We start from the raw sequence: 50,536 nt of genomic DNA on the forward strand, positions 1-50,536 counted from the left end.
TGATGTTTGCGCTGGCGGGTGGGGCGATATTGCTGCTGACCGTTATTGTGGCGCTCGCGTTTGGCCGTGATGCGCACGGCTGGACATGGGCCAGCGGCGCGATGCTGGATGAACTCATGCCCTGGCGCTGGCCACGTGTTCTGGCAGCGCTGATTGCCGGGGTGATGCTGGCGGTAGCTGGCTGTATTATTCAGCGTCTGACCGGAAACCCAATGACCAGCCCGGAAGTATTAGGTATTAGCTCCGGGGCGGCATTTGGCGTGGTATTAATGTTATTTCTGGTCCCCGGAAATGCCTTTGGCTGGCTGATGCCGGCCGGGAGCCTCGGGGCGGCAGCCACCTTGCTTATCATTATGATTGCCGCCGGGCGCGGGGGCTTTTCGCCGCACCGCATGTTGCTGGCAGGGATGGCGCTCAGCACGGCGTTTACAATGCTGCTGATGATGCTGCAGGCCAGCGGCGATCCGCGGATGGCGGGGGTGCTAACCTGGATCTCCGGCTCAACCTATAACGCGAGTGGCGAACAGGTGCTGCGCACCGGGATTGTAATGGTTATCCTGCTGGCGATGACGCCACTGTGTCGTCGTTGGCTGACGATATTACCGCTGGGCGGCGATACGGCGCGGGCGGTGGGGATGGCGATCACGCCGTCGCGCGTAGGGTTACTGCTGTTGGCTGCGGGGCTGACGGCAACCGCAACCATGACGATTGGACCGTTGAGTTTTGTCGGGTTAATGGCGCCGCATATTGCTCGTATGATGGGCTTTCGCCGGGCGATGCCGCATATGCTGATTTCGGCGCTGGCGGGCGGCGTGTTGCTGGTCTTTGCTGACTGGTGTGGGCGAATGGTGCTGTTTCCGTATCAGATCCCGGCGGGGTTACTGTCGACGTTTATTGGCGCGCCGTACTTTATCTATCTGCTGAGAAAGCAGAGCCGGTAATGTAAACGCCTCGCCTTTACAGGCGAGGCGAATGGATCACAACTTTGCAAATACCCGACGCGCGGCGTCGATGGTGTTATTGATATCGTCTTCGCTGTGCGCCACGGACATAAAGCCCGCTTCGAAGGCGGACGGCGCCAGATAAACACCTTCATCCAACATCATATGGAAGAAACGCTTGAAGCGTTCAACATCGCACGCCATTACGTCCTGATAGCAGGTCACGGTTTCGGCATCGGTGAAGAAAATCCCGAACATCCCACCCACATGGTTAACCACCAGCGGAATGTTTGCTTCCTCGGCGGCTTCCAGTAGACCTTCCGCCAGACGTGTCGTCAGTTCGTTCAGCGTTTCATGAATACCCGGTTGGGCCACTTCGGTCAGACAGGCAAAACCTGCCGCCATCGCAATCGGGTTACCGGAAAGCGTACCCGCCTGGTAAACTGGTCCGGTCGGTGCCAGTGCGTCCATCACATCGCGACGGCCGCCGAATGCGCCAACGGGCATGCCGCCACCGATGATTTTACCCAGGCAGGTGAGATCCGGCACGACACCGTAATAATCCTGCGCACCGGCCAGCGCTACGCGGAAACCGGTCATCACTTCATCGATAATCAACAGCGCACCGAACTCATCGCACAGTGCACGCAGGCCCGGCAGGAATTCCGGCAGCGGCGGGATACAGTTCATGTTACCTGCGACTGGCTCAACGATGATGCAGGCGATCTCCTGAGGATATTGTTCAAATGCCGCACGTACTGAAACGAGATCGTTATAAGTGCAGGTCAGGGTGTGTTTCGCGAAATCAGCCGGAACGCCTGGAGAATTCGGCTGACCCAGCGTTAACGCGCCGGAACCGGCTTTGACCAGCAGGCAATCGGCATGACCGTGGTAGCAGCCTTCAAATTTGATGATCTTATCGCGGCCGGTGAAACCGCGCGCCAGGCGGATGGCGCTCATTGTCGCTTCCGTACCGGAGTTCACCATACGCACCATGTCCATGGTCGGCACGAGTTCAGTGACCAGCTCCGCCATTTTCACTTCCATCTCGGTTGGTGCGCCGAAGCTTAAACCGCGCTCTGCGGCTTCAATCACCGCATTACGGATTGCCGGATGGTTATGACCCAGTACCATCGGTCCCCAGGATCCGACGTAATCGATATAGGCTTTACCATCGACATCGTACAGATACGCGCCGTCGGCTTTTTCAATAAACAACGGAGTGCCACCCACGCCGGTAAAGGCGCGAACGGGGGAGTTAACACCGCCGGGGATAAGTTCGCGTGCTGCGTTGTAGAGGTTTTCAGACTTACTCATGGATGGGGTCCTGGTTCGTAGAAAAAGTGAATGCGGGCTATTCTAGTTATTCAGCGAAGGTTATGAAAGTTTTACGCATTTGAAACAATGCGATTTGCAGGGGATTTTCGTGAAATGTGCGAGTAGAATGCCGATTTCGTATTTGTATTACCAATTAATGATCATCTGATGAAGACAGACACTCCCTCTTTTGAAGCACAGCAAATTGTGCGTTTACGCCGTAGGGATCAAATCCGTCGACTCCTGGAACGAGACAAAACGCCGTTGGCGATCCTGTTGATGGCAGCGGTAGTTGGTACCGTAACAGGGTTGGTTGGCGTGGCATTTGAGAAAGCGGTGACTTGGGTACAGAATCAACGCATTGGCGCGCTGGTTCAGGTTGCCGACCATGCCGTTCTGGTGTGGCCTCTGGCGTTTATTCTCTCTGCATTGCTGGCGATGGTCGGCTACTTTCTGGTGCGTAAATTTGCCCCAGAAGCGGGCGGCTCAGGGATACCAGAGATTGAAGGCGCGCTGGAAGAGCTGCGGCCTGTGCGCTGGTGGCGCGTACTGCCGGTGAAATTTTTCGGCGGTATGGGTACGCTGGGTGCCGGTATGGTGCTCGGACGTGAAGGACCGACCGTACAGATTGGCGGTAATATTGGGCGCATGGTGCTGGATATTTTCCGCATGCGCAGCGCTGAGGCGCGGCATACTCTGCTGGCGACCGGCGCGGCTGCGGGGCTTTCGGCGGCGTTTAACGCTCCGCTGGCGGGGATCCTGTTCATTATTGAAGAGATGCGCCCGCAGTTTCGCTATAGCCTTGTGTCGATCAAAGCCGTGTTTACCGGCGTCATCATGTCGAGCATTGTGTTTCGTGTTTTCAACGGCGAGGCCCCGCTCATTGAGGTTGGTAAACTCTCCAATGCGCCAGTGAACACGCTGTGGTTGTATCTGGTCCTGGGGATTATTTTTGGCTGTGTCGGACCGTTGTTCAACACCATGGTGTTGCGGACTCAGGATATGTTCCAGCGTTTCCACGGCGGCGATCTCAAAAAATGGGTGCTGATGGGCGGTGCGATCGGCGGTCTGTGCGGGATCCTTGGCTTAATTACGCCTGAAGCGGCTGGTGGCGGGTTTAACCTGATACCTATCGCTGCGGCAGGGAATTTCAGCGTTGGTTTACTGCTGTTTATCTTTATTGCCCGCGTCATTACCACGTTGCTGTGCTTCTCGTCCGGCGCGCCAGGCGGGATATTTGCCCCGATGTTGGCATTAGGCACGTTACTTGGCACCGCGTTCGGTATGGCAGCAGCGGCCTCGTTTCCCCATTATCATCTGGAGGCCGGAACCTTTGCCATTGCCGGTATGGGGGCATTGTTGGCGGCCTCGGTGCGCGCGCCGTTAACGGGCATTATACTGGTACTGGAAATGACCGATAACTATCAGCTCATTTTGCCAATGATTATTACCTGTCTTGGCGCAACACTATTAGCCCAATTTATGGGCGGGAAGCCGCTATACTCGACAATCCTTGCCCGTACGCTGGCGAAACAGGAAGCGGAGCAGGCGGCAAAAAGCCAGAGTGCCGCCACGGGCGAGAATACTTGAACGAAATACCAGGGTATTAGATAATGGCCCAAAATATTGGGTTGAAATTTACCCAATTGCCGATGTCGTTTGGAGCAAAATATGAGTGATGACGTAGCGCTGCCACTGCAATTTACTGAAGCAGCAGCCAATAAAGTAAAAAGCCTGATCGCTGACGAAGATAACCCGAATCTGAAATTACGCGTGTATATCACTGGCGGTGGTTGCAGCGGTTTCCAGTACGGTTTCACCTTTGACGATCAGGTAAACGATGGTGATATGACCATTGAGAAACAAGGTGTTGGTCTGGTCGTTGACCCAATGAGCCTGCAATATCTGGTGGGCGGCGCGGTTGACTATACCGAAGGCCTGGAAGGTTCCCGCTTCGTTGTGACTAACCCGAATGCGAAAAGCACCTGCGGGTGTGGTTCTTCTTTCAGCATTTAAGTATGCGAGAATGAAAAAGCCGTGTTAATGACACGGCTTTTTGCTATCTGCTGTTATCATCCAGCGCAAACGTGGGTAATTTCAAATGCCAGCGAATAGCGGCAAGCCGAATTAGCAGGGTGACAACCATTCCCATCATACTGGCGTTTTCCAGCGAAACATTAAAAGTATAAAACGCCGTCGCATGCACGATCCCGCCGATAATACACGCGGTGGCGTAGATTTCGGTGCGCAAAATCATCGGAACTTCACGTGCTAACACGTCGCGAATGATCCCGCCGCCGACGCCGGTAATCACTCCCATACAAATCGCCACTAACGGCCCGGTTCCGGCGAGAAACGCTTTATTTACACCAATACCTACAAACACCGCCAGGCCAACGGCATCGAGCACCGGAAGGATCCACTTAGGTATTCGTCTGGGCTGGCGTACCAGTACGATCGTCAGCATGCTGGTGATCATCGCCACGACCAGATCGGTCGGATCCTTAACCCAAAAAACTGGCCCATTATCCAGCGCCATATCGCGGATTGTACCGCCGCCAACGGCGGTAACCACGCCAAGAACCAGGACACCAAACGGGTCCATACGTAATTTTCCGGCCAGTAATACGCCAGAGATAGCAAATACCGCAGTGCCTACAATATCAAGCCAATAGACGAGCATTGTCGAATCCCCACTGATAGCCCGACAGGCAGGCTCTATTTCACTTGTGAAAGCGCATTACAGAGTTGTTTTGCGGCGAGGATAATACGCGGGCTCGCGCGTTCGAACCAGTCACTATTCAGCGTAATAACGGGAATTTTTAGCTGGTTTCCCCAGTATTGCTCAATTTTCAGAGTTTCGCCCGGACCTCCGGTTGCAACAATTGCCTGAGGGGCGCGTGCCAGGACCTGCTCGCGACTAACCTGTGGCCAGGGAACCCGGCTGCCGGCAAAGATGTTTTCTCCGCCGCATACCTCAAGAACCTCGTGCTGAATGGAGCCTTTTCCACTGGTAAACAGAGGATTTGCGCCAAACTGGAGAAACACCCGTTTTTTGGGTTTGTTGCCATACTGAGATTTTAGTAAAGCATAATCATCAAGCAGGGTTTGCGCCGCCTGTTTGGCCTGCTCAGGTTTAGGGCTCCACGCTGCCAGCTGGCGGAGCGCATCAGCGACTTGCTCAATGGTAACGGCATCCACCCAGATGACCTTAATTCCCAGGGCGGTCAATTGATTCACCTGGCGTTCAGCATTGCCCCCGCGCCAGGCGACGACTAAATCCGGTTTGAGCGCCACAATGCGTTCAAGATTCATGCCTTGCCAGGTTGATACCTCTTCGATATTTTTCGCTTCGGGCGGATAGTTCGAGTAGCTGCTGACGCCTACGGGCGTAATGCCAGCGGCAAAGGCAAGTTCGGTATTGGCAGGAGAAAGCGTCACAACACGCGGCGCGGCGTAAAGGAACGCCGGGAGAGTGAAAAGCAGGGCGACCAGCGCCCTGGAGAATGATTTAGCCATGCGCCAGTTTCTGCACCAGCGTTTCAACCATCAGGCTTGACTGTTTGGCGGCAACCACCAGGAACTCGTCAAAGCTAAGGTGGGACTGCTGATCGGCGACGTCAGAGATGGCGCGAACCACGACAAACGGCACGTTAAAGTTATGGCAAACGTGCGCAATTGCAGTGGCTTCCATTTCTACGGCAATGGCCTGTGGGAAGTTATGCTGAATTTTTGCCAGACCAACAGAACCGTTAATGAAGGCGTCACCGCTGACGATAAGACCACGAACAGCGTTCAGGTTGAGTTCTGCGATGCAGGATTCCGCCGCAGCGATAAGTGCGGGATCGGCTTTAAAACCTGCCGGGCAACCCGGGAGCTGACCAAATTCATAGCCAAAGGCGGTGACGTCAGCGTCGTGATAACGCGCTTCGTCAGAAACCACAATATCACCAACTTTCAGCGTAGAGGCCAGGCCGCCCGCGGAACCGGTATTAATGATGGCATCTGGTTTGCAGCGTTCGAGCAGTAGCGTTGCGCCCAGCGCCGCAGCCACTTTACCGATACCCGATTTCAGTAGCGCAACCTCAGTACCGTTCAGTTGGCCGGTATAAATTTCACAACCGCCGATAGCGATGGTCTGACGGTTTTCGATTTTGTCACGCAGCAGCGTAACTTCTTCTTCCATTGCACCAATGATGCCGATTTTCATAGATTTACTCGCGATAAGCCAGATTTGAGGGCATAGTCTATCATGCGCTTAAGGGGTAGCGCATTTCTCAGGCGGGAGAGGATATGGTACAGATCGATTTCCGAAAAAAAATAAACTGGCATCGTCGTTACCGTTCGCCGCAGGGCATGAAGACGGAGCATGAGATCCTGCGTATTTTTGAAAGCGATCGTGGACGTATTATCAACTCTCCTGCTATTCGCCGGCTGCAGCAAAAAACCCAGGTCTTTCCGCTGGAGCGTAATGCCGCGGTGCGCACGCGCCTGACGCACTCGATGGAAGTTCAGCAGGTTGGGCGCTATATCGCGAAAGAGATCCTCAGTCGGCTGAAAGAACTCAAGCTGCTGGAGCAGTATGGCCTGGATGAACTGACGGGGCCGTTTGAGAGTATTGTCGAAATGTCGTGCCTGATGCATGACATCGGGAATCCACCGTTTGGCCATTTTGGTGAAGCGGCGATCAATGACTGGTTCCGCCAGCGACTGTATCCCGCCGACGCGGAAAGTCAGCCCCTTAGCGACGACCGCTGCCTGGTTGCGGCGCTACGTTTACGCGAAGGCGAAGAGTCGCTGAATGATATTCGCCGCAAGGTGCGTCAGGATCTCTGTCATTTTGAAGGCAATGCGCAGGGTATTCGTCTGGTGCATACTTTGATGCGAATGAATCTTACCTGGGCGCAGGTTGGCGGTATTTTAAAATATACCCGTCCGGCATGGTGGCGCGGCAGTACACCTGAAACACATAACTATTTAATGAAGAAACCGGGCTATTATCTTTCCGAGGAACCGTATATTGAGCGGTTGCGTAAAGAATTATCATTAGCGCCTTACAGTCGTTTTCCATTAACCTGGATTATGGAAGCTGCCGACGATATCTCTTATTGCGTAGCCGATCTTGAGGATGCCGTTGAGAAAAGAATCTTCAGCGTCGAGCAACTTTATCACCATTTGTATGAGGCGTGGGGACACCATGAAAAGGGTTCCCTGTTTAGTCAGGTTGTTGAGAACGCCTGGGAAAAATCACGTTCAAATACATTAAGCCGCAGCACCGAAGATCAGTTCTTTATGTATTTACGCGTCAATACGCTGAATAAACTGGTGCCGTATGCGGCCCAGCGGTTTATTGATAATTTACCGCAGATTTTTGCGGGTAGCTTTAATCACGCGCTGTTAGAAGATGCGAGTAGCTTCAGTCAGTTGCTGGGTGTCTATAAAAACGTGGCGGTAAAACATGTGTTTAGCCATCCAGACGTTGAGCAACTGGAATTGCAGGGCTACCGAGTCATCAGCGGGTTGCTGGAGATCTATCAGCCTTTATTAAAAATGTCCCAGTCAGATTTTACTGAACTGGTCGACAATGAAAGAGTTAAACGTTTCCCTATCGAATCACGATTATTTCAGAAGTTGTCTACTCGCCATCGTCTTGCTTATGTAGAGGCGGTTAGTAAAATATCAACAGGTTGCGCTGAGTTTTCGGTACTGGAATATTATTATCGCTGCCGGCTGATTCAGGATTATATCAGCGGTATGACAGATTTGTATGCCTGGGATGAATATCGTCGCTTGATGGCCGTAGAACAATAAATACTCATTTGTAAAGACGACCAATAAAATTTTACTTTTTCCTTAAACTCAATTCTGGAACTTAGCGCTATAAAACGACTCTGACGTATACAGCAATTTTGCGTTACCTGTTAATCGAGAACGAAACACATGAAAAAAACCACATTAGCAATGAGTGCACTGGCTCTGAGTTTAGGCTTGGCGTTGTCCCCTCTGTCTGCAACTGCGGCTGAGACGTCGTCTTCAGCAATGACCGCCCAACAGATGCCAAGCCTGGCCCCGATGCTCGAAAAAGTGATGCCATCGGTGGTAAGTATTAACGTCGAGGGGAGCACGACGGTGAATACGCCGCGTATGCCGCGTAATTTCCAGCAGTTCTTTGGTGATAATTCACCGTTCTGTCAGGACGGTTCTCCGTTCCAGAGTTCACCGTTCTGCCAGGGCGGCGCGCCGGGTGCTGACAATGGCGGCGGCCAGCAGCAGAAATTTATGGCGCTGGGTTCCGGCGTAATTATTGATGCTGCGAAAGGATATGTCGTGACTAACAATCACGTGGTGGATAATGCCACGGTGATTAAAGTCCAGTTGAGCGATGGTCGTAAATTTGACGCGAAGATCGTGGGTAAAGATCCACGTTCTGATATCGCGCTGATCCAAATTCAGGATCCGAAAAACCTGACAGCAATTAAGCTGGCAGATTCCGACGCGTTACGCGTGGGGGATTACACCGTGGCGATTGGTAATCCGTTTGGCCTCGGTGAGACCGTGACTTCCGGTATCGTTTCTGCGCTGGGGCGTAGCGGCCTGAACGCGGAGAACTACGAAAACTTTATTCAGACGGATGCCGCGATTAACCGGGGTAACTCCGGTGGTGCGCTGGTCAATTTGAACGGCGAGCTAATCGGCATTAACACCGCGATCCTCGCACCGGACGGCGGTAACATCGGTATCGGTTTTGCGATCCCAAGCAACATGGTGAAAAACCTGACTTCGCAGATGGTTGAGTTTGGCCAGGTTAAACGTGGTGAGCTGGGTATTATGGGGACCGAGCTGAGCTCTGAGCTGGCGAAAGCGATGAAAGTTGACGCTCAGCGCGGCGCATTTGTCAGCCAGGTGATGCCAAACTCTTCGGCAGCGAAAGCAGGTATTAAAGCCGGGGATGTGATTACCTCCCTGAACGGTAAACCTATCAGCAGCTTTGCCGCTCTGCGTGCGCAAGTGGGGACGATGCCGGTAGGCAGCAAAATTAGCCTTGGCCTGCTGCGCGACGGTAAGCCAGTCACCGTGAATCTGGAACTGCAGCAGAGCAGCCAGACTCAGGTTGATTCCAGCTCTATCTTCAAAGGCATTGAAGGTGCTGATATGAGCAACAAAGGTCAGGACAAAGGGGTCGTGGTTAGCGACGTTAAACCGAATAGTCCGGCTGCACAGATCGGCCTGAAGAAAGGTGATGTGATTATCGGTGCGAACCAACAGCCGGTGAAAAACATCGCCGAACTGCGCAAAATCCTCGAGAGCAAACCGGCTGTACTGGCGCTGAACATTCAGCGTGGCGACAGCTCCATCTATCTGTTGATGCAGTAATCTCCCTCAACCCCTTCCTGCACAGGAAGGGGTTCTTTTTGTGATACCTCCCACAACTCCATATTTATCCCTTCTGCTTTGTGCATTTGCACAATGTCGCCGCTTATTATCTTCCCTATGCTTGAGCTCTGCTCACAGGAGGAGTTTATGGCTGGCTGGCATCTTGATACCAAAATGGCACAGGATATCGTAGCGCGAACCATGCGCATTATTGATACCAATATCAACGTAATGGATGCCCGTGGGCGGATCATTGGCAGCGGCGATCGCGAACGTATTGGTGAATTGCACGAAGGTGCGCTGCTGGTGCTTTCGCAGGGTCGGGTGGTGGACATTGACGATGCGGTGGCCCGGCATTTACACGGTGTGCGGCAGGGGATAAACCTGCCGTTGCGTCTTGAAGGCGAAATCGTTGGCGTTATCGGGCTTACCGGCGAACCGGAACATCTGCGCAAGTATGGCGAACTGGTGTGTATGACTGCGGAAATGATGCTGGAGCAGTCGCGTCTGATGCATCTGTTAGCGCAGGATAGTCGCCTGCGTGAAGAACTGGTGATGAACCTGATCCAGGCAGAAGAGAATACCCCAGCGCTGATGGAATGGGCGCAGCGATTAGGCATTGATTTAAACCAGCCGCGTGTGGTGGCTGTGGTGGAGGTCGATAGCGGTCAGCTTGGTGTTGATAGTGCGATGGCGGAGTTACAGCAATTGCAGAGCGCATTGACTACGCCCGAACGTAATAATCTGATTGCGATTGTTTCTTTGACCGAGATGGTGGTGTTGAAACCGGCTCTCAATCAGTTTGGCCGCTGGGACGCTGAGGATCATCGCAAGCGGGTTGAGCAGCTCATTGCTCGCATGAAAGAGAACGGACAGCTGCGTTTTCGCGTGTCGCTGGGCAACTATTTTACCGGGCCTGGCAGTATTGCCCGCTCGTATCGTACGGCGCGCACGACCATGATGGTCGGTAAGCAACGGATGCCGGAAAGCCGTAGCTATTTCTACCAGGATTTAATGCTGCCGGTGCTGCTGGACAGTTTGCGCGGTGGCTGGCAGGCTAACGAGCTGGCGCGTCCGCTGGTACGGCTGAAAGCAATGGATAACAACGGCTTACTGCGTCGCACATTAGCGGCGTGGTTTCGGCATAACGTTCAGCCGCTGGCGACCTCAAAAGCGTTATTTATCCACCGCAATACGCTGGAATATCGCCTGAACCGAATTTCAGAGCTGACCGGGCTGGATTTAGGGAATTTTGACGACCGACTGCTTCTGTATGTCGCGTTACAGTTGGATGAGCAGCATTAATTTCTTGCCTGTTGGCGCTACGCTTATCAGGCAAAATGCCGGGGGCGGCTTCGCCTTACCCGGCATACGAACACATTCACTCGCGGTTATTTACGCGTTAGCTTTTCCAGATCGGCTTCAATTTCGCTGATCTTGTTGGTCACGACGCTTTCCAGATGACGTAAATCATCGAGGATCTTGCGTTTAAGATCGACTTCGCTGCGATCGCGCTGGCAGATCTGATCCAGTTCGTCGATCACATAACGCAGGTTGGGGCTGATCTCCTGCACTTCTTTGTAACCCTGGCCGACGCCATCGGCGACAACCGTTTTACGCTGACGGGGATATTTGAACTTCACGCTCTTGGCAAAAAACTCACCTTTATCCTTCTGGAAATAGATTTTCAGGATATCGTTGTTGGCTTCTTGCCGCAGGCTGTAACGATCGATTTCTTCAGGATTAGTAATGCCCAGACTTTTCAGATTGTCATACATAGCGGTACCCTTAAGCTCACTATAACCATTGAATAATTAACGAAAAGCCTTGTTTATGCCACTCGTAGATGTAAAAAAAGCGGGCTAAGCCCGCTTTTTCAAATCACTGTTAGTCGATGGTGCGTAACAGTTCGTTGATTCCTACTTTGCCACGCGTTTTGGCATCGACTTTCTTCACAATTACCGCGCAGTACAGGCTATATTTGCCATCTTTCGACGGCAGGTTGCCGGAGACAACCACAGAGCCTGCCGGAACGCGGCCATAATGCACTTCGCCGGTTTCGCGATCGTAAATACGGGTGCTTTGACCGATGTACACGCCCATAGAGATAACAGAGCCTTCTTCGACGATCACGCCTTCAACCACTTCAGAGCGCGCGCCGATGAAGCAGTTGTCCTCGATGATGGTCGGGTTAGCCTGTAACGGCTCCAGTACGCCGCCGATGCCAACGCCACCGGACAGGTGAACGTTTTTACCGATTTGCGCGCAGGAACCCACGGTCGCCCAGGTATCAACCATTGTACCTTCATCAACATAAGCGCCGATGTTTACGTAAGAAGGCATCAGTACGGTGTTACGTGCGATAAACGCACCCTGACGTACTGCTGCTGGCGGAACCACGCGGAAACCCTCTTTCTGGAAGCGTGCTTCATCATAGTTGGCGAATTTCATCGGTACTTTATCGAAGTAACGACTTTCCGCACCCTCGATAACCTGATTATCGTTAATACGGAAAGAGAGCAGGACCGCCTTTTTCAGCCACTGATGCGTGACCCACTGACCCTCAATCTTCTCTGCGACGCGCAGTGCACCGGAATCCAGTAAAGCAATAACCTGATTTACCGCTTCGCGGGTTACGGTATCTACATTTGCCGGAGTAATGTCGGCACGGCGCTCGAAAGCGGACTCAATAACGTTCTGTAACTGCTGCATTGTTAAACTCTTTCCATAATAAATAAAAACATTACCCTTTATCGTTTGGATTGAGGGCCTCTGTCAACCGTTGATGTACTTCCTGCTGCAGCTCATTATTAAGGGCGCGCCGGTCGGCAGTGGCGATTATGAATAAATCTTCTACTCGCTCGCCAATGGTTGTAATTCGGGCGCCATGCAGCGAAATTCCCAGATCGGCAAAAATTTGCCCGACCCGCGCCAGCAGTCCTGGCTGGTCGAGGGCGATAAGCTCAAGGAATGATTTTCGGTCGGTATGGGTCGGCAGGAAAGTGACCTCGGTATCGACGGTAAAGTGGCGTAATTTTGCCGGTTGGCGACGCGGCTGCGGCGGCTGCCAGCTCCGCTGCGTGATCGCCTGTTCCAGTCCAAAACGGATCGCTTCGTGTCGGTCTGACGACAGCGGGCTACCGTCCGGCTCCAGTACAATGAACGTATCCATCGCCATCCCATCGCGGGTGGTAAAGATCTGCGCATCGTGGACGCTTAGATTGCGCCTGTCCAGTTCGGCGCAAACGGCGGCAAACAGGTAAGGGCGATCGGGGCTCCAAATGAAAATTTCCGTTCCGCCGCGCGTGGCCTGCGGGCTGAGCAGGATTAGCGGCTTACTGAGATCGTGTTGCAGCAGATGACGCGCATGCCAGGCCAGTTGATTTGGGCTGTGGCGCACGAAATAGTTGGCGCGACAGCGCGACCAGATGTGGTGCAGCGCTTCTTCATCAATGTTATCCATACGCAGTAGCGCCAGCGCCTGAAGCTGATGATGGCGAACGCGTTCGCGCATATCCGGCGTGTTTTGCATCCCGCGACGTAGCTGTTTTTCCGTCGCAAAGTACAACTCACGCAGCAAACTTTGCTTCCAGCTATTCCACAGCGTTTCGTTAGTAGCGCAAATATCCGCGACGGTCAGGCACACTAAAAAGCGCAGACGGTGTTCCGTTTGTACTTCTTCAGCGAATTGCTTGATCACTTCCGGATCCTGAATATCACGGCGCTGAGCGGTCACCGACATCAGCAAATGCTGACGCACCAGCCAGACGATCAGCTGCGTTTCACGTGAGTTCAGACCGTGCAGTTCGGCGAATTTGAGCACGTCCTGGGCGCCGAGAACCGAGTGATCGCCGCCGCGACCTTTAGCGATATCGTGGAACAGCGCGGCAATCAGAATCAGTTCAGGTTGTCGCAAGCGCGGCCACAGATCCACGCACAGCGGATGGCGCGGGCGGGTCTCTTCGTTAGCAAAACTTTCCAGCTTGAGCATCACGCGGATGGTGTGTTCATCCACCGTGTAGGCATGAAACAGGTCAAACTGCATTTGGCCGACAATATGTGACCATTGCGGCATATAGGCCCACAAAACGCTATGGCGATGCATCGGCAGCAGGCCGCGACTCACTGCTCCCGGATGGCGCAACATACTCAGAAACAGTGAGCGCGCTTCCGGGATGTAGCACAGCGGCTGGGTTAAATGACGGCGGGCATGACGCAGATGGCGCAGCGTGGTGGAGTAAATCCCAGCGATCGCGCTGTTACGCACCATGATGTAAAACATCCGCAATATCGCTTCGGGTTTGCGGATAAACAGGTCGTCGTTGCGCAGATCAATCAACGAGCCGCGTAGTTGAAAGTCGTCGTCAATCGGACGAGGTTTTTCATCGGCGGGCAGGGCGAGGATTGCCTCGTCAAATAGCTGCAGCAGCATGTGGTTCAATTCGCTGACCCGCCGCGTAACGCGGAAATAGTCTTTCATCATCCGCTCGATTGGCTCGTTGCCTTCACCGCCGTAGTTCAGGCGTTGCGCCACGCTGAGCTGACGATCAAACAGCAGGCGGTTATCGTAGCGACTGACCTCCAGATGCAGGGCAAAGCGAATGCGCCAGAGGATGTGTAGACATTCATTCAATTCGGCGCGTTCTGCCAGCGTCAGGAAGCCAAAGCCGACCATTTCATCCAGCGAGGTAGCGCCAAAATGGCGGCGGGCGACCCATTGCAGAGTATGAATATCGCGCAGGCCGCCGGGGCTGCTTTTGATATCCGGCTCCAGGTTGTAGCTCGTGCCGTGATAGCGTTGGTGGCGCTGATTTTGCTCTTCCACTTTGGCGGCGTAAAATTTATCGGACGGCCAGAAACCTTCGCTAAAAATATGCTTTTGTAGCTCAAGAAACAGCGCCACGTCGCCAATCAGCAGGCGTGTTTCTATCAGGTTGGTGGCGACGGTTAAGTCTGACAATCCTTCCAGCAGACACTCTTCCAGCGTGCGCACGCTGTGCCCAACCTCGAGCCTCACGTCCCACAGCAGCGTTAACAACTCGCCGACTTTTTCGGCCTGCGCGTCAGGGAGCTTTTTACGACTGAGGATTAGCAGGTCAATATCGGAAAGCGGATGCAGTTCGCCGCGTCCGTAACCGCCAACTGCAACCAGCGCCAGGTCGGCAATTTGACCAAAACCAGCTTCAATCCACAGACGCTGAAGCAACTGGTCAATAAACTCGGTGCGGGCCTCAATCAGCTGTTCAGCGGAGATCCCGCTGTCAAACGCTTCACCTAACCAGTGCTGGAACGCGTCGATATGCGCTTTAATGCCGGGACAGTTGAGGTCGTGCTGCGGCCAGGTTCCGGGATTTTGCGGTTGGCCAGGCAGGGTGGGGAGGGCAGTATTTGCGTGCTGTTCAGGAAGAGTATTCATTTTGCGCCACCCATTAAAAAGCCGGATGGCGGCTAATGCGCCTTACCCGGCCTACGGATTTACTCTTCATCCTTCAAGCTGCTTCTGCGTTGGCTGCGCTCGTTCACTCCAGTCACGTACTTTTGTACGCTTCTGGAGGTTCACTCTCTTGCCGTCTTGAATCAATTCGAATGATTTTGAGTAAAGGTGCAACTTGTAGGCCTGATAAGATGCAGGGGCATCGCCATCAGGCAAAACATTATTCGCCGTGTGTGATGATCGCCGGGATGGTGTCATCCTTGCGTAACGTCAGAATTTCACAGCCGTTTTCCGTCACCACAATAGTATGCTCGTACTGAGCAGACAAGCTCCGGTCTTTGGTTTTTACCGTCCAGCCGTCTTTCATGGTGCGGATGCGGTAATCACCGGCATTCAGCATAGGTTCTACGGTGAAGGTCATGCCCGGCTGCAGTACCACGCCGCCGTCGTCTGCATCGTAATGCAGAACCTGCGGTTCTTCATGGAAGCCGCGACCGATGCCGTGACCGCAGTATTCACGGACCACAGAGAACCCTTCGCCTTCCGCATATTTCTGAATCGCAGCGCCCAGTGTGCGCAGGCGAATACCCGGTTTAACCATCCGCAGCGCCAGGTACAGGCTTTCCTGCGTGACGCGGCACAGACGCTCGCCCAAAATGGTAGGTTTGCCGACGATGAACATTTTCGAGGTGTCGCCGTGGAATTCGTCTTTAATTACGGTGACGTCAATGTTGACGATATCACCGTCTTTCAGGAGTTTGGCGTCGTCCGGGATCCCGTGGCACACCACCTCATTAATAGAGATGCACACGGATTTCGGATAACCGTGGTAGCCAAGGCATGCGGAAATAGCCTGCTGCTCGTTCACGATGTAGTCATTACAGATGCGATCCAGCTCGCCAGTGCTGACGCCCGGTTTAACAAATGGTTCGATCATTTCCAGTACATCAGCGGCCAGGCGACCAGCGACGCGCATTTTTTCGATTTCTTCAGGGGTCTTGATTGAGATAGCCATGAATTCTGTCCATCAGTACCGATGATATCGGCAATAATTGTTTAAGTGCTGCCAATGGTATCAGTCAGGGGTGTACCCTGCCAAATTGAGAATCATTCTGAACTTCGCCTTTCGTGCCACAGGTGCGTTAGCTCTATTTTTTCACTCCGCTCACTTACTACATGTAAGCTCCCGGAGATTCGAAAATTTGCCGCCTTCCTGTAACACGAAATTCATCGTTCATTCAGCACACAGTGCCAACAATTATTGGTGTCGGCGGCGTATTTGTGGTATAAAGCGCGCCGGACTTCCGATCCGTTCGAAGACTACACACGATGGACGGGAGCGACAAATCTCACTTTGTGTAACAACACACACGTATCGACACATATTCCGGGGTGCCCTTTGGGTCGGTAATATGGGATGCGTGGAGGCTTAACCCCAACTTTTATATATAGAGGTTTTAATCATGGCAACTGTTTCCATGCGCGACATGCTCAAGGCTGGTGTTCACTTTGGTCACCAGACCCGTTACTGGAACCCGAAAATGAAGCCGTTCATCTTCGGTGCGCGTAACAAAGTTCACATCATCAACCTTGAGAAAACTGTACCGATGTTCAACGAAGCTCTGGCTGAACTGAACAAGATCTCTGCTCGTAAAGGTAAAATCCTTTTCGTTGGTACTAAACGCGCTGCAAGCGAAGCGGTGAAAGAAGCTGCTAACAACTGCGACCAGTTCTTCGTGAACCATCGCTGGTTGGGCGGTATGCTGACTAACTGGAAAACCGTTCGTCAGTCCATCAAACGTCTGAAAGATCTGGAAACTCAGTCTCAGGACGGTACTTTCGAAAAGCTGACCAAGAAAGAAGCGCTGATGCGCACTCGTGAGCTTGAGAAACTGGAAAACAGCCTGGGCGGTATCAAAGACATGGGCGGTCTGCCGGACGCTCTGTTCGTAATCGATGCTGACCATGAGCACATTGCTATCAAAGAAGCAAACAACCTGGGTATCCCAGTATTTGCTATCGTTGATACCAACTCTGATCCGGACGGTGTTGACTTCGTTATCCCGGGTAACGACGACGCAATCCGTGCTGTGACCCTGTACCTGGGCGCTGTAGCTACTACCGTTCGTGAAGGCCGTTCTCAGGATCTGGCTTCCCAGGCGGAAGAAAGCTTCGTAGAAGCTGAATAATAAGGCACGCTCGTTAGAGCGACCCCTTATATATCCTGGATAATTCGAGTTGCTGGAAGGCGTTGACGCAACGAATCCCCCGGAGCTTACGTCAGTAAGTGACTGGGGTGAGTAAGGAAAACAACGCACCAGCAGCTTGAAGAATGACGGATATAGGCCAGGTAGTATCACGTTTGGTTAGGGGGCCTGTATATGGCCCCCTTTTTCACTTTTAAATCTGTGCGGTTTCATGCCGGGCAGATCAAATCTTCCGAGGATTTTAGAATGGCTGAAATTACCGCATCCCTGGTAAAAGAGCTGCGTGAGCGTACTGGCGCAGGCATGATGGATTGCAAAAAAGCACTGACTGAAGCTAATGGCGACATCGAGCTGGCAATCGAAAACATGCGTAAGTCCGGCGCAATCAAAGCGGCGAAAAAAGCAGGCAACGTGGCTGCTGACGGCGTAATCAAAACCAAAATCGACGGCAACATCGCTTTCATTCTGGAAGTTAACTGCCAGACTGACTTCGTTGCTAAAGATGCTGGTTTCCAGGCATTTGCTGACAAAGTACTGGACGCTGCCGTTGCTGGCAAAATCACTGACGTTGAAGTTCTGAAAGCACAGTTCGAAGAAGAACGTGTTGCACTGGTTGCTAAAATCGGTGAGAACATCAACATCCGTCGCGTTGCTTCCCTGGAAGGCGACGTTCTGGGTAACTACCAGCACGGTGCTCGTATCGGTGTTCTGGTTGCTGCAACTGGCGCTGACGAAGAACTGGTTAAACAGCTGGCAATGCACGTTGCTGCAAGCAAACCAGAATTCGTTAAGCCGGAAGACGTTTCCGCTGAAGTGGTAGAGAAAGAATACCAGGTTCAGCTGGATATCGCGATGCAGTCTGGTAAGCCGAAAGAAATCGCAGAGAAAATGGTTGAAGGCCGCATGAAGAAATTCACCGGCGAAGTTTCTCTGACTGGCCAGCCTTTCGTTATGGATCCGAGCAAATCTGTTGGTCAGCTGCTGAAAGAGCACAATGCTGACGTAACAGGCTTCATCCGCTTTGAAGTGGGTGAAGGTATCGAGAAAGTTGAGACTGACTTTGCAGCAGAAGTTGCTGCAATGTCCAAGCAGTCTTAATTTTTAAAGGAGCCGCCTGAGGGCGGCTTCTTTTTGTGTCTGGCTTGTAAATTCAGCGAACCGCTATAGTGGTCATGCTGAAAAGCGGCATACAATGTCGCCGGAATTAACTCATCTCATTCGTTGACAGTCTCAGGAAAGAAACATGGCTACCAATGCAAAACCCGTCTACAAACGTATTCTGCTTAAGTTAAGTGGCGAAGCTCTGCAAGGTTCAGAAGGCTTCGGTATTGATGCAAGCATCCTTGACCGTATGGCTCAGGAAATCAAAGAGCTGGTTGAGCTGGGTATCCAGGTTGGCGTAGTGATTGGTGGTGGTAACCTGTTCCGTGGCGCTGGTCTGGCGAAAGCAGGGATGAACCGTGTTGTGGGCGACCACATGGGCATGTTAGCCACCGTCATGAACGGTCTGGCGATGCGCGATGCGCTTCACCGCGCCTATGTGAACGCTCGCTTGATGTCCGCTATTCCTCTGAATGGCGTGTGTGATAACTACAGCTGGGCAGAGGCTATCAGCCTGCTGCGCAACAACCGCGTTGTTATTTTGTCTGCGGGTACCGGCAACCCATTCTTTACCACCGATTCTGCAGCCTGCCTGCGTGGTATTGAAATTGAAGCGGATGTGGTACTGAAAGCCACCAAAGTCGACGGCGTATTTACGGCTGATCCGGCTAAAGATCCAACCGCGACCATGTACGAGCAGTTGACCTATTCGGAAGTGCTGGATAAAGAACTGAAAGTGATGGATCTGGCGGCGTTCACGCTGGCTCGTGACCACAAATTGCCGATTCGTGTCTTTAACATGAACAAACCGGGTGCGCTGCGCCGTGTTGTTATGGGTGAAAAAGAAGGCACGTTAATCACGGAATAATTCCCGTTGCGGCTAAATGCAGGTAATATTCCGCTTTAATGTCGCGGGATACGTCCCTCAAAATTAATCAAGACTATACTTGTCACATCTTGCGTGGTGGGTATGGTCTGACTGAAACAAGCTTTCAAGGATTCGTAACGTGATCAACGATATCAGAAAAGATGCTGAAGTACGCATGGACAAATGCGTCGAAGCGTTCAAAAACCAAATCAGCAAAATTCGCACGGGTCGTGCTTCTCCTAGCCTGCTGGATGGTATTGTCGTGGAATATTACGGCACACCGACTCCGCTGCGCCAGTTGGCAAGCGTAACGGTTGAAGATTCCCGTACCCTGAAAATTAACGTGTTTGACCGTTCTATGGGACCAGCCGTTGAGAAAGCCATTATGGCTTCCGACCTCGGTCTGAACCCAAGCTCTGCGGGTTCCGATATCCGCGTTCCGCTGCCGCCGCTGACTGAAGAACGTCGTAAAGATCTGACCAAGATCGTGCGTGGCGAAGCTGAAGGCGCGCGCGTTGCCGTACGTAACGTACGCCGTGATGCCAACGACAAAGTGAAAGCATTGTTGAAAGAAAAAGAGATCAGCGAAGATGACGATCGCCGTTCTCAGGATGACGTGCAGAAACTGACTGACGCAGCTATCAAGAAAGTTGATGCGGCGCTGGCAGAGAAAGAAACGGAACTGATGCAGTTCTGATTCGCCTGTACGCTAAAAACGCCGCTTAGAAGGCCTGAGAAGGCTGGAGAGCGGCGTTTTGCTTTATTCTGCCTATATACCTTAAAGGGTAAAATTCTTCTGGATGTCTCATGAAGCAATTAACCATCCTGGGATCAACCGGTTCCATTGGTTGCAGTACGCTGGATGTAGTACGCCATAACCCGGAAAAATTTCGTGTTGCTGCGTTAGTGGCGGGTAAAAATGTCGCCCGTATGGTCGAGCAATGCCTGGAGTTTGCTCCTCGCTATGCGGTAATGGACGATGAAAAAAGCGCGACGTTGGTAAAAATAGCTCTGCTGGAGCAGGGCTGTCGTACTGAGGTAATGAGTGGACAGCAGGCGGCCTGTGATATGGCTGCGCTGGATGATGTTGATCAGGTGATGGCGGCGATTGTTGGCGCGGCGGGATTGCTGCCGACGCTGGCTGCAATTCGTGCGAGCAAAAGCATTTTACTGGCGAATAAAGAATCTCTGGTGACCTGTGGTCGTCTGTTTATGGACGACGTGAAACGTCACAAAGCGCAACTTTTGCCGGTAGATAGCGAACATAACGCGATTTTTCAGAGTTTACCGCAACCTATCCAACACAATCTGGGATACGCTGACCTTGAGCAAAATGGCGTCATGTCAGTTTTGCTTACCGGGTCTGGTGGCCCTTTCCGTGAAACGCCATTGTCCGATCTGATTTCTATGACCCCCGATCAGGCATGTCGTCATCCGAATTGGTCGATGGGACGAAAAATCTCTGTCGATTCCGCCACCATGATGAATAAAGGTCTGGAATACATTGAAGCGCGTTGGTTGTTTAATGCCAGTGCGAGTCAGATGGAAGTGCTGATTCATCCGCAGTCGGTTATTCATTCGATGGTTCGTTATCAGGATGGTAGCGTTCTGGCGCAGTTGGGGGAACCTGATATGCGTACACCTATTGCCCATACGATGGCATGGCCAGAACGTGTGACGTCTGGTGTTAAGCCTGTCGACTTTTGCCAACTCAGTGCGTTGACGTTTTCCGCACCTGATTATCAGCGTTATCCCTGCCTGAAACTGGCGATGGACGCGTTTGAGCAAGGGCAAGCGGCGACGACCGCGCTGAACGCCGCGAATGAAATTACCGTTGCCGCATTTTTGGCGCAGCAGATCCGATTTACCGATATTGCTGTCCTGAATTTATCCGTACTGGATAAGATGGATTTGCAGGAGCCACAGAGCGTTGATGATGTGCTGAAGGTTGATGCCATCGCGCGGGATGTCGCCAGAAAAGAAGTGATGCGACTCTCAAGCTGATGATAATCCCTGTACGCAGAATCGCGCTATTTGTTAGCGTTGGGCTTCAGTGATATAGTCTGCGCCACTCGATCGCGGGTATTTGCTTTTTTCCGGTCGGGTAAGCCGTGGTTTGACACGGCTTTTTTGTGGATGGGCTTCAGTATTCCTGAGTACCGTTAATCCTTTCAGGGACTAAAAACGCGTTATGTTGTCTGCAACTAAACCATTAAGCGAAAATTTGCCAGCACATGGTTGTCGCCATGTAGCAATTATCATGGATGGCAATGGCCGCTGGGCGAAAAAGCAAGGGAAGATTCGCGCCTTTGGGCATAAGGCCGGAGCTAAATCCGTCCGCCGGGCTGTCTCTTTTGCTGCCAATAACGGTATTGATGCGTTAACGCTGTATGCCTTTAGCAGTGAGAACTGGAACCGACCTGCGCAGGAAGTGAGCGCGTTAATGGAGCTGTTCGTGTGGGCGCTTGATAGCGAAGTGAAAAACCTGCACCGCCATAACGTACGTCTGCGTATTATCGGGGATATCAGTCGATTTAACTCACGTTTGCAAGAACGGATTCGCAAATCAGAAGCGATTACCGCCCAGAATACCGGGTTGACGCTGAATATTGCAGCGAATTACGGTGGACGGTGGGATATAGTCCAGGGAGTCAGGCAACTGGCACAACAGGTGCAGGATGGTCTGCTGCGACCAGAGCAAATCGATGAAGAGATGCTTGGGCAGCAAATTTGTATGCATGAACTGGCTCCTGTGGATTTAGTGATAAGGACTGGGGGGGAGCATCGAATTAGTAATTTTCTGTTGTGGCAAATTGCCTATGCCGAACTTTACTTTACGGATGTTCTCTGGCCCGATTTCGATGAACAAGACTTTGAAGGTGCGCTGCATGCCTTTGCTAATCGTGAGCGTCGTTTCGGCGGCACCGAGCCCGGTGATGAAAAAGCCTGATGGGGGTCGCTTTTGCTGAAGTATCGCCTGATTTCTGCTTTTGTTTTAATACCCGTTGTCATCGCGGCGTTGTTTTTGCTGCCGCCTGTGGGGTTCGCCATTGTCACGCTGGTTGTCTGTATGCTGGCCGCCTGGGAATGGGGACAGTTAAGCGGTTTTACCACGCGTACACAGCGAGTATGGCTGGCGGTTTTGTGTGGGCTATTGCTGGCACTGATGCTGTTTTTACTGCCAGAATACCATCGCAATATTCATCAGCCTCTGGTTGAAGTCTCGCTGTGGGCGTCGCTGGGCTGGTGGGTCGTGGCGCTGTTGCTGGTACTGTTTTATCCCGGCTCTGCGGCGGTATGGCGTAATTCCAAAACATTACGCATAATTTTCGGCGTGTTGACCATTGTCCCGTTCTTTTGGGGAATGCTGGCGCTACGTGCATGGCACTATGATGAGAATCAATATAGTGGCGCGCTATGGCTGCTGTATGTCATGATCCTCGTCTGGGGAGCTGACTCTGGTGCCTATATGTTTGGTAAGCTGTTTGGCAAACATAAGCTGGCGCCGAAGGTTTCTCCTGGTAAAACCTGGCAGGGTTTTTTTGGCGGACTCGCCACTGCGGCCGTGATCTCATGGGGTTATGGCATGTGGGCGAATCTTGAGGTTGCGCCTGTCACCTTGCTTATTTGCTCCATCGTTGCAGCCCTGGCCTCCGTGCTGGGTGACCTGACCGAGAGTATGTTTAAGCGTGAAGCAGGAATAAAGGACAGTGGTCACTTAATTCCAGGACACGGTGGTATTCTGGATCGCATTGATAGCCTGACGGCTGCGGTACCGGTCTTTGCCTGCCTGTTGTTATTGGTATTCAGGACGCTTTAACGGATGGTCTTATGCTGAGTATTCTCTGGAATCTGGCTGCATTCATTGTTGCACTTGGTGTGCTTATCACCGTGCATGAATTTGGTCATTTCTGGGTTGCGCGGCGCTGCGGAGTTCGCGTCGAACGCTTTTCCATTGGTTTTGGAAAAGCGCTTTGGCGGCGTACCGATAAATCAGGTACGGAATACGTCATCGCCCTGATTCCTCTCGGCGGTTACGTCAAAATGTTGGATGAGCGCGCTGAACCGGTCGCACCGGAGTTGCGCCATTATGCTTTCAACAATAAAACGGTTGGACAACGCGCAGCCATCATCGCCGCAGGTCCGATTGCAAACTTCCTTTTTGCTATTTTCGCTTATTGGCTGGTGTTTATCATCGGTGTTCCTGGCGTTCGCCCGGTTGTTGGTGAAATAACGCCCAACTCGATTGCTGCGCAGGCGCAAATTCAGCCGGGTACGGAACTAAAAGCGGTTGATGGTATCGAAACCCCTGATTGGGATGCCGTAAGATTGCAACTGGTAGCCAAAATTGGCGATCAGCATACGACTCTCAGCGTAGCGCAATTTGGCAGTAACCAGCGTCAGGACAAAACGCTGGATTTACGTCAGTGGGCATTTGAGCCAGACAAGCAGGATCCCGTCTCCAGTTTAGGGATTCGTCCGCGCGGTCCGCAGATTGAACCGGTGCTGTCAGAAGTGCAGGTTAACTCCGCTGCAAGTAAGGCGGGTTTGCAAGCTGGCGACAGGATCGTTAAAGTCAATGGTCAGCCGCTGACACAATGGATGACGTTTGTCACGCAGGTGCGCGATAATCCGGATAAGCCGTTAGCGCTAGATATTGAAAGACAAGGAAGTTCCTTGTCTTTAACGTTAACCCCAGATTCAAAAGAGGTTAACGGGAAGGCAGAGGGTTTTGCGGGCGTGGTGCCTAAAGTTATTCCTCTGCCTGATGAGTATAAGACTGTACGCCAGTATGGGCCATTCAGCGCCATCCTCGAAGCCTCGGATAAAACGTGGCAGTTGATGAAGCTGACGGTCAGTATGCTGGGAAAATTGATTACCGGTGATGTAAAACTGAACAACCTCAGTGGGCCGATTTCTATCGCCCAGGGGGCTGGGATGTCAGCGGAGTTCGGGGTTATTTATTACCTGATGTTCCTTGCGCTTATCAGCGTGAACTTAGGGATAATCAACCTGTTTCCGTTGCCCGTTCTTGACGGGGGGCATCTGCTGTTCCTGGCGATTGAAAAGCTGAAGGGCGGTCCGGTATCCGAGCGGGTTCAAGACTTTAGTTATCGCATTGGCTCTATCTTGCTGGTGTTGTTAATGGGGCTTGCACTTTTCAATGATTTCTCTCGGTTGTAAGAGAGTGTTAGGAAGAACGCATAATAACGATGGCGATGAAAAAGTTGCTCATAGCGTCGCTGCTGTTTAGCAGCGCCACCGTATACGGTGCTGAAGGGTTCGTAGTGAAGGACATTCATTTCGAAGGCCTACAGCGAGTCGCCGTTGGTGCGGCTCTCCTCAGTATGCCGGTGCGCACAGGCGACACGGTTAATGATGAAGACATCAGTAATACCATTCGTGCTCTGTTCGCCACCGGTAACTTTGAGGATGTCCGCGTCCTGCGCGATGGTGATACCCTTCTGGTTCAGGTAAAAGAACGCCCGACGATTGCCAGCATCACTTTCTCCGGTAATAAATCGGTGAAAGATGACATGTTGAAGCAGAATCTCGAGGCGTCTGGCGTGCGTGTTGGCGAGTCTCTGGATCGCACCACGCTTGCTGATATCGAAAAAGGCCTGGAAGATTTCTACTATAGCGTCGGTAAGTACAGCGCCAGTGTGAAAGCAGTGGTTACGCCGTTGCCGCGTAACCGCGTTGACCTCAAACTGGTCTTCCAGGAAGGGGTTTCGGCGAAGATCCAACAGATCAATATCGTCGGCAACCATGCCTTCACAACCGAGGAACTTATCTCTCACTTCCAGTTGCGTGATGAAGTTCCGTGGTGGAACGTGGTGGGCGATCGTAAATACCAGAAACAGAAACTGGCGGGCGACCTTGAAACCCTGCGCAGCTACTATCTGGATCGCGGCTATGCTCGTTTCAACATCGATTCCACCCAGGTCAGCCTGACGCCGGATAAAAAAGGTATCTATATTACCGTTAACATCACTGAAGGCGATCAGTACAAGCTTTCAGGGGTACAGGTGAGCGGTAATCTGGCCGGGCATTCTGCCGAAATTGAGACCCTGACGAAAATCGAACCAGGCGAACTCTATAACGGCACTAAAGTGACCAAAATGGAAGATGATATCAAGAAGCTTCTGGGTCGCTATGGCTATGCCTATCCGCGCGTACAGTCGCAGCCTGAAATCAACGATGCAGACAAAACCGTTAAATTGCGCGTAAACGTGGATGCGGGTAACCGTTTCTATGTGCGTAAGATTCGCTTTGAAGGTAACGACACTTCTAAAGATTCCGTTCTGCGTCGCGAAATGCGTCAGATGGAAGGTGCCTGGTTGGGCAGCGATCTGGTCGATCAGGGTAAAGAGCGTCTGAACCGCCTGGGTTACTTTGAAACCGTCGATACCGATACTCAGCGTATTCCGGGCAGTCCGGATCAGGTTGATGTGGTTTATAAGGTCAAAGAGCGTAACACCGGTAGCTTTAACTTCGGCGTCGGTTACGGTACCGAGAGCGGCGTGAGCTTCCAGGCTGGCGTTCAGCAAGATAACTGGTTAGGTACTGGCTATTCTGTTGGTATCAATGGCACCAAAAACGACTACCAGACCTATACTGAGTTGTCTGTGACTAACCCGTACTTCACCGTTGATGGTGTGAGTCTGGGTGGCCGTGTCTTCTACAATGACTTTGAAGCGAATGATGCGGATCTGTCCGACTATACCAACAAAAGTTATGGTACAGACGTAACGCTTGGCTTCCCGGTAAACGAATACAACACGTTGCGTGCTGGCCTGGGTTATGTACACAACAAACTGTCCAACATGCAGCCGCAGGTTGCGATGGATCGTTATCTTGAGTCAATGGGCGAGACCAATACCAACAGCTTTGCCGCTGATGACTTCACCTTTAACTATGGTTGGACGTACAACAAACTGGACCGTGGGTACTTCCCAACGGACGGTACACGCGTCAACCTGAACGGTAAAGTGACCATTCCGGGTTCTGATAACGAATACTACAAAGTGTCGATGGATACCGCGACCTATGTGCCGATCGATGACGATCACAAGTGGGTGGTTTTAGGCCGTACGAAGGTAGGCTATGGTGACGGCATTGGCAGTAAAGAAATGCCGTTCTATGAAAACTTCTATGCAGGTGGTTCCAGCACCGTGCGTGGTTTCCAGTCGAATACCATCGGTCCAAAAGCGGTCTATAAAAACGGTGCCTACGCCAGTGGTTCCGATAATAACGATTACGAAGAGTGTTCCAACGCAGACGGTAAAGACTGTAAATCGGATGATGCAGTGGGCGGTAACGCCATGGCTGTCGCCAGCCTGGAGTTTATTACCCCAACGCCGTTCATTAGTGACAAGTATGCTAACTCGGTCCGTACCTCGTTCTTCTGGGATATGGGTACCGTTTGGGATACTAACTGGCAGGATAGCGCTCAAACAAGAGCTATAGGTGTGCCGGACTACAGTGATCCAAGCAATATCCGTATGTCAGCGGGTATCGCTTTACAATGGATGTCCCCATTGGGGCCGTTGGTTTTCTCCTACGCCCAGCCGTTCAAGAAGTACGATGGAGACAAAGCGGAACAGTTCCAGTTTAACATTGGTAAAACCTGGTAATTGTTCTTCGCAAAGGAATGTAGTGGTAGTGTAGCGATGACTTTAGGCGATCTTGCATGGGATCGCCTGGCCACGCAAAGAACTGTACCCTCGGGTGCAAATGGGATGGTAAGGAGTTAATTGTGAAAAAGTGGTTATTAGCTGCAGGTCTCGGTTTAGCGATGGCAACGTCCGCACAAGCGGCTGACAAAATTGCAATCGTCAACATGGGTAGCCTGTTCCAACAGGTTGCACAGAAGACAGGCGTTTCTGCTACGCTGGAAAACGAGTTCAAAGGCCGTGCCAGCGAACTGCAGCGTATGGAATCCGATCTGCAATCTAAGATGCAGCGTCTGCAATCAATGAAAGCAGGTAGCGATCGTACCAAGCTGGAAAAAGACGTTATGGCTCAGCGTCAGACTTTCTCTCAGAAAGCTCAGGCTTTTGAGCAGGATCGTGCGCGTCGCTCCAACGAAGAACGTGGCAAACTGGTTACTCGTATCCAGACTGCTGTGAAATCTGTTGCCAGCAGCCAGAGCATCGATCTGGTCGTTGACGCAAACACCGTTGCATACAACAGCAGCGATGTAAAAGACATCACCGCTGACGTACTGAAACAGGTTAAATAAGTAATGCCTTCAATTCGACTGGCTGATTTAGCAGAGCAGTTGGATGCAGAATTACACGGTGATGGCGATATCGTCATCACCGGCGTAGCGTCCATGCAATCTGCGCAAACTGGCAATATTACGTTCATGGTGAATCCTAAGTATCGTGAGCACTTAGGCGTATGCCAGGCTTCTGCCGTAGTGATGACGCAGGACGATCTTCCTTTTGCTAAGAGTGCAGCGCTGGTAGTGAAGAATCCCTACCTGACCTATGCTCGCATGGCGCAAATCTTAGATACCACGCCGCAGCCGGCACAAAACATTGCACCGAGTGCAGTAATTGATGCGACGGCGAAGCTGGGTAACAATGTCTCTGTGGGCGCAAATGCGGTCATTGAGTCTGGCGTAGAACTGGGCGATAACGTCGTTATCGGCGCAGGTTGCTTCGTCGGAAAAAATACTAAAATCGGCGCAGGTTCACGCTTGTGGGCGAATGTGACGATTTACCATGACATTCAGATCGGTGAGAATTGCCTGATCCAGTCCAGCACGGTCGTTGGATCTGATGGATTTGGTTACGCGAACGATCGCGGTAACTGGGTGAAGATCCCCCAGCTTGGTCGCGTGATTATTGGCGATCGCGTCGAGATCGGCGCGTGTACCACTATTGACCGTGGTGCTCTGGACGATACTGTGATCGGTAATGGTGTTATCATTGATAACCAGTGCCAGATTGCGCATAACGTTGTGATTGGCGACAATACGGCGGTAGCCGGTGGCGTCATTATGGCGGGTAGCCTGAAGATTGGCCGTTACTGCATGATTGGCGGTGCCAGCGTGATTAATGGGCATATGGAAATATGCGACAAAGTCACGGTGACTGGCATGGGTATGGTGATGCGTCCTATCACTGAACCGGGCGTCTACTCCTCAGGCATTCCGCTGCAACCTAACAAGGTATGGCGTAAAACAGCTGCACTGGTGATGAACATTGATGATATGAGCAAGCGCCTCAAATCGATTGAGCGCAAGGTTAATCAACAAGACTAAAGCACCTTTTTTGCATGTCTGACTTTTCGGCCTGTCCCATTCATACGATTGCGACAGGCCGTGTTATTATTGCCTTTTAGTATATTTTGACAGGAAGAGTATTTTGACTACTAACACTCATACTCTGCATATTGAAGAGATTCTAGAACTTCTGCCGCACCGTTTTCCGTTTTTGCTGGTTGACCGCGTGCTGGATTTTGAAGAAGGTCGTTTTCTGCGCGCAGTGAAAAATGTATCCGTTAACGAGCCTTTCTTCCAGGGCCACTTCCCGGGTAAACCTATTTTTCCAGGCGTACTGATTCTGGAAGCGATGGCGCAGGCCACCGGCATCCTCGCGTTTAAAAGCGTAGGAAAACTGGAACCAGGCGAACTGTACTATTTCGCGGGCATTGACGAAGCACGCTTTAAGCGTCCTGTCGTACCTGGCGATCAGATGATCATGGAAGTGACTTTCGAGAAAACGCGCCGTGGCCTGACCCGTTTTAAAGGGGTTGCGCTGGTCGACGGTAAAGTTGTATGCGAAGCAACGATGATGTGTGCCCGTAGCCGGGAGGCCTGATACGTGATTGATAAATCCGCCTTTATTCACCCGACCGCCATTGTGGAAGAGGGCGCCAGCATTGGCGCTAACGCTCACATTGGCCCATTTTGTATTGTTGGACCCCATGTTGAAATTGGTGAGGGTACCGTACTGAAGTCTCACGTTGTCGTGAATGGCCATACCAAAATTGGTCGCGATAACGAGATCTATCAGTTTGCCTCCATCGGTGAAGTTAACCAGGATCTGAAATATGCTGGCGAACCAACCCGCGTGGAAATTGGCGATCGCAACCGCATCCGCGAAAGCGTCACCATTCATCGTGGCACAGTGCAGGGCGGTGGAGTGACGAAGGTGGGCAGCGATAACTTACTGATGATTAATGCGCACGTTGCGCATGATTGTACGGTAGGCAACCGCTGTATTCTGGCAAATAACGCCACGCTTGCCGGACATGTATCGCTTGATGATTTTGTTATCATCGGCGGCATGACCGCGGTGCATCAGTTCTGCATCATCGGCGCGCATGTGATGGTTGGCGGTTGTTCTGGCGTTGCTCAGGACGTGCCTCCGTACGTTATCGCCCAAGGCAACCACGCCACGCCGTTTGGCGTTAACATCGAAGGTCTGAAGCGTCGCGGATTTACCCGCGAAGCGATCACCGCGATTCGTAACGCCTATAAAGCGTTGTACCGTAACGGTAAAACGCTGGAAGAAGCGAAGCCGGAAATCGCGGAACTGGCGCAACAGTACCCCGAAGTCCAGGCTTTCAGCGACTTCTTTGAGCGCTCAACGCGTGGCCTGATTCGTTAATGACTGAACAGCGTCCTTTAACGATAGCCCTCGTCGCCGGAGAAACCTCCGGCGATATTCTTGGTGCAGGGTTAATCCGTGCAATCAAGGCGCGTGTTCCCAATGCGCGTTTTGTTGGCGTGGCGGGCCCGCTGATGCAGGCCGAAGGCTGTGAGGCCTGGTACGAAATGGAAGAGTTGGCGGTAATGGGCATTGTTGAAGTGCTCGGACGCCTGCGCCGCTTACTACATATTCGTGCCGATCTCACTCGCCGTTTCACTGAACTTAAGCCGGATGTTTTCGTCGGCATTGATGCGCCTGACTTCAATATTACCCTCGAAGGCAACCTGAAAAAGCAGGGCATAAAAACCATTCATTATGTCAGCCCTTCTGTATGGGCCTGGCGACAGAAACGTGTTTTCAAAATAGGCAGATCCACCAATATGGTGCTGGCCTTTCTGCCTTTCGAAAAAGCGTTTTATGACAAATTTAACGTTCCGTGCCGCTTTATCGGCCACACCATGGCGGATGCCATGCCGCTGGATCCGGATAAAAACGCGGCACGCGACGTGCTGGGTATTCCCCATGATGCTCACTGTCTGGCGCTATTGCCAGGAAGCCGTGGCGCAGAAGTGGAGATGCTCAGTGCCGATTTTCTGAAAACGGCGCAGCTTTTGCGCCAGCATTATCCGGATCTCGAAGTCGTGGTGCCGTTGGTGAATGCCAAACGTCGCGAGCAGTTTGAGCGTATCAAAGCTGAAGTTGCACCGGATCTTTCCGTACATCTGCTCAATGGGATGGGACGTGAAGCGATGGTGGCCAGCGATGCAGCACTGTTGGCTTCAGGCACGGCAGCGCTGGAATGTATGCTGGCAAAATGCCCGATGGTGGTTGGCTACCGTATGAAACCCTTTACCTTCTGGTTGGCGAAGCGTCTGGTGAAAACGGATTACGTTTCGCTACCTAACCTGCTGGCAGGAAGAGAACTGGTTAAAGAGTTGTTGCAGGAAGAGTGTGAACCGCAGGCGCTGTCGCAAGCGCTGCTGCCGTTGCTGGCGAAGGGTAAAACCAGCCATGCGATGCACGACACATTCCGTGAACTGCACCAGCAGATCCGTTGCAATGCTGATGAGCAGGCGGCGGATGCAGTCCTGGAGTTAGCACAATGATTGAGTTTGTTTATCCACATACGCATTTAGTGGCGGGTGTGGATGAAGTTGGACGTGGTCCTTTGGTCGGCGCGGTTGTTACTGCCGCCGTTATTCTGGATCCGGCTCGTCTTGTTATTGGTCTGAACGACTCAAAAAAACTGTCGGAAAAACGTCGCCTGGCGCTGTTTGATGAGATTAAAGAAAAAGCGTTAAGCTGGAGTCTGGGCCGTGCGGAACCGCATGAAATCGACGAGCTGAATATTTTACATGCCACCATGCTGGCGATGCAGCGTGCGGTTGCGGGTCTGCATATTGCGCCGGAATACGTACTGATTGACGGCAATCGTTGCCCGGCATTACCGATGCCGTCAATGGCGGTGGTCAAAGGTGATAGCCGCGTGGCGGAGATTAGCGCTGCTTCGATACTGGCAAAAGTCACCCGTGACGCTGAAATGGCGGCACTGGATACGGTTTTCCCGCAGTATGGCTTTGCACAGCACAAAGGTTATCCAACTGCTTTTCATCTGGAAAAGTTGGCACTACATGGTGCAACAGAGCACCATCGCCGTAGTTTTGGCCCCGTCAAACGCGCTCTGGGACTCACGTCCTGATTCTTGTGTCGAAGGAATCTGAAGATGTCTGAACCTCGTTTCGTCCACCTGCGGGTGCACAGCGACTACTCCATGATCGATGGGCTGGCGAAAACCGGGCCGCTGGTAAAAAAGGCGGCCGCGTTAGGCATGCCTGCGCTGGCGATCACCGATTTTACCAACCTGTGTGGTCTGGTGAAGTTTTACGGAGCGGGTCACGGTGCGGGTATCAAGCCGATAGTTGGCGCAGATTTTCATGTCCGTAGCGAACTGTTGGGCGATGAACTTGCGCAGCTCACCGTGCTGGCCGCAAATAATACCGGCTATCAGAACCTGACGTTGTTGATATCGAAAGCCTATCAGCGTGGCTATGGCGCAGAAGGACCCGTCATCGACAGAGACTGGCTGATCGAACTAAAAGAAGGTTTGATTTTGCTCTCCGGCGGTCGTATGGGCGACGTCGGGCGCAGCCTGCTGCGCGGCAATAGCGCACTGGTTGATGAGTGCGTGGCGTTTTATGAAGAACATTTTCCTGATTGCTATTTTTTAGAACTGATTCGCACCGGCAGGCAGGATGAAGAAAATTATCTGCATGCTGCGGTAGAACTGGCTGAAACGCGTGGTCTTCCGGTGGTGGCGACCAACGATGTTCGCTTCCTTGAAACCGGTGATTTTGACGCGCATGAAATCCGCGTGGCAATCCACGACGGGTTTACCCTTGATGATCCAAAACGACCGCGTAATTATTCGCCGCAGCAGTACATGCGCAGCGAAGATGAGATGTGCGATCTATTCTCCGATATCCCGGAGGCGCTGCAAAACACTGTTGAGATAGCCAAGCGCTGTAACGTGACGGTGCGTCTGGGTGAGTATTTCCTGCCACAGTTCCCGACTGGTGATATGACCACCGAGGATTTCCTTGTGGCAAAATCACGCGAAGGTCTGGAAGAGCGTCTGGCGTTTTTATTCCCGGATCCTGAAGTTCGCGCGCAGAGGCGGCCGCCTTATGACGAACGTCTGGAAGTTGAACTTAAAGTTATCAACCAGATGGGCTTCCCGGGTTACTTCCTGATCGTTATGGAGTTTATCCAGTGGTCGAAAGATAACGGCGTACCGGTAGGCCCGGGACGTGGTTCTGGTGCTGGTTCGCTGGTCGCCTACGCGCTGAAAATTACCGACCTTGATCCGCTGGAATTTGACCTGCTGTTCGAACGTTTCCTTAACCCGGAACGTGTTTCAATGCCCGATTTTGACGTTGATTTCTGTATGGAAAAACGTGACCAGGTCATTGAACACGTGGCGGAAATGTACGGTCGTGATGCGGTTTCGCAGATTATTACCTTCGGTACGATGGCGGCAAAAGCGGTTATCCGTGACGTGGGCCGCGTACTGGGTCACCCGTATGGCTTCGTTGACCGTATTTCGAAACTGGTGCCGCCCGACCCGGGCATGACGCTGGCCAAAGCCTTTGAAGCTGAACCTCAACTGCCGGAAATCTATGAGGCAGATGAAGAGGTTAGAGCGCTGATCGATATGGCGCGCAAGCTGGAAGGCGTCACGCGTAACGCTGGTAAGCACGCCGGTGGCGTGGTTATAGCACCGACCAAAATTACTGATTTTGCGCCGCTGTACTGTGATGAGCAAGGGCTGCACCCGGTCACCCAGTTTGATAAAAACGACGTGGAATACGCCGGCCTCGTGAAGTTCGACTTCCTCGGTCTGCGTACGCTCACTATCATCAACTGGGCGTTGGAAATGATCAACGCGCGCCGTGAAAAGAACGGTGAACCGCCGTTGGATATCGCCGCTATCCCGCTGGATGACAAAAAAAGCTTCGACATGCTGCAACGTTCGGAGACCACGGCGGTGTTCCAGCTTGAATCCCGCGGCATGAAAGATCTGATCAAACGTCTGCAGCCTGACTGCTTCGAAGATATGATCGCACTGGTGGCTCTGTTCCGACCTGGTCCGCTACAGTCGGGGATGGTAGATAACTTTATCGACCGTAAGCATGGTCGTGAAGAGATTTCCTACCCGGACGTACAATGGCAGCATGAGTGTCTGAAACCGGTACTGGAGCCGACCTACGGCATTATCCTGTATCAGGAACAGGTTATGCAGATTGCCCAGGAGCTGTCCGGATACACCCTTGGCGGCGCGGATATGCTGCGTCGTGCGATGGGTAAGAAAAAACCGGAAGAGATGGCTAAGCAGCGCGGTACCTTTGAAGAAGGGGCGAAAAAGCGCGGCGTCGACGGCGAACTGGCGATGAAAATCTTTGACCTGGTGGAGAAATTCGCCGGTTACGGATTTAACAAATCGCACTCCGCAGCCTATGCGCTGGTCTCCTACCAGACGCTGTGGCTGAAGGCGCATTACCCTGCCGAATTTATGGCGGCGGTAATGACCGCCGATATGGATAACACCGAGAAAGTCGTCGGACTGGTGGATGAATGCTGGCGCATGGGGCTCAAAATCCTGCCACCGGACATCAACTCCGGGCTTTATCATTTTCACGTGAATGATGATGGCGAGATTGTCTACGGCATCGGCGCGATAAAAGGCGTGGGTGAAGGGCCAATTGAGGCTATTATTGAGGCGCGAAATGAAGGCGGTTACTTCCGCGAACTATTTGATCTTTGTGCGCGTACGGATATCAAAAAACTTAACCGCCGGGTGCTGGAAAAGTTAATCATGTCCGGGGCGTTTGACCGCCTTGGTCCGCATCGCGCGGCGTTGATGAACTCACTCAGCGATGCCCTAAAAGCCGCCGATCAGCATGCGAAAGCCGAGGCAATTGGTCAGGCGGATATGTTTGGCGTACTGGCGGAAGAGCCGGAACAAATTGAACAGTCTTATGCCAACTGTACACCGTGGCCGGAGCAGGTGGTATTAGACGGTGAGCGTGAAACGTTAGGACTTTATCTGACGGGACACCCCATCAATCAGTATTTAAAAGAAATTGAGCGCTATGTTGGAGGCCACAGGCTGAAAGACATGCATCCGACAGAACGTGGTAAAGTCACCACGGCTGCGGGGCTCGTCATTGCTGCGCGGGTAATGGTCACCAAGCGCGGCAATCGTATCGGCATCTGTACACTGGATGACCGTTCCGGGCGTCTGGAAGTGATGTTATTTACCGATGCTCTGGATAAATACCAGCAATTGCTGGAAAAAGACCGCATACTTATCGTCAGCGGACAGGTCAGCTTTGATGACTTCAGCGGCGGGCTTAAAATGATGGCCCGTGAAGTCATGGATATTGACGAAGCCCGGGAAAAATATGCTCGCGGGCTTGCTATCTCGCTGACGGACAGGCAAATTGATGACCAGCTTTTAAACCGACTCCGTCAGTCTCTGGAACCCCACCGCTCTGGGACAATTCCAGTACATCTCTACTATCAGAGGGCGGATGCGCGTGCGCGATTGCGTTTTGGCGCAACGTGGCGTGTCTCTCCGAGCGATCGTTTGCTAAACGATCTCCGTGGCCTTATTGGTTCGGAGCAGGTGGAACTGGAGTTTGACTAATACAGGAATACTATGAGTCTGAATTTCCTTGATTTTGAACAGCCGATTGCAGAGCTGGAAGCAAAAATCGATTCTCTGACTGCGGTTAGCCGTCAGGATGAGAAACTGGATATTAACATCGATGAAGAAGTGCATCGTCTGCGTGAAAAAAGCGTAGAACTGACGCGTAAAATCTTCGCCGATCTTGGCGCATGGCAGGTAGCCCAACTGGCGCGCCATCCACAGCGTCCGTACACCCTGGATTATGTCCGCCTGGCATTTGATGAATTTGATGAGCTGGCGGGCGATCGTGCCTATGCGGATGATAAAGCAATTGTCGGCGGCATCGCGCGTCTGGATGGCCGTCCGGTGATGATCATTGGTCATCAGAAAGGCCGTGAGACCAAAGAAAAAATCCGTCGTAATTTTGGCATGCCAGCGCCGGAAGGCTATCGCAAAGCGCTGCGTTTGATGGAAATGGCTGAACGTTTCAATATGCCGATCATTACCTTCATCGACACCCCTGGGGCATACCCGGGCGTAGGCGCGGAAGAGCGTGGTCAGTCTGAAGCGATTGCGCGCAACCTGCGTGAAATGTCGCGTCTGAGTGTGCCGGTTATCTGTACCGTTATCGGTGAAGGTGGCTCCGGCGGCGCACTGGCGATCGGCGTGGGCGATAAAGTGAATATGCTGCAGTACAGCACCTATTCCGTTATCTCTCCGGAAGGCTGCGCATCCATTCTGTGGAAAAGCGCCGACAAAGCGCCGCTGGCCGCAGAAGCGATGGGCATCATCGCCCCACGTTTGAAAGAGCTGAAGTTGATTGACTCTATCATCCCGGAACCGCTGGGCGGCGCCCATCGTAACCCGGAAGTGATGGCGGCGTCCCTGAAAGCACAGCTGCTGGCCGATCTCGCCGATCTCGACGTGTTAAGCAAAGAAGATTTGAAAAACCGTCGTTACCAGCGTCTGATGAGCTATGGTTACGCGTAAACTGCATTAATTCTGAAAAGGGCCACAACGCTGTGGCCCTTTTTTTTACCTGCAGTTTGACCAGGCTATGCTTAACTAAGGTTTTTCCAGGAGGAACGCATGAATATCATTGCCATCATGGGACCGCATGGCGTCTTTTATAAAGATGAGCCCATCAAGGAGCTTGAACGTGCGCTGCAGCAGCAGGGATTTCAGATTATCTGGCCGCAGAATAGCGTCGACCTGCTGAAGTTTATCGAGCATAACCCGCGAATTTGCGGCGTCATTTTTGACTGGGATGAATACAGTCTGGATCTGTGTAGTGACATCAATCAGCTCAATGAGTATCTCCCGCTCTACGCTTTTATTAATACTCATTCGACGATGGATGTCAGCGCACACGACCTACGCATGGCGCTGTGGTTCTTTGAGTACGCATTGGGCCAGTCTGACGATATTGCTACGCGTATTCGTCAGTACACCAATGAATACCTCGACAACATCACGCCACCTTTTACCAAAGCGCTGTTTACCTATGTGAAGGAAGGGAAGTATACCTTTTGCACGCCGGGCCATATGGCGGGAACGGCGTACCAGAAAAGCCCGGTCGGCTGTCTGTTCTATGATTTCTTGGGCGGTAACACGCTGAAGGCCGATGTGTCCATTTCCGTGACTGAGTTGGGCTCGTTGTTGGATCATACCGGTCCGCATCTGGAAGCCGAGGAGTACATCGCACGTACCTTTGGCGCTGAACAGAGCTATATGGTGACTAACGGCACCTCAACGTCGAACAAGATTGTCGGCATGTATGCCGCACCAACCGGCAGTACACTGTTGATTGACCGCAACTGTCATAAGTCGTTGGCGCATTTGCTGATGATGAGCGATGTGGTGCCAATCTGGTTGAAGCCGACGCGTAATGCGTTGGGCATTCTGGGCGGTATCCCCCGTCGGGAATTTACCCGTGCAAGCATTGAAAGCAAGATAGAGGAGACCCCCCAGGCGCAATGGCCAGTCCACGCGGTCATCACCAATTCCACTTATGATGGTCTGTTGTATAACACTAACTGGATCAAGCAAACCCTGGATGTGCCCTCCATTCATTTTGATTCTGCCTGGGTGCCATATACCCATTTTCATCCGATCTATCAGGGGAAAAGCGGAATGAGCGGCGAGCGGGTGCCAGGGAAGGTGATTTTTGAAACCCAGTCTACCCACAAAATGTTGGCGGCATTGTCACAGGCTTCGTTAATCCACATTAAGGGCGACTACGATGAAGAGACGTTCAACGAAGCCTTTATGATGCACACCTCCACTTCGCCGAGCTACCCGATTGTTGCGTCTATCGAAACGGCGGCGGCAATGCTTCGTGGCAATTCAGGCAAGCGCCTGATCAATCGTTCGGTTGAGAGGGCGCTGCATTTCCGTAAGGAAGTCCAGCGGCTGCGAGAAGAGTCAGATGGTTGGTTCTTTGATATCTGGCAGCCGGAAAAGGTAGATGAAGCAGAGTGCTGGCCGGTAGCGCCAGGCGAAGACTGGCACGGATTTGTCGATGCTGATACCGACCACATGTTCCTCGATCCGGTGAAAGTTACGATTCTGACACCGGGGATGGATGAGCAAGGAAATATGAGCGAAGAGGGGATCCCCGCGGCTCTGGTGGCGAAATTCCTCGATGAACGCGGCGTCGTCGTTGAGAAAACAGGGCCGTATAATCTGTTGTTCCTGTTCAGTATTGGTATTGATAAAACCCGGGCGATGGGGCTGCTACGCGGCCTGACGGAATTTAAACGTTCATACGACCTGAATTTACGCGTGAAAAATATGCTGCCGGATCTGTATGCCGAAGATCCTGATTTCTATCGTAATATGCGTATTCAGGAGCTGGCGCTGGGGATCCACAAACTGATCCGCCAGCACGATCTCTCTGGGCTGATGTTGCGGGCGTTTGATACCTTACCGGAAATGAAAATGACGCCGCATCAGGCCTGGCAGCGGCAGATCAAAGGTGAGGTTGAAACGGTGACGCTTGATCAACTGGTGGGGCGTGTTTCCGCTAATATGATCCTGCCTTATCCTCCCGGCGTGCCGTTGTTGATGCCAGGGGAAATGATCACGGAGAAAAGCCGGACGGTGCTCGATTTTCTGCTGATGCTGTGTTCGGTGGGGCAACATTATCCTGGATTTGAAACCGATATCCATGGCGCTAAACTGGGTGAGGATGGTGTGTATCGCGTGAGAGTCCTGAAAATGGCATAACGACTTGCCTGACCTTGTTACGCACGAGTAACGTTTTAAAAGAAAAAAGAAAGAGGCTATGACGCTATGCTGGGATTAAAACAGGTTCACCATATTGCCATTATTGCGACAGACTATGCGGCGAGTAAGAGATTTTACTGTGATGTGCTGGGCTTTACGCTAATCAGCGAAGCCTACCGGGAAGAACGTGATTCCTGGAAAGGCGATTTGGCATTGAACGGACAGTATGTGATTGAGCTGTTTTCTTTTCCGTTTCCGCCGTGCCGCCCGAGCCGCCCGGAAGCTTGCGGTTTGCGCCATCTGGCGTTCAGCGTAGATGACGTGGAAAAAGCGATCGCTCACCTGGAAGCTCACCAGGTGAAGTGCGAATCCGTGCGAATCGATCCGTTTACCGGCAAACGCTTTACGTTTTTTAACGACCCGGACGGATTACCCCTCGAACTGTACGAGCTGTAAGGCTTGTCATTGTGGCGTTTGCCCGGTAACGTGCCGGGCAATGCCATTGTAAGAAACCATCATGACGACACTCACGTTGAACACTGCACTGCTGAATTCCCAATCGATTCTGGTCGCCTTTAGCGGCGGGCTGGACTCTACCGTGCTGTTGCATCAGTTAGTGCTGTGGCGAGCACAAAATCCTGGGGTTGTGTTGCGCGCAATCCATATTCATCACGGATTAAGCCCCCATGCAGAGGGTTGGGTGCAACACTGTGAGTCGGTATGTGCGCAGTGGCAGGTGCCGCTGGTGGTTGAGCGGGTCCATCTTGAGGATGATGGGCTGGGCATTGAAGCTCAGGCGCGGCGAGCACGCTATCAGGCATTTGCGCAGACTTTACTCCCGGGTGAGGTGCTGATGACCGCCCAGCATCTGGATGACCAGTGTGAAACTTTCCTGCTGGCGCTTAAGCGCGGCAGTGGTCCCGCCGGCCTTTCCGCCATGGGGGAAAGCTCACCGTTTGCCGGAACCCAACTGATTCGACCGTTGCTGGCGCAAACGCGAGAAGCGCTTGAAGCATGGGCGCGACAGCATGAATTATGCTGGATAGAAGATGAAAGCAATCAGGATGATACCTACGATCGCAATTTTCTCAGATTGCGCGTTACCCCCTTACTCCAACAGCGCTGGCCGCACTTCGCACAAGCCACGGCCCGTAGCGCCGCGCTGTGCGCTGAGCAGGAAAGTTTACTGGATGAATTGCTGGCCAACGATTTAGCCGACTGCGTCACATCCCATGGCGCACTGTTACTGGCACCGTTAATGGTGATGAGCGATGTGCGGCGTGCCGCTCTGCTTCGTCGTTGGCTGGCGGGATTAAATGCGCCGATGCCTTCCCGTGATGGGCTGGAACGTATTTGGCAGGAAGTTGCGTTGGCACGGGAAGATGCTGCGCCCTGTTTTCGCCTTGGAGAATACGCGGTTCGTCGCTATCAGTCACAGCTGTGGTGGGTTAAATCGAACCACGGTCAAAGCGAAACCGTTCTTCCGTGGCCATGTTGGAAAACGCCGCTGACGCTGCCTGCCGGGTTAGGCTCGGTGCAGCTCATCTCTGCTGGCGAATTGCGCATGCCGCAAGCGGATGAAGCTGTCAGCATCCGTTTTAAAGCGCCAGGAGTATTGCATATTGTCGGGCGTAACGGTGGGCGGAAATTAAAGAAAATCTGGCAGGAACAGGGGATCCCACCCTGGCGACGAGATACCACGCCGTTGCTGTTTTATGGTGAAACGTTGATTGCAGCTGCAGGTGTTTTTGTGACGCGTGAGGGCGCGGCGGTAGATGAAGAAGGTGTAAGTCTGATTTGGCATGTCTGATGGTGCTGCGCTTATTCGGCCTACTCTCCAGAAGATATGTAGGCCGGATAAGGTGCAAGAAAAGTTAAGATTCGCTGACTACCACGGTACCGATTTGCGGGTGGCTGAAGCTGGCAATTTTGTCGAGGCGAAGCTCCCGGGTTTCGCCCGCGACATCTGCGACCAGATATTCCACGTTTTTGCGTGAAACCAGGTCATTCGCTTTCGCCTGCAAAACTTCGCCATCTTTTAGCGCCAGCGTCAGTAACAAATGGTGCTGGCAGGCGAGTTCTAGATTATCGTAATCATCGCAGTTGATGGGTTGATATGTTTCATTCATTGACATAATCGCTCACCAGTAAGTTCGCGGCAGCATAGGCCGCTTTTTCCCTGACCGACTCTGGAAGGGCGTTGTCTGTCGCCACTTCATTAAGCACCTTCAATACGCAACCCAGCGCATCCGGGATATACCCTAAATCTCCGCTGGCGATTTCCGCGTACCGCTTGCGTATTAACTCACAATATTTTTCCACATGCCCTCCTGTCAGCACTCTGACTTAACCGTGGATGCAAGTCTAAGCCTACGAAGATAAACTCTGTTTAGCAAGGTGACTATACCATACTCATTCAAGCAATATCAGCGCCTTGATACAGGAGCAGTTAGCAGCCTTTTGCCGTAGTTTTCGCTACAATGTGCGCCTGATTCGAAAGGAGTTCTCTCATGGCGCTTAAAGCGACAATTTATAAAGCCGTTGTCAACGTCGCGGATCTTGACCGCAACCAGTTCCTCGACGCGGCCTTGACGCTGGCGCGTCATCCCTCTGAAACCCAGGAACGCATGATGCTGCGTCTGCTGGCCTGGATTAAATATGCCGATGAACGGCTGCAGTTCACGCGTGGCCTCAGTGCGGAGGATGAGCCTGAAGCATGGTTGCGTAACGACCATCTGGGCATCGATCTCTGGATTGAGTTGGGTCTGCCGGATGAGCGTCGTATTAAGAAAGCCTGTACCCAGTCCGCTGAGGTAGCCCTGTTTGCTTACAACAGCCGTGCGGCTCAGATCTGGTGGCAGCAAAACCAGAGCAAGTGTGCGCAGTTTAAAAATCTTACCGTGTGGTATCTGGATGATGAACAGCTTGCACAGCTGAGTGACTTTGCTGGTCGTACAATGGCGCTACAGGCGACTATTCAGGACGGTGCTATCTGGCTGTCCGATTCTCAGAATAATCTGGAAGTTCATCTGGCCGCGTGGCAGCCGCGTTCATGATCGTTATATCCCGAAATGTCGCTATCCCAGATAACGAGCTGGAAATCACGGCGATTCGGGCACAGGGCGCGGGCGGTCAGCACGTTAATAAGACCTCGACGGCTATCCATTTGCGCTTTGACATTCGGGCCTCTGGGCTGCCAGAGTATTATAAGGAACGTTTGCTGGCTGCCAGCCATCATCTGATTACAGGCGATGGCGTGATTATCATTAAGGCGCAGGAATACCGTAGCCAGGAGCTAAATCGAGAAGCGGCAATCTCCCGGCTGGTGGCGGTGATAAAAGAATTAACCGCGGTGCAAAAAAGCCGACAGGCAACTCGCCCTACGCGCGCCTCGAAAGAGCACAGGTTGTCATCGAAGGCGCAAAAATCCACAGTGAAGGCACTGCGCGGGAAAGTTCGTCGAACGCAAGACTGACGAGCGGGAATTAAAATTTATAAGGAATTCATAGTGAAAACAGCAATATTGTCCGTAGTCGCTGCATGTACGCTCTTTTCCTTGATCGGCTGTAACAACCGTACTGAAGTCGAAGTACTACAGCCGACGCGGGCGGCAGAATTAAAACCGATGCAGCAAAGCTGGCGCGGCATTTTGCCTTGCGCGGACTGCGAAGGGATTGAAACTTCTCTGTTCCTGGAAAAAGACGGCACATGGGTGATGAACGAACGCTACCAGGGCGTACGGGATGAACCGTCCTCTTTTGCCTCTTATGGCACATGGGCGCGTACAGCCGACAAACTGGTCCTGACGGACAGTAAAGGCGAAAAATCGTACTACCGCGCAAAAGGTGAAGCGCTGGAAATGCTCGATCGTGAAGGTAATCCGATAGAGTCGCAGTTCAACTACACCCTCCAGCCAGTTTCCGCCAGCTTACCAGTGACGCCAATGCCGATGCGAGGGATGTACTTCTATATGGCTGACGCGGCAACTTTCACTGATTGTGCGACGGGTAAAAGAGTCTCTGTCGCGAACAATGCACAACTGGAGCGAGATTATCTGACTGCGCGTGGTGCAACGGATAAGGCAGTTCTGCTTACGGTGGAAGGGCACTTCACGATGGAAGAAAATCCTGATACGGGCGCGCCAGTGAAAACCTTAAGAGCGGATAAAGAAATTAAGTTTATCCCTGGCCAGAGTTGCGCTGATTGATCTGCTGCTTATAAAAACTGTCCGGCGATCGCCCGGGCAGTTTTTCCTTATCGGGTCAATCCAACAAAACGGCTGGTTTTGATATAAATCCCTAACTTCAGGTGGCCGACATACTGTAGCTGCGTTTCAGACTTAAACGCGGAAATATCACCTTCGCGCATATGCATCAGGTCGGAAGGGCTAATCCAGCCCGACTGCGCCAGCGTTAGCGGGTGTCCGGCGGTGGCAAACGCATCGGTTACGAATTCGGAGCAAAACCACGCCTTCTTTTCTCCCTCGCTGATATTGCTCAACTGTGCTTTTGCCAGCCCGCTAACGCATTGCTGGCGAAAATCCGCTGAGAAAGGATTCAACGAACATATTTGCCGGGTCACCATAAACGGAATAAATTCGACGATGCCGCGGTAGTTATAGCCGCTATCTTTGATTTTATAAGCGAATGTTTTGATTTCTTCGGCCTGCTGCGGAGTGAGGTCGGGTACCCGCAGAGCAAAAAGCTTATCACTGTGATTTTCAGCCTTTTTGAGCGAAACGATTTGTACTCCCGCCCCGGTCGCTTCGGCAACTTCATTACCGCCAAGGTAAACGGCCACATGGCTGACAGAAGAGGTGCTGAACGCGCGAATACCCAATGAGGTCACCCCAAGACTGGAGGAGAATAGCAGGTCGCCTGGCCTGAGGTCGGTATCAGTAATTTCATGCAGCGCTTGATCGGTAAATGAGCTTTGATGCTGGAGTTTTACCTCCCATTTCTTTGCCTGGGCATCAACAGCCTTTGCCGATGAATTTTGCTGACTGACGTCAATCGTGCAGGCTGAAAGCAGAAGACAGAAGAGGAGGTGCAGGCGGTAATACGCCATTGGTTTAAGCATTTTATACAATCCATGTAAAAAAGGCCCTGATCCTCAGGGCCTTGCGCTGGTATTAGCCTTTAATAGCTTTGACCAGGTAGTCGACGATGTCGCCTGTTTTAATCAGCTGCTTCTCGCCATTACGACGGTATTTATATTCGATATCGTCGTTGTCGAGGTTACGGTCGCCCAGCACGACAGTGTGCGGAATACCGATCAGCTCCATATCGGCGAACATCACGCCCGGACGCTCTTTACGATCGTCCATCAGCACTTCGATACCCTGCGCGCGCAGTTCAGCGTACAGCTTCTCAGCCAGCTCCTGAACGCGGTAGGATTTGTGCATGTTCATCGGCAGAATCGCCACCTGGAAAGGCGCGATAGCGTCTGGCCATACAATGCCGCGATCGTCAAAGTTCTGTTCAATAGCTGCAGCAACCACGCGAGTGACTCCGATGCCGTAGCAGCCCATGGTCAGCGTCTGGTTACGACCATCTTCGCCCTGAACGGCGGCTTTCATCGCTTCAGAGTATTTGGTACCCAACTGGAAGATGTGGCCCACTTCGATACCGCGTTTGATCATCAGCGTACCTTTACCGTCCGGGCTCGGGTCGCCTGCAACCACGTTACGGATGTCAGCTACTTCCGGCGTCGCCACGTCGCGATCCCAGTTGATACCGAAATAGTGCTTACCGTCGATGTTGGCGCCGGCGGCAAAATCGCTCATTACCGCAACGGTACGGTCGATAACTACCGGAATCGGCATGTTCACCGGCCCCAGAGATCCCGGACCTGCTTTCACCAACGCGCGAATTTCTTCTTCGGTGGCGAAGGTCAGCGGACTGGCAACCTGCGGCAATTTTTCCGCTTTGACTTCGTTCAGCTCGTGATCGCCGCGAACCAGCAGGGCAATCAACGGAGATTTGCTGCCTTCAACCGCTTTCACCAGCAGGGTTTTCACGGTTTTCTCGATCGGCAGGTTGAACTGTTCAACCAGCTCGGCGATGGTTTTCGCGTTCGGCGTATCAACCAGCGTCATTTCCTGGGTTGCCGCTGCGCGCGGTTCTTTCGGCGCAAGCGCTTCGGCAAATTCAATGTTGGCCGCGTAGTCGGAGGAGTCAGAGAAGATCACGTCATCTTCGCCGCTCTGCGCCAGTACCTGGAATTCATGAGAGGCATTGCCGCCGATGGAGCCGGTGTCAGCCTGTACTGCACGGAAATCCAGGCCCATACGGCTGAAGATTTTGCTATATGCGGTATACATCGCATCATACGTTTCCTGCAGGGATTCCTGAGAAGTATGGAAAGAGTAGGCATCTTTCATCAGGAATTCACGGGAGCGCATCACGCCAAAACGCGGACGGACTTCGTCGCGGAATTTAGTCTGGATCTGATAGAAGTTCAGCGGCAGCTGTTTGTAAGAGCTCAGCTCATTACGGATCAGGTCGGTGATCACTTCTTCATGCGTTGGACCGAGTACAAACGAACGATCGCCACGGTCAGCAATACGCAGCAGTTCCGGGCCGTATTGTTCCCAACGGCCGCTCTCTTCCCACAGTTCAGAAGGCTGAACGACCGGCATCAACACCTCGATCGCACCGGCGTTGTTCATTTCTTCACGCACGATGTTTTCGACTTTTTTCAGGACGCGCACGCCGGTCGGCAGCCAGGTATATAACCCGGAGGCCAGCTTGCGGATCATCCCGGCGCGCAGCATCAGCTGGTGGCTGATGACTTCGGCGTCGGCAGGTGTCTCCTTCAGAGTGGAGAGCAGATATTGGCTAGTACGCATGTTGTTACGGTTCCAGTTGAACGATCGAACAGGCTCAAAACGAGCCTGGCACAAAACAAAAGTGGTTTAGTTTACCAGCGAGAAAGGGATGTCAAAAGAGTACACGACGCAAATTAGCGGGCTTCCAGCGCAAAGACCTCAAATCCTGCCGGCGTGACACGCCAGCGGACGTTAAAGTCCAGCAGCCAGACGGCATAGGTTTTGCCTTCTTCCTCATTTTTACGGTAGGCAGGACGCGGATCCTGCGCCAGCACTTCGGCAATAAACTGACGAAGATGCGGATAACGCTTTTCGAGCGTTGGTAGTTGCTCAGCAAGTTCGTCACTGAACGTCACGTCTACGCTGGCCTGGGGGGCATTCTGTGCATAGCTGGCGCGCGCGTCGGGCAGCGACTCGGCAAACGGCAGATACGGTTTAATATCAATGACCGGCGTGCCATCAACAAGATCCAGTCCACCGAGCTCAAGGATTACATGCTCTTTATGACAGCGAATACCCCGCAGCTCAACTAACGACATGCCAACAGGGTTAGGACGAAACGTTGAACGCGTGGCAAAGACCCCCATTCTGGCGTTGCCGCCCAGGCGAGGAGGGCGCACGGTTGGACGCCATCCACCCTCCATTGTCTGGTGAAAAACAAAAATCACCCACAAATGACTGAAGGCTTCCAGGCCGCGAACGGCATCGGCCTGGTTATAGGGTGCGAGCAAATGCAGTTCGCCGCTGGCACTTTTCACCAAACCTGGCTGACGTGGAACAGCGAACTTTTCTTTATAAGGTGAGCGGATAACGCCTATTTGCTCGAACTGAAAATGGCTCATTTCGCCGTAATGTTCAGTGCAGAACCGATACAAACCGCCTGGCGATAGCAACCCGGCGTTCCGCTGGTTACTTCGCAACTGTGCAGCAATACCGCATTTGCTTTCATTTTAGATGCGTTAATCTGCATGCGTTTGCGTGCGGTTGGAATGCTTGGAGGGGAATCCTGGTTGGATGCCTGGCAGGATTCGCCGCTGACTTCGCCGAGATCGCGGAACGGTTTGCCCACTAAATCTTCAGCGTTAGTAATGATTCTTACCGGCGTCGCGCGCGGTGCTTTTGGTTTTTCCGGCTCCGCTTTAGGTGGGGTAGCGGTGCTTTGAACGGGTTCAACAGGGGATCTGCTTAACATAGAACAGCCGCTCAGCATGAGTGCTACTAAACAGATCGGTAAAGCACGCATAATATTTCCTCAATGAATGATCTAAACGTCAGATATTGAATCAGGTGCTTGCATAAATGACAAGACGGGCAAGCGCCCGTCCTGATGATATTACAGATTCTGGAAACAGCCTAAATTTACCAGCCCTTAACAGCACCGCCGTTGAAGACTTTATTTGCTGCTTCGTATACTTCGTCAGACTGGTATGCCTGAACGAATTTCTTCACGTTTTCAGCATCTTTGTTGTCTTCGCGCGTCACGATCAGGTTTACGTACGGGGAATCTTTATCTTCAACAAAAATACCGTCTTTTGCCGGCGTCAGGCCGATCTGGCTGGCGTAGGTGGTGTTGATGACCGCCAGTGCGATTTGTGCATCGTCCAGGGAACGTGGCAGTTGCGGCGCTTCCAGCTCAACCAGCTTCAGGTTTTTCGGGTTTTCAATCACGTCCAGCGCGGTCGGCAGCAGGCCAACACCGTCTTTCAGTTTGATTAAGCCCACTTTTTGCAACAGCAGCAGGGAGCGGCCAAGGTTAGTCGGATCGTTTGGAATCGCCACCTGTGAACCATCCTGCAGTTCATCCAGTGATTTGATTTTTTTGGAGTAGCCCGCAATCGGGTAAACAAAAGTATTACCTGCGGCAACCAGTTTGTAACCGCGATCTTTGATCTGCTGATCCAGGTACGGTTTATGCTGGAAGGCGTTGGCATCGATATCGCCTTTGCTCAAGGCTTCGTTAGGCAGGACGTAATCGTTAAACGTGACCAGTTCAACGTCCAGGCCGTATTTTTCTTTTGCTACTTTCTGTGCGACTTCGGCAACCTGCTGCTCTGCGCCAACAATAACGCCCACTTTGATGTGGTTAGGATCTTTTTCATCCTGACCGCAACCCACAAGTGCCAGAGAACCGATCAGGGCTCCAACTGCCGCAAAGGTTTTGAATTTGAACGCCATGCTTATTTCCTTTTCTTAATGAGTTTTTTGTGTTGTGTGCAACGTTATTTGTGCGTGACAGCCCGGACGATGCGATCGCCGGATAACTGAATTAAATAAACCAGAACGACGAGCAATACCAGCACTGTATTCATTACGGTAGCGTTGTAGCCAATGTAACCGTACTGATAGCCAATCTGCCCAAGACCACCGGCACCAACGGCGCCCCCCATCGCGGAGTAACCAACCAGCGTGATGAGGGTTATGGTGGCCGCATTGACCAGTCCAGGCAGCGCTTCTGGCAGTAAAACCTTACGTACAATCTGCAGCGGCGTGGCGCCCATCGCACGGGAGGCCTCAATCAGCCCGGTTGGAATTTCGAGCAGGGCGTTTTCCACCATACGGGCGATAAACGGCGCGGCGCCGACGGTCAGTGGGACGATAGCGGCCTGCAGTCCGATGGATGTGCCAACAATCATGCGGGTGAATGGAATCATCCATACCAGCAAGATAATGAACGGGATGGAACGGAAAATATTAACCAGCGCAGAGAGTGTACGGTAGAGCTTCGCGTTCTCAATGATTTGCCCCGGGCGCGTGACGTACAGCAACACGCCAACCGGCAAGCCAATCACAAAACCAAAAAAACCGGACACAAAGGTCATTGCCAGCGTTTCCCATACGCCGCGAACCAGCAGCCACATCATCGGCTCAGACATAACCCAGTACCTCTACTTTTACATGGTGTTCCTGCAACCAGTTAATGGCTGCTTGTGTATCTTCCTGTGTACCGTGCATTTCAGTCAGCATGATGCCGAACTTCACACCGCCGGCGTAATCCATCTGCGCGCTAATAATGTTGTTATTCACATTAAAGCGGCGGGCCGTCTCAGAGAGCAATGGCGCATCAACGGAATGACCGGTGAATTCCATGCGTAGCATTGGCACGCTGTCTGCTTCTGGCTCGGCTTTTAACCGTTCCAGATAATCTTCCGGGATATCAAGGTGCAGCGTGGACTGAATAAATTTCTGTGCCAGCGGCGTTTTCGGGTGTGAGAACACTTCGCTGACGGTGTCTTGTTCAATCAGTTCACCATTACTGATGACCGCCACGCAGTCACAAATGCGTTTTACAACGTCCATCTCATGGGTAATCAGCAGAATGGTGAGTCCCAAACGACGGTTAATGTCTTTCAATAATTCCAGAATCGATCGGGTTGTTGCCGGATCGAGTGCGCTGGTTGCTTCATCACACAGCAGCACTTTGGGATTGCTTGCCAGCGCACGGGCGATCGCCACACGCTGTTTTTGTCCACCGGAAAGGTTGGCCGGGTAGCTGTCGTGCTTGTCGCCAAGACCGACTAAGTCCAGCAGCTCTGTTACACGGCGTTTAATTTCTTCTTTCGGTGTGTTATCCAGTTCCAGCGGTAGCGCGACGTTGCCAAACACGGTGCGGGAAGAGAGCAGGTTAAAGTGTTGGAAAATCATGCCGATTTGACGGCGAGCTTTGGTCAGCTCTGACTCAGAAAGCGTCGTGAGCTCCTGACCGCCGACCTGGACGCTGCCTTCGGTTGGGCGTTCAAGTAAGTTAACGCAGCGGATGAGCGTACTTTTACCTGCACCGGAGGCGCCAATGACGCCATAAATCTGCCCGGCAGGAACGTGCAGGCTGACATTATTAAGCGCCTGAATGGTGCGAGTCCCCTGCTGGAACACTTTGGTGATATTCGAAAGTTTTATCATTAGTTATTTATTATCGTAATTAAGTTAGTCGTGGCATTTTCGTCTGTCAGGGACGGTCGAAGCCGTCAACAAGATGGATGTTAAGGCATCCAGACGTCTAAATCAATCTAGCTTTGCACGATGAGCACTTTCTTGCCCGCCGAAACATGCGATACTAGGGCCACATGCCTTATTCAGGAGCTATAAAAGGTGGCAAAATCTGTACCCGCAATTTTTCTCGACCGTGATGGCACCATTAATGTGGACCACGGTTACGTACATGAGATTGACGAGTTCGAGTTTATCGACGGCGTTATTGATGCCATGCGTGAACTTAAAAATATGGGTTACGCGCTGATTGTCGTGACGAACCAGTCTGGTATCGCTCGCGGTAAATTTACTGAGGCACAGTTTGAAACGTTGACCGAATGGATGGACTGGTCGCTGGCCGATCGCGACGTTGATCTGGACGGCATCTACTATTGTCCGCATCACCCGCAGGGTACTGTAGAAGAGTATCGTCAGGTTTGCGACTGCCGTAAACCGCATCCTGGAATGTTGATCTCCGCCCGAGACTTCCTGCACATCGATATGGCCGCTTCTTATATGGTGGGCGACAAAATAGAAGATATGCAGGCGGCGGCAGCTGCGAATGTTGGCACGAAGGTTCTGGTGCGCACGGGGAAACCTGTTACGCCGGAAGCAGAAAATGCGGCGGATTTGGTCATAAATAGTCTGGCAGACCTGCCAATGGCGATAAAAAAGCAGCAAAAGTAAGCGTAATGGATAAAAGGTGAGCGGTTGAAACAAAAAAGCATTTTTCCGCTTGTCTTCCTGATTCGACTCCCTATAATGCGCCTCCATCGACACGGCGGATGTGAATCACTTCACACAAACAGCCGGTCCGGTTGAAGAGAAAAACCTGAAAATGAGGGTTGACTCTGAAAGAGGAAAGCGTAATATACGCCACCTCGCGACAGAGCGCTAAAGCGCGTCGCAACTGCTCTTTAACAATTTATCAGACAATCTGTGTGGGCACTCGAAGATACGGATTCTTAACGTCGCAAGACGAAAAATGAATACCAAGTCTCTGAGTGAACATACGTAATTCATTACGAAGTTTAATTCACGAGCATCAAACTTAAATTGAAGAGTTTGATCATGGCTCAGATTGAACGCTGGCGGCAGGCCTAACACATGCAAGTCGAACGGTAGCACAGAGGAGCTTGCTCCTTGGGTGACGAGTGGCGGACGGGTGAGTAATGTCTGGGAAACTGCCCGATGGAGGGGGATAACTACTGGAAACGGTAGCTAATACCGCATAACGTCGCAAGACCAAAGAGGGGGACCTTCGGGCCTCTTGCCATCGGATGTGCCCAGATGGGATTAGCTAGTAGGTGGGGTAACGGCTCACCTAGGCGACGATCCCTAGCTGGTCTGAGAGGATGACCAGCCACACTGGAACTGAGACACGGTCCAGACTCCTACGGGAGGCAGCAGTGGGGA

General features: G+C 52.3%; 48 protein-coding genes and 1 rRNA gene (1 of these 49 only partly in view). 32 read left to right on the forward strand and 17 right to left on the reverse strand.

Annotated elements, in window-relative coordinates; all coding sequences use genetic code 11:
* Window positions 1-941, forward strand: the end of a protein-coding gene (gene fhuB, locus OGX99_RS03835) for a Fe(3+)-hydroxamate ABC transporter permease FhuB (protein ID WP_151216784.1). Its footprint begins 1,042 nt before the window's first position; the window shows 941 of its 1,983 coding nt (coding positions 1,043-1,983); its start codon lies beyond the left edge, outside the window; it ends in the stop codon at window positions 939-941.
* A 36-nt stretch (window positions 942-977) separates the two neighbouring features.
* On the opposite strand, the gene hemL is transcribed toward fhuB, so the two are convergent.
* Complete coding sequence (gene hemL, locus OGX99_RS03840) at window positions 978-2,258, reverse strand: glutamate-1-semialdehyde 2,1-aminomutase (protein ID WP_151216785.1); 1,281 nt, start codon at window positions 2,256-2,258, stop codon at window positions 978-980.
* Between the two features lie 168 nt (window positions 2,259-2,426).
* Here hemL and clcA point away from each other — a divergent pair, with 168 nt between their 5' ends.
* Genes clcA through erpA form a run of 3 tightly spaced genes read left to right on the forward strand, consistent with a single transcriptional unit; the run spans window position 2,427 to window position 4,274 of the window.
* Window positions 2,427-3,848, forward strand: coding sequence for a H(+)/Cl(-) exchange transporter ClcA (clcA, locus tag OGX99_RS03845; RefSeq protein ID WP_151224580.1), 1,422 nt, complete (start codon window positions 2,427-2,429; stop codon window positions 3,846-3,848).
* A gap of 23 nt (window positions 3,849-3,871) precedes the next feature.
* A complete protein-coding gene (gene yadW, locus OGX99_RS03850; protein ID WP_122973801.1) occupies window positions 3,872-3,937 on the forward strand; it encodes a small protein YadW in 66 nt (21 codons plus the stop codon).
* Complete coding sequence (gene erpA, locus OGX99_RS03855; protein ID WP_003018581.1) at window positions 3,930-4,274, forward strand: iron-sulfur cluster insertion protein ErpA; 345 nt, start codon at window positions 3,930-3,932, stop codon at window positions 4,272-4,274. The genes yadW and erpA overlap by 8 nt, the downstream gene beginning before the upstream one ends.
* Before the next feature lie 43 nt (window positions 4,275-4,317).
* Here erpA and OGX99_RS03860 read toward each other — a convergent pair whose 3' ends face one another.
* The 3 genes from OGX99_RS03860 to mtnN are packed head-to-tail and all read right to left on the reverse strand — an operon-like array spanning window position 4,318 to window position 6,468.
* Entirely contained in the window at window positions 4,318-4,941 is a 624-nt protein-coding gene (locus OGX99_RS03860) for a TRIC cation channel family protein (protein WP_151216786.1), read from the reverse strand.
* A gap of 35 nt (window positions 4,942-4,976) precedes the next feature.
* Window positions 4,977-5,777, reverse strand: coding sequence for a vitamin B12 ABC transporter substrate-binding protein BtuF (gene btuF, locus OGX99_RS03865; RefSeq protein WP_151216787.1), 801 nt, complete (start codon window positions 5,775-5,777; stop codon window positions 4,977-4,979).
* The gene (gene mtnN, locus OGX99_RS03870; protein WP_286542723.1) at window positions 5,770-6,468 is read right to left on the reverse strand and encodes a 5'-methylthioadenosine/S-adenosylhomocysteine nucleosidase; all 699 of its coding nucleotides are present in this window, start codon (window positions 6,466-6,468) and stop codon (window positions 5,770-5,772) included. The genes btuF and mtnN overlap by 8 nt, the downstream gene beginning before the upstream one ends.
* An 83-nt stretch (window positions 6,469-6,551) precedes the next feature.
* Here mtnN and dgt point away from each other — a divergent pair, with 83 nt between their 5' ends.
* The 3 genes from dgt to cdaR all read left to right on the forward strand — a co-directional run bounded on the left by dgt (window position 6,552) and on the right by cdaR (window position 10,937).
* Window positions 6,552-8,069 carry a dGTPase gene (gene dgt / locus OGX99_RS03875; RefSeq protein ID WP_151216788.1) on the forward strand — a complete coding sequence of 506 codons (1,518 nt, stop codon included), beginning with the start codon at window positions 6,552-6,554 and terminating at the stop codon, window positions 8,067-8,069.
* A gap of 129 nt (window positions 8,070-8,198) precedes the next feature.
* Entirely contained in the window at window positions 8,199-9,632 is a 1,434-nt protein-coding gene (degP, locus tag OGX99_RS03880) for a serine endoprotease DegP (protein WP_187253755.1), read from the forward strand.
* Window positions 9,633-9,779: 147 nt separating this feature from the next.
* Window positions 9,780-10,937, forward strand: a complete 1,158-nt coding sequence (gene cdaR, locus OGX99_RS03885; protein WP_151216789.1) for a DNA-binding transcriptional regulator CdaR — start codon at window positions 9,780-9,782, stop codon at window positions 10,935-10,937.
* Window positions 10,938-11,023: 86 nt separating this feature from the next.
* Here the strand turns inward: cdaR and OGX99_RS03890 are convergent, their stop codons facing one another.
* The 4 genes from OGX99_RS03890 to map all read right to left on the reverse strand — a co-directional run bounded on the left by OGX99_RS03890 (window position 11,024) and on the right by map (window position 16,081).
* Window positions 11,024-11,410, reverse strand: a complete 387-nt coding sequence (locus OGX99_RS03890) for a DUF3461 family protein (protein ID WP_003018562.1) — start codon at window positions 11,408-11,410, stop codon at window positions 11,024-11,026.
* Between the two features lie 109 nt (window positions 11,411-11,519).
* The gene (gene dapD, locus OGX99_RS03895; protein ID WP_003837532.1) at window positions 11,520-12,344 is read right to left on the reverse strand and encodes a 2,3,4,5-tetrahydropyridine-2,6-dicarboxylate N-succinyltransferase; all 825 of its coding nucleotides are present in this window, start codon (window positions 12,342-12,344) and stop codon (window positions 11,520-11,522) included.
* A 31-nt stretch (window positions 12,345-12,375) separates the two neighbouring features.
* The gene (gene glnD / locus OGX99_RS03900) at window positions 12,376-15,048 is read right to left on the reverse strand and encodes a bifunctional uridylyltransferase/uridylyl-removing protein GlnD (protein WP_151224583.1); all 2,673 of its coding nucleotides are present in this window, start codon (window positions 15,046-15,048) and stop codon (window positions 12,376-12,378) included.
* Window positions 15,049-15,286: 238 nt separating this feature from the next.
* Window positions 15,287-16,081 (reverse strand): type I methionyl aminopeptidase, encoded by a 795-nt coding sequence (gene map / locus OGX99_RS03905; protein ID WP_151216791.1) that lies wholly within the window; start codon window positions 16,079-16,081, stop codon window positions 15,287-15,289.
* A 448-nt stretch (window positions 16,082-16,529) separates the two neighbouring features.
* Here map and rpsB point away from each other — a divergent pair, with 448 nt between their 5' ends.
* From rpsB to tilS, 20 genes are all read left to right on the forward strand, one after another.
* The gene (gene rpsB, locus OGX99_RS03910; protein WP_016151758.1) at window positions 16,530-17,255 is read left to right on the forward strand and encodes a 30S ribosomal protein S2; all 726 of its coding nucleotides are present in this window, start codon (window positions 16,530-16,532) and stop codon (window positions 17,253-17,255) included.
* 264 nt (window positions 17,256-17,519) lie between these two features.
* Window positions 17,520-18,371: a translation elongation factor Ts gene (tsf, locus tag OGX99_RS03915; protein ID WP_151216792.1), complete on the forward strand. Its 852-nt coding sequence runs from the start codon at window positions 17,520-17,522 to the stop codon at window positions 18,369-18,371.
* Between the two features lie 145 nt (window positions 18,372-18,516).
* Entirely contained in the window at window positions 18,517-19,242 is a 726-nt protein-coding gene (pyrH, locus tag OGX99_RS03920) for a UMP kinase (protein WP_151216793.1), read from the forward strand.
* Between the two features lie 139 nt (window positions 19,243-19,381).
* Entirely contained in the window at window positions 19,382-19,939 is a 558-nt protein-coding gene (frr, locus tag OGX99_RS03925) for a ribosome recycling factor (RefSeq protein ID WP_016151760.1), read from the forward strand.
* Between the two features lie 110 nt (window positions 19,940-20,049).
* Window positions 20,050-21,246, forward strand: a complete 1,197-nt coding sequence (gene ispC, locus OGX99_RS03930) for a 1-deoxy-D-xylulose-5-phosphate reductoisomerase (protein ID WP_286542725.1) — start codon at window positions 20,050-20,052, stop codon at window positions 21,244-21,246.
* Window positions 21,247-21,433: 187 nt separating this feature from the next.
* A complete protein-coding gene (gene ispU, locus OGX99_RS03935; protein ID WP_003018543.1) occupies window positions 21,434-22,192 on the forward strand; it encodes a (2E,6E)-farnesyl-diphosphate-specific ditrans,polycis-undecaprenyl-diphosphate synthase in 759 nt (252 codons plus the stop codon).
* Between the two features lie 12 nt (window positions 22,193-22,204).
* Window positions 22,205-23,062 (forward strand): phosphatidate cytidylyltransferase, encoded by an 858-nt coding sequence (gene cdsA / locus OGX99_RS03940; RefSeq protein ID WP_286542726.1) that lies wholly within the window; start codon window positions 22,205-22,207, stop codon window positions 23,060-23,062.
* Between the two features lie 11 nt (window positions 23,063-23,073).
* A complete protein-coding gene (rseP, locus tag OGX99_RS03945; RefSeq protein WP_151224585.1) occupies window positions 23,074-24,426 on the forward strand; it encodes a sigma E protease regulator RseP in 1,353 nt (450 codons plus the stop codon).
* 29 nt (window positions 24,427-24,455) lie between these two features.
* Window positions 24,456-26,879: an outer membrane protein assembly factor BamA gene (bamA, locus tag OGX99_RS03950; RefSeq protein ID WP_151216797.1), complete on the forward strand. Its 2,424-nt coding sequence runs from the start codon at window positions 24,456-24,458 to the stop codon at window positions 26,877-26,879.
* A gap of 122 nt (window positions 26,880-27,001) precedes the next feature.
* Complete coding sequence (gene skp, locus OGX99_RS03955; protein ID WP_003018533.1) at window positions 27,002-27,487, forward strand: molecular chaperone Skp; 486 nt, start codon at window positions 27,002-27,004, stop codon at window positions 27,485-27,487.
* A 3-nt stretch (window positions 27,488-27,490) separates the two neighbouring features.
* Window positions 27,491-28,516: a UDP-3-O-(3-hydroxymyristoyl)glucosamine N-acyltransferase gene (lpxD, locus tag OGX99_RS03960; protein WP_151216798.1), complete on the forward strand. Its 1,026-nt coding sequence runs from the start codon at window positions 27,491-27,493 to the stop codon at window positions 28,514-28,516.
* Window positions 28,517-28,619: 103 nt separating this feature from the next.
* Window positions 28,620-29,075, forward strand: coding sequence for a 3-hydroxyacyl-ACP dehydratase FabZ (gene fabZ / locus OGX99_RS03965; protein ID WP_003018528.1), 456 nt, complete (start codon window positions 28,620-28,622; stop codon window positions 29,073-29,075).
* 3 nt (window positions 29,076-29,078) lie between these two features.
* The gene (gene lpxA, locus OGX99_RS03970) at window positions 29,079-29,867 is read left to right on the forward strand and encodes an acyl-ACP--UDP-N-acetylglucosamine O-acyltransferase (protein WP_151216799.1); all 789 of its coding nucleotides are present in this window, start codon (window positions 29,079-29,081) and stop codon (window positions 29,865-29,867) included.
* A complete protein-coding gene (gene lpxB, locus OGX99_RS03975) occupies window positions 29,867-31,015 on the forward strand; it encodes a lipid-A-disaccharide synthase (RefSeq protein ID WP_286542728.1) in 1,149 nt (382 codons plus the stop codon). The genes lpxA and lpxB overlap by 1 nt, the downstream gene beginning before the upstream one ends.
* On the forward strand, window positions 31,012-31,608 hold the full coding sequence (gene rnhB, locus OGX99_RS03980) for a ribonuclease HII (protein WP_286542730.1): 597 nt from the start codon (window positions 31,012-31,014) through the stop codon (window positions 31,606-31,608). The genes lpxB and rnhB overlap by 4 nt, the downstream gene beginning before the upstream one ends.
* A gap of 24 nt (window positions 31,609-31,632) precedes the next feature.
* Entirely contained in the window at window positions 31,633-35,115 is a 3,483-nt protein-coding gene (dnaE, locus tag OGX99_RS03985; protein WP_187253758.1) for a DNA polymerase III subunit alpha, read from the forward strand.
* A gap of 12 nt (window positions 35,116-35,127) precedes the next feature.
* Window positions 35,128-36,087 carry an acetyl-CoA carboxylase carboxyl transferase subunit alpha gene (gene accA, locus OGX99_RS03990; RefSeq protein WP_061067282.1) on the forward strand — a complete coding sequence of 320 codons (960 nt, stop codon included), beginning with the start codon at window positions 35,128-35,130 and terminating at the stop codon, window positions 36,085-36,087.
* Window positions 36,088-36,186: 99 nt separating this feature from the next.
* Window positions 36,187-38,325, forward strand: a complete 2,139-nt coding sequence (gene ldcC / locus OGX99_RS03995; RefSeq protein ID WP_286542732.1) for a lysine decarboxylase LdcC — start codon at window positions 36,187-36,189, stop codon at window positions 38,323-38,325.
* A 66-nt stretch (window positions 38,326-38,391) separates the two neighbouring features.
* Window positions 38,392-38,781, forward strand: coding sequence for a VOC family protein (locus tag OGX99_RS04000; RefSeq protein ID WP_151216802.1), 390 nt, complete (start codon window positions 38,392-38,394; stop codon window positions 38,779-38,781).
* 61 nt (window positions 38,782-38,842) lie between these two features.
* On the forward strand, window positions 38,843-40,135 hold the full coding sequence (gene tilS, locus OGX99_RS04005; protein WP_187259072.1) for a tRNA lysidine(34) synthetase TilS: 1,293 nt from the start codon (window positions 38,843-38,845) through the stop codon (window positions 40,133-40,135).
* 64 nt (window positions 40,136-40,199) lie between these two features.
* Here tilS and rof read toward each other — a convergent pair whose 3' ends face one another.
* Window positions 40,200-40,460, reverse strand: coding sequence for a Rho-binding antiterminator (gene rof, locus OGX99_RS04010; RefSeq protein ID WP_003018503.1), 261 nt, complete (start codon window positions 40,458-40,460; stop codon window positions 40,200-40,202).
* A complete protein-coding gene (locus OGX99_RS04015) occupies window positions 40,447-40,647 on the reverse strand; it encodes a YaeP family protein (protein ID WP_151216804.1) in 201 nt (66 codons plus the stop codon). Before OGX99_RS04015 ends, rof begins: the two co-directional genes overlap by 14 nt.
* Window positions 40,648-40,835: 188 nt before the next feature.
* Between OGX99_RS04015 and OGX99_RS04020 the strand changes: the two genes are divergently transcribed.
* The 3 genes from OGX99_RS04020 to nlpE are packed head-to-tail and all read left to right on the forward strand — an operon-like array spanning window position 40,836 to window position 42,532.
* Complete coding sequence (locus tag OGX99_RS04020) at window positions 40,836-41,381, forward strand: YaeQ family protein (protein WP_151216805.1); 546 nt, start codon at window positions 40,836-40,838, stop codon at window positions 41,379-41,381.
* Window positions 41,378-41,800 (forward strand): alternative ribosome rescue aminoacyl-tRNA hydrolase ArfB, encoded by a 423-nt coding sequence (gene arfB / locus OGX99_RS04025; protein WP_286542734.1) that lies wholly within the window; start codon window positions 41,378-41,380, stop codon window positions 41,798-41,800. Before OGX99_RS04020 ends, arfB begins: the two co-directional genes overlap by 4 nt.
* Window positions 41,801-41,830: 30 nt before the next feature.
* Window positions 41,831-42,532 (forward strand): envelope stress response activation lipoprotein NlpE, encoded by a 702-nt coding sequence (gene nlpE / locus OGX99_RS04030; protein ID WP_151216807.1) that lies wholly within the window; start codon window positions 41,831-41,833, stop codon window positions 42,530-42,532.
* Window positions 42,533-42,579: 47 nt separating this feature from the next.
* Here the strand turns inward: nlpE and OGX99_RS04035 are convergent, their stop codons facing one another.
* The 7 genes from OGX99_RS04035 to metN all read right to left on the reverse strand — a co-directional run bounded on the left by OGX99_RS04035 (window position 42,580) and on the right by metN (window position 49,051).
* Window positions 42,580-43,404 carry a YaeF family permuted papain-like enzyme gene (locus OGX99_RS04035; RefSeq protein WP_151224589.1) on the reverse strand — a complete coding sequence of 275 codons (825 nt, stop codon included), beginning with the start codon at window positions 43,402-43,404 and terminating at the stop codon, window positions 42,580-42,582.
* A gap of 52 nt (window positions 43,405-43,456) precedes the next feature.
* Window positions 43,457-45,175: a proline--tRNA ligase gene (gene proS / locus OGX99_RS04040; protein WP_286542737.1), complete on the reverse strand. Its 1,719-nt coding sequence runs from the start codon at window positions 45,173-45,175 to the stop codon at window positions 43,457-43,459.
* Window positions 45,176-45,288: 113 nt separating this feature from the next.
* On the reverse strand, window positions 45,289-45,996 hold the full coding sequence (gene tsaA, locus OGX99_RS04045; protein WP_151216810.1) for a tRNA (N6-threonylcarbamoyladenosine(37)-N6)-methyltransferase TrmO: 708 nt from the start codon (window positions 45,994-45,996) through the stop codon (window positions 45,289-45,291).
* On the reverse strand, window positions 45,993-46,397 hold the full coding sequence (gene rcsF / locus OGX99_RS04050; RefSeq protein ID WP_151216811.1) for an envelope stress sensor lipoprotein RcsF: 405 nt from the start codon (window positions 46,395-46,397) through the stop codon (window positions 45,993-45,995). Before rcsF ends, tsaA begins: the two co-directional genes overlap by 4 nt.
* 116 nt (window positions 46,398-46,513) lie before the next feature.
* Complete coding sequence (gene metQ / locus OGX99_RS04055) at window positions 46,514-47,329, reverse strand: methionine ABC transporter substrate-binding lipoprotein MetQ (RefSeq protein ID WP_151216812.1); 816 nt, start codon at window positions 47,327-47,329, stop codon at window positions 46,514-46,516.
* A gap of 44 nt (window positions 47,330-47,373) precedes the next feature.
* A complete protein-coding gene (locus OGX99_RS04060) occupies window positions 47,374-48,027 on the reverse strand; it encodes a methionine ABC transporter permease MetI (protein WP_003018471.1) in 654 nt (217 codons plus the stop codon).
* Complete coding sequence (metN, locus tag OGX99_RS04065; RefSeq protein ID WP_003018468.1) at window positions 48,020-49,051, reverse strand: methionine ABC transporter ATP-binding protein MetN; 1,032 nt, start codon at window positions 49,049-49,051, stop codon at window positions 48,020-48,022. The genes OGX99_RS04060 and metN overlap by 8 nt, the downstream gene beginning before the upstream one ends.
* A 189-nt stretch (window positions 49,052-49,240) precedes the next feature.
* On the opposite strand from metN, the gene gmhB reads away from it, so the two are divergent.
* Window positions 49,241-49,807, forward strand: coding sequence for a D-glycero-beta-D-manno-heptose 1,7-bisphosphate 7-phosphatase (gene gmhB, locus OGX99_RS04070; RefSeq protein ID WP_042312133.1), 567 nt, complete (start codon window positions 49,241-49,243; stop codon window positions 49,805-49,807).
* A gap of 366 nt (window positions 49,808-50,173) precedes the next feature.
* A 16S ribosomal RNA gene (locus OGX99_RS04075) occupies window positions 50,174-50,536 on the forward strand; the annotation flags it as partial.

The sequence above is a fragment of the Citrobacter sp. Cu096 genome, assembly GCF_030332285.1.
GTDB lineage: Bacteria > Pseudomonadota > Gammaproteobacteria > Enterobacterales > Enterobacteriaceae > Citrobacter > Citrobacter meridianamericanus.

Coding starts and splice junctions, on each gene's coding strand:
- hemL (WP_151216785.1), bottom strand. CDS start 2,258: ATGAGTAAGTCTGAAAACCTCTACAACGCAGCACGCGAACTTATCCCC.
- clcA (WP_151224580.1), top strand. CDS start 2,427: ATGAAGACAGACACTCCCTCTTTTGAAGCACAGCAAATTGTGCGTTTA.
- erpA (WP_003018581.1), top strand. CDS start 3,930: ATGAGTGATGACGTAGCGCTGCCACTGCAATTTACTGAAGCAGCAGCC.
- OGX99_RS03860 (WP_151216786.1), bottom strand. CDS start 4,941: ATGCTCGTCTATTGGCTTGATATTGTAGGCACTGCGGTATTTGCTATC.
- btuF (WP_151216787.1), bottom strand. CDS start 5,777: ATGGCTAAATCATTCTCCAGGGCGCTGGTCGCCCTGCTTTTCACTCTC.
- mtnN (WP_286542723.1), bottom strand. CDS start 6,468: ATGAAAATCGGCATCATTGGTGCAATGGAAGAAGAAGTTACGCTGCTG.
- dgt (WP_151216788.1), top strand. CDS start 6,552: ATGGTACAGATCGATTTCCGAAAAAAAATAAACTGGCATCGTCGTTAC.
- degP (WP_187253755.1), top strand. CDS start 8,199: ATGAAAAAAACCACATTAGCAATGAGTGCACTGGCTCTGAGTTTAGGC.
- cdaR (WP_151216789.1), top strand. CDS start 9,780: ATGGCTGGCTGGCATCTTGATACCAAAATGGCACAGGATATCGTAGCG.
- OGX99_RS03890 (WP_003018562.1), bottom strand. CDS start 11,410: ATGTATGACAATCTGAAAAGTCTGGGCATTACTAATCCTGAAGAAATC.
- dapD (WP_003837532.1), bottom strand. CDS start 12,344: ATGCAGCAGTTACAGAACGTTATTGAGTCCGCTTTCGAGCGCCGTGCC.
- glnD (WP_151224583.1), bottom strand. CDS start 15,048: ATGAATACTCTTCCTGAACAGCACGCAAATACTGCCCTCCCCACCCTG.
- map (WP_151216791.1), bottom strand. CDS start 16,081: ATGGCTATCTCAATCAAGACCCCTGAAGAAATCGAAAAAATGCGCGTC.
- rpsB (WP_016151758.1), top strand. CDS start 16,530: ATGGCAACTGTTTCCATGCGCGACATGCTCAAGGCTGGTGTTCACTTT.
- tsf (WP_151216792.1), top strand. CDS start 17,520: ATGGCTGAAATTACCGCATCCCTGGTAAAAGAGCTGCGTGAGCGTACT.
- pyrH (WP_151216793.1), top strand. CDS start 18,517: ATGGCTACCAATGCAAAACCCGTCTACAAACGTATTCTGCTTAAGTTA.
- ispC (WP_286542725.1), top strand. CDS start 20,050: ATGAAGCAATTAACCATCCTGGGATCAACCGGTTCCATTGGTTGCAGT.
- ispU (WP_003018543.1), top strand. CDS start 21,434: ATGTTGTCTGCAACTAAACCATTAAGCGAAAATTTGCCAGCACATGGT.
- rseP (WP_151224585.1), top strand. CDS start 23,074: ATGCTGAGTATTCTCTGGAATCTGGCTGCATTCATTGTTGCACTTGGT.
- bamA (WP_151216797.1), top strand. CDS start 24,456: ATGGCGATGAAAAAGTTGCTCATAGCGTCGCTGCTGTTTAGCAGCGCC.
- lpxD (WP_151216798.1), top strand. CDS start 27,491: ATGCCTTCAATTCGACTGGCTGATTTAGCAGAGCAGTTGGATGCAGAA.
- lpxB (WP_286542728.1), top strand. CDS start 29,867: ATGACTGAACAGCGTCCTTTAACGATAGCCCTCGTCGCCGGAGAAACC.
- rnhB (WP_286542730.1), top strand. CDS start 31,012: ATGATTGAGTTTGTTTATCCACATACGCATTTAGTGGCGGGTGTGGAT.
- dnaE (WP_187253758.1), top strand. CDS start 31,633: ATGTCTGAACCTCGTTTCGTCCACCTGCGGGTGCACAGCGACTACTCC.
- accA (WP_061067282.1), top strand. CDS start 35,128: ATGAGTCTGAATTTCCTTGATTTTGAACAGCCGATTGCAGAGCTGGAA.
- ldcC (WP_286542732.1), top strand. CDS start 36,187: ATGAATATCATTGCCATCATGGGACCGCATGGCGTCTTTTATAAAGAT.
- OGX99_RS04000 (WP_151216802.1), top strand. CDS start 38,392: ATGCTGGGATTAAAACAGGTTCACCATATTGCCATTATTGCGACAGAC.
- tilS (WP_187259072.1), top strand. CDS start 38,843: ATGACGACACTCACGTTGAACACTGCACTGCTGAATTCCCAATCGATT.
- rof (WP_003018503.1), bottom strand. CDS start 40,460: ATGTCAATGAATGAAACATATCAACCCATCAACTGCGATGATTACGAT.
- OGX99_RS04020 (WP_151216805.1), top strand. CDS start 40,836: ATGGCGCTTAAAGCGACAATTTATAAAGCCGTTGTCAACGTCGCGGAT.
- arfB (WP_286542734.1), top strand. CDS start 41,378: ATGATCGTTATATCCCGAAATGTCGCTATCCCAGATAACGAGCTGGAA.
- OGX99_RS04035 (WP_151224589.1), bottom strand. CDS start 43,404: ATGCTTAAACCAATGGCGTATTACCGCCTGCACCTCCTCTTCTGTCTT.
- proS (WP_286542737.1), bottom strand. CDS start 45,175: ATGCGTACTAGCCAATATCTGCTCTCCACTCTGAAGGAGACACCTGCC.
- tsaA (WP_151216810.1), bottom strand. CDS start 45,996: ATGAGCCATTTTCAGTTCGAGCAAATAGGCGTTATCCGCTCACCTTAT.
- rcsF (WP_151216811.1), bottom strand. CDS start 46,397: ATGCGTGCTTTACCGATCTGTTTAGTAGCACTCATGCTGAGCGGCTGT.
- metQ (WP_151216812.1), bottom strand. CDS start 47,329: ATGGCGTTCAAATTCAAAACCTTTGCGGCAGTTGGAGCCCTGATCGGT.
- OGX99_RS04060 (WP_003018471.1), bottom strand. CDS start 48,027: ATGTCTGAGCCGATGATGTGGCTGCTGGTTCGCGGCGTATGGGAAACG.
- metN (WP_003018468.1), bottom strand. CDS start 49,051: ATGATAAAACTTTCGAATATCACCAAAGTGTTCCAGCAGGGGACTCGC.